Annotated in this window: 47 protein-coding genes, 2 tRNA genes and 1 pseudogene (2 of these 50 cut by a window edge); 25 read left to right on the forward strand and 25 right to left on the reverse strand. The window is 50.4% G+C overall.

Annotated elements, in window-relative coordinates; translation table 11 throughout:
• A protein-coding gene (locus P9L94_20005) for an RNA methyltransferase (GenBank protein MDP8246379.1) crosses the window boundary here: on the forward strand, positions 1–494 show its 3' portion. Its footprint begins 70 nt before the window's first position; the window shows 494 of its 564 coding nt (coding positions 71–564); its start codon lies beyond the left edge, outside the window; the stop codon is at positions 492–494.
• Here the strand turns inward: P9L94_20005 and P9L94_20010 are convergent.
• The gene (locus P9L94_20010) at positions 491–1,258 is read right to left on the reverse strand and encodes a class I SAM-dependent methyltransferase (protein MDP8246380.1); all 768 of its coding nucleotides are present in this window, start codon (positions 1,256–1,258) and stop codon (positions 491–493) included. The genes P9L94_20005 and P9L94_20010 overlap by 4 nt on opposite strands.
• A 191-nt stretch (positions 1,259–1,449) precedes the next feature.
• Here P9L94_20010 and rplS point away from each other — a divergent pair.
• Positions 1,450–1,791 (forward strand): annotated as a pseudogene (gene rplS / locus P9L94_20015) (50S ribosomal protein L19).
• Positions 1,792–1,955: 164 nt separating this feature from the next.
• Here the strand turns inward: rplS and P9L94_20020 are convergent.
• Positions 1,956–2,333 carry a response regulator gene (locus P9L94_20020; protein MDP8246381.1) on the reverse strand — a complete coding sequence of 126 codons (378 nt, stop codon included), beginning with the start codon at positions 2,331–2,333 and terminating at the stop codon, positions 1,956–1,958.
• Positions 2,334–2,541: 208 nt separating this feature from the next.
• On the opposite strand from P9L94_20020, the gene P9L94_20025 reads away from it, so the two are divergent.
• The 8 genes from P9L94_20025 to trkA all read left to right on the forward strand — a co-directional run bounded on the left by P9L94_20025 (position 2,542) and on the right by trkA (position 12,201).
• A complete protein-coding gene (locus P9L94_20025) occupies positions 2,542–3,597 on the forward strand; it encodes a zinc-binding dehydrogenase (GenBank protein MDP8246382.1) in 1,056 nt (351 codons plus the stop codon).
• 234 nt (positions 3,598–3,831) lie between these two features.
• Positions 3,832–5,073 (forward strand): peptidoglycan DD-metalloendopeptidase family protein, encoded by a 1,242-nt coding sequence (locus tag P9L94_20030; protein MDP8246383.1) that lies wholly within the window; start codon positions 3,832–3,834, stop codon positions 5,071–5,073.
• 498 nt (positions 5,074–5,571) lie between these two features.
• Positions 5,572–6,042: a hypothetical protein gene (locus P9L94_20035; protein ID MDP8246384.1), complete on the forward strand. Its 471-nt coding sequence runs from the start codon at positions 5,572–5,574 to the stop codon at positions 6,040–6,042.
• A 78-nt stretch (positions 6,043–6,120) separates the two neighbouring features.
• Positions 6,121–7,551 (forward strand): hypothetical protein, encoded by a 1,431-nt coding sequence (locus P9L94_20040; protein MDP8246385.1) that lies wholly within the window; start codon positions 6,121–6,123, stop codon positions 7,549–7,551.
• 54 nt (positions 7,552–7,605) lie between these two features.
• The gene (locus tag P9L94_20045; GenBank protein ID MDP8246386.1) at positions 7,606–8,451 is read left to right on the forward strand and encodes an ABC transporter ATP-binding protein; all 846 of its coding nucleotides are present in this window, start codon (positions 7,606–7,608) and stop codon (positions 8,449–8,451) included.
• 86 nt (positions 8,452–8,537) lie between these two features.
• Positions 8,538–9,629, forward strand: coding sequence for an MlaD family protein (locus P9L94_20050; protein MDP8246387.1), 1,092 nt, complete (start codon positions 8,538–8,540; stop codon positions 9,627–9,629).
• Between the two features lie 20 nt (positions 9,630–9,649).
• Positions 9,650–10,786 carry a glycerate kinase gene (locus P9L94_20055; GenBank protein ID MDP8246388.1) on the forward strand — a complete coding sequence of 379 codons (1,137 nt, stop codon included), beginning with the start codon at positions 9,650–9,652 and terminating at the stop codon, positions 10,784–10,786.
• Entirely contained in the window at positions 10,768–12,201 is a 1,434-nt protein-coding gene (trkA, locus tag P9L94_20060) for a Trk system potassium transporter TrkA (protein ID MDP8246389.1), read from the forward strand. The genes P9L94_20055 and trkA overlap by 19 nt, the downstream gene beginning before the upstream one ends.
• 20 nt (positions 12,202–12,221) lie before the next feature.
• Here the strand turns inward: trkA and P9L94_20065 are convergent, their stop codons facing one another.
• Entirely contained in the window at positions 12,222–12,539 is a 318-nt protein-coding gene (locus P9L94_20065; protein ID MDP8246390.1) for an RHS repeat domain-containing protein, read from the reverse strand.
• Between the two features lie 140 nt (positions 12,540–12,679).
• Positions 12,680–14,017 (reverse strand): hypothetical protein, encoded by a 1,338-nt coding sequence (locus P9L94_20070; protein MDP8246391.1) that lies wholly within the window; start codon positions 14,015–14,017, stop codon positions 12,680–12,682.
• 487 nt (positions 14,018–14,504) lie between these two features.
• On the opposite strand from P9L94_20070, the gene P9L94_20075 reads away from it, so the two are divergent.
• Positions 14,505–15,029, forward strand: coding sequence for a phage tail protein (locus tag P9L94_20075; GenBank protein ID MDP8246392.1), 525 nt, complete (start codon positions 14,505–14,507; stop codon positions 15,027–15,029).
• 48 nt (positions 15,030–15,077) lie between these two features.
• On the forward strand, positions 15,078–16,295 hold the full coding sequence (locus tag P9L94_20080) for a hypothetical protein (GenBank protein ID MDP8246393.1): 1,218 nt from the start codon (positions 15,078–15,080) through the stop codon (positions 16,293–16,295).
• A 72-nt stretch (positions 16,296–16,367) separates the two neighbouring features.
• On the opposite strand, the gene P9L94_20085 is transcribed toward P9L94_20080, so the two are convergent.
• The 5 genes from P9L94_20085 to P9L94_20105 form a co-directional block, all read right to left on the reverse strand.
• On the reverse strand, positions 16,368–17,246 hold the full coding sequence (locus P9L94_20085) for a TIM barrel protein (protein ID MDP8246394.1): 879 nt from the start codon (positions 17,244–17,246) through the stop codon (positions 16,368–16,370).
• A 12-nt stretch (positions 17,247–17,258) separates the two neighbouring features.
• Positions 17,259–18,002 (reverse strand): DNA alkylation repair protein, encoded by a 744-nt coding sequence (locus P9L94_20090; GenBank protein MDP8246395.1) that lies wholly within the window; start codon positions 18,000–18,002, stop codon positions 17,259–17,261.
• 439 nt (positions 18,003–18,441) lie between these two features.
• Positions 18,442–19,356: a homoserine kinase gene (gene thrB, locus P9L94_20095; protein MDP8246396.1), complete on the reverse strand. Its 915-nt coding sequence runs from the start codon at positions 19,354–19,356 to the stop codon at positions 18,442–18,444.
• Positions 19,357–19,451: 95 nt separating this feature from the next.
• Entirely contained in the window at positions 19,452–21,158 is a 1,707-nt protein-coding gene (locus tag P9L94_20100; GenBank protein ID MDP8246397.1) for a pyridoxal phosphate-dependent aminotransferase, read from the reverse strand.
• A 7-nt stretch (positions 21,159–21,165) separates the two neighbouring features.
• Entirely contained in the window at positions 21,166–23,238 is a 2,073-nt protein-coding gene (locus P9L94_20105) for a TIM barrel protein (protein ID MDP8246398.1), read from the reverse strand.
• Positions 23,239–23,789: 551 nt separating this feature from the next.
• Between P9L94_20105 and P9L94_20110 the strand changes: the two genes are divergently transcribed.
• The 4 genes from P9L94_20110 (at position 23,790) to P9L94_20125 (ending at position 30,026) form a co-directional block, all read left to right on the forward strand.
• Positions 23,790–25,511, forward strand: a complete 1,722-nt coding sequence (locus P9L94_20110) for a DUF1343 domain-containing protein (protein ID MDP8246399.1) — start codon at positions 23,790–23,792, stop codon at positions 25,509–25,511.
• A gap of 92 nt (positions 25,512–25,603) precedes the next feature.
• Complete coding sequence (gene glgB / locus P9L94_20115) at positions 25,604–27,532, forward strand: 1,4-alpha-glucan branching protein GlgB (protein MDP8246400.1); 1,929 nt, start codon at positions 25,604–25,606, stop codon at positions 27,530–27,532.
• A 222-nt stretch (positions 27,533–27,754) separates the two neighbouring features.
• Entirely contained in the window at positions 27,755–29,053 is a 1,299-nt protein-coding gene (locus P9L94_20120; GenBank protein ID MDP8246401.1) for a Gfo/Idh/MocA family oxidoreductase, read from the forward strand.
• 13 nt (positions 29,054–29,066) lie between these two features.
• On the forward strand, positions 29,067–30,026 hold the full coding sequence (locus tag P9L94_20125; protein MDP8246402.1) for a hypothetical protein: 960 nt from the start codon (positions 29,067–29,069) through the stop codon (positions 30,024–30,026).
• Between the two features lie 172 nt (positions 30,027–30,198).
• Here the strand turns inward: P9L94_20125 and P9L94_20130 are convergent, their stop codons facing one another.
• The gene (locus tag P9L94_20130) at positions 30,199–31,161 is read right to left on the reverse strand and encodes a hypothetical protein (protein ID MDP8246403.1); all 963 of its coding nucleotides are present in this window, start codon (positions 31,159–31,161) and stop codon (positions 30,199–30,201) included.
• A 271-nt stretch (positions 31,162–31,432) separates the two neighbouring features.
• On the opposite strand from P9L94_20130, the gene P9L94_20135 reads away from it, so the two are divergent.
• The gene (locus P9L94_20135; protein MDP8246404.1) at positions 31,433–31,972 is read left to right on the forward strand and encodes a TlpA disulfide reductase family protein; all 540 of its coding nucleotides are present in this window, start codon (positions 31,433–31,435) and stop codon (positions 31,970–31,972) included.
• A 251-nt stretch (positions 31,973–32,223) separates the two neighbouring features.
• Here the strand turns inward: P9L94_20135 and P9L94_20140 are convergent, their stop codons facing one another.
• The 4 genes from P9L94_20140 to P9L94_20155 all read right to left on the reverse strand — a co-directional run bounded on the left by P9L94_20140 (position 32,224) and on the right by P9L94_20155 (position 36,018).
• Positions 32,224–33,327, reverse strand: coding sequence for a hypothetical protein (locus tag P9L94_20140; GenBank protein MDP8246405.1), 1,104 nt, complete (start codon positions 33,325–33,327; stop codon positions 32,224–32,226).
• A gap of 82 nt (positions 33,328–33,409) precedes the next feature.
• Entirely contained in the window at positions 33,410–34,009 is a 600-nt protein-coding gene (locus P9L94_20145; protein MDP8246406.1) for a prepilin-type N-terminal cleavage/methylation domain-containing protein, read from the reverse strand.
• A gap of 141 nt (positions 34,010–34,150) precedes the next feature.
• Positions 34,151–35,299: a UDP-N-acetylglucosamine 2-epimerase gene (neuC, locus tag P9L94_20150; protein ID MDP8246407.1), complete on the reverse strand. Its 1,149-nt coding sequence runs from the start codon at positions 35,297–35,299 to the stop codon at positions 34,151–34,153.
• A complete protein-coding gene (locus P9L94_20155; protein MDP8246408.1) occupies positions 35,296–36,018 on the reverse strand; it encodes an acylneuraminate cytidylyltransferase family protein in 723 nt (240 codons plus the stop codon). The genes neuC and P9L94_20155 overlap by 4 nt, the downstream gene beginning before the upstream one ends.
• A 131-nt stretch (positions 36,019–36,149) precedes the next feature.
• Between P9L94_20155 and P9L94_20160 the strand changes: the two genes are divergently transcribed.
• Positions 36,150–36,848: a hypothetical protein gene (locus tag P9L94_20160; protein MDP8246409.1), complete on the forward strand. Its 699-nt coding sequence runs from the start codon at positions 36,150–36,152 to the stop codon at positions 36,846–36,848.
• A 7-nt stretch (positions 36,849–36,855) separates the two neighbouring features.
• Complete coding sequence (locus P9L94_20165; GenBank protein ID MDP8246410.1) at positions 36,856–37,458, forward strand: XTP/dITP diphosphatase; 603 nt, start codon at positions 36,856–36,858, stop codon at positions 37,456–37,458.
• A 239-nt stretch (positions 37,459–37,697) separates the two neighbouring features.
• On the opposite strand, the gene rsmD is transcribed toward P9L94_20165, so the two are convergent.
• Together rsmD and P9L94_20175 are read right to left on the reverse strand one after the other, a co-directional pair.
• Positions 37,698–38,264 carry a 16S rRNA (guanine(966)-N(2))-methyltransferase RsmD gene (rsmD, locus tag P9L94_20170; protein ID MDP8246411.1) on the reverse strand — a complete coding sequence of 189 codons (567 nt, stop codon included), beginning with the start codon at positions 38,262–38,264 and terminating at the stop codon, positions 37,698–37,700.
• Positions 38,265–38,374: 110 nt separating this feature from the next.
• Positions 38,375–38,983, reverse strand: a complete 609-nt coding sequence (locus P9L94_20175; protein MDP8246412.1) for a redoxin domain-containing protein — start codon at positions 38,981–38,983, stop codon at positions 38,375–38,377.
• Between the two features lie 139 nt (positions 38,984–39,122).
• Here P9L94_20175 and P9L94_20180 point away from each other — a divergent pair, with 139 nt between their 5' ends.
• Complete coding sequence (locus P9L94_20180; protein ID MDP8246413.1) at positions 39,123–39,839, forward strand: SDR family oxidoreductase; 717 nt, start codon at positions 39,123–39,125, stop codon at positions 39,837–39,839.
• Position 39,840: 1 nt separating this feature from the next.
• Here P9L94_20180 and P9L94_20185 read toward each other — a convergent pair whose 3' ends face one another.
• Positions 39,841–40,332, reverse strand: a complete 492-nt coding sequence (locus P9L94_20185; GenBank protein ID MDP8246414.1) for a hypothetical protein — start codon at positions 40,330–40,332, stop codon at positions 39,841–39,843.
• 56 nt (positions 40,333–40,388) lie between these two features.
• The gene (locus P9L94_20190; protein ID MDP8246415.1) at positions 40,389–40,724 is read right to left on the reverse strand and encodes a hypothetical protein; all 336 of its coding nucleotides are present in this window, start codon (positions 40,722–40,724) and stop codon (positions 40,389–40,391) included.
• Positions 40,725–41,191: 467 nt separating this feature from the next.
• On the opposite strand from P9L94_20190, the gene P9L94_20195 reads away from it, so the two are divergent.
• Both P9L94_20195 and P9L94_20200 read left to right on the forward strand, forming a co-directional pair.
• Positions 41,192–43,216: a methyl-accepting chemotaxis protein gene (locus P9L94_20195; GenBank protein MDP8246416.1), complete on the forward strand. Its 2,025-nt coding sequence runs from the start codon at positions 41,192–41,194 to the stop codon at positions 43,214–43,216.
• Positions 43,217–43,380: 164 nt separating this feature from the next.
• Positions 43,381–48,666 carry a lamin tail domain-containing protein gene (locus P9L94_20200; protein ID MDP8246417.1) on the forward strand — a complete coding sequence of 1,762 codons (5,286 nt, stop codon included), beginning with the start codon at positions 43,381–43,383 and terminating at the stop codon, positions 48,664–48,666.
• Between the two features lie 90 nt (positions 48,667–48,756).
• Here P9L94_20200 and P9L94_20205 read toward each other — a convergent pair whose 3' ends face one another.
• Both P9L94_20205 and P9L94_20210 read right to left on the reverse strand, forming a co-directional pair.
• The gene (locus P9L94_20205) at positions 48,757–50,049 is read right to left on the reverse strand and encodes a Gfo/Idh/MocA family oxidoreductase (protein ID MDP8246418.1); all 1,293 of its coding nucleotides are present in this window, start codon (positions 50,047–50,049) and stop codon (positions 48,757–48,759) included.
• 36 nt (positions 50,050–50,085) lie between these two features.
• Positions 50,086–50,159: transfer RNA gene (locus P9L94_20210), tRNA-Arg, on the reverse strand.
• A gap of 105 nt (positions 50,160–50,264) precedes the next feature.
• On the opposite strand from P9L94_20210, the gene P9L94_20215 reads away from it, so the two are divergent.
• A complete protein-coding gene (locus tag P9L94_20215) occupies positions 50,265–51,032 on the forward strand; it encodes a hypothetical protein (GenBank protein ID MDP8246419.1) in 768 nt (255 codons plus the stop codon).
• A 1-nt stretch (position 51,033) separates the two neighbouring features.
• Here the strand turns inward: P9L94_20215 and P9L94_20220 are convergent, their stop codons facing one another.
• On the reverse strand, positions 51,034–51,615 hold the full coding sequence (locus tag P9L94_20220; GenBank protein ID MDP8246420.1) for a DNA-3-methyladenine glycosylase I: 582 nt from the start codon (positions 51,613–51,615) through the stop codon (positions 51,034–51,036).
• A 123-nt stretch (positions 51,616–51,738) separates the two neighbouring features.
• Between P9L94_20220 and P9L94_20225 the strand changes: the two genes are divergently transcribed.
• Both P9L94_20225 and P9L94_20230 read left to right on the forward strand, forming a co-directional pair.
• The gene (locus P9L94_20225; GenBank protein ID MDP8246421.1) at positions 51,739–52,098 is read left to right on the forward strand and encodes a hypothetical protein; all 360 of its coding nucleotides are present in this window, start codon (positions 51,739–51,741) and stop codon (positions 52,096–52,098) included.
• Between the two features lie 256 nt (positions 52,099–52,354).
• On the forward strand, positions 52,355–53,269 hold the full coding sequence (locus P9L94_20230) for an HNH endonuclease (GenBank protein MDP8246422.1): 915 nt from the start codon (positions 52,355–52,357) through the stop codon (positions 53,267–53,269).
• Between the two features lie 146 nt (positions 53,270–53,415).
• Here the strand turns inward: P9L94_20230 and P9L94_20235 are convergent, their stop codons facing one another.
• The 4 genes from P9L94_20235 to P9L94_20250 all read right to left on the reverse strand — a co-directional run.
• Complete coding sequence (locus P9L94_20235; GenBank protein MDP8246423.1) at positions 53,416–54,804, reverse strand: hypothetical protein; 1,389 nt, start codon at positions 54,802–54,804, stop codon at positions 53,416–53,418.
• Between the two features lie 228 nt (positions 54,805–55,032).
• Positions 55,033–55,105, reverse strand: a tRNA-Glu gene (locus tag P9L94_20240).
• Positions 55,106–55,238: 133 nt separating this feature from the next.
• Complete coding sequence (gene rnhA / locus P9L94_20245) at positions 55,239–55,706, reverse strand: ribonuclease HI (GenBank protein ID MDP8246424.1); 468 nt, start codon at positions 55,704–55,706, stop codon at positions 55,239–55,241.
• 70 nt (positions 55,707–55,776) lie between these two features.
• On the reverse strand, positions 55,777–57,671 hold the 3' portion of the coding sequence (locus P9L94_20250) for a zinc-dependent metalloprotease (protein ID MDP8246425.1). 1,069 nt of this gene lie beyond the right edge of the window; 1,895 of the gene's 2,964 nt are visible here — the last part of the coding sequence; its start codon lies off the right edge, out of view; the stop codon is at positions 55,777–55,779.

Genomic DNA, 57,671 nt, shown 5'->3' on the forward strand with positions numbered 1-57,671 from the left:
CATCCATCACGCCGCTCGATTTGCACGACATCGCCCGCAGCTGCCACACCTTCGGCGTCAAAGGGTACTATGTCGTCAATCCAATGCACACCATGCAGCATCTCGCTAAAAAAGTGGTTGGATTTTGGCGCAGCGACTACGGCGCTCAATACAATCAGACCCGCACCGATGCGCTTTCCATCTGCCATATTGTCGATCACCTCGAAGACGGGATCGCAATGATTGAAAAAGAATGCGGTTGTAAGCCCATTCTGGTGGTAACCACTGCGAGAAAGCGTGATGATTCGGTCTCGTATTCGTCGCTGCGGGAGAGGATGAAAAACGACGACCGCCCTTACTTGGTTATGTTTGGTACGGGGTGGGGATTGATCGACTCGTTCCTGGAAAAATGCGACGTCATCCTAGAGCCGATCAACGGGCCGGGCGACTACAACCATTTGTCTGTTCGCAGCGCCGCAGCCATTATTTTAGACCGTCTTTTGAGCGAGCGCTAATCTTCTCTCATCTTACGAAAAACATGCAGATAGGTGTTTTTTTCTTTGCTAATAGCGTTTTGGACATATTCAAAGTTTTGATTGATAAAGTCTTCACAGAGTTCATTTTCTTTTTTTATATTGATATGACTGGGGTGAGGGTAGTTTCCCTGCTGAACGAGTGCGATGCCGTAGGGACGTAAAACCCGGTATATTTCTTTGATGGTTTTTAAGTAGACTTCATTCGGCAAATGTTCAGTAACATCAAAACAGGACACAACATGATATCGGTTTGACAAGTCAACATTTGGATACTGTATGTCGCTACAGCTGCTAGGCCATATTTGGGCCCGGTCGGGATAAGGGAACTGCTTTTGACACCAATCGATAGAGGCAACGCTAAAGTCGATCATGTGGACTGACTGGATGTTGGGGTATTTCTCTAATACCGTGCAAGCCGTCATTCCTAAATGGCAGCCAACTTCTAACCAATAGATGGGCGTATTGGGGATTTTGATTTCGGAAAGATATTTTAAGAGGCGCTTTTTGTAACCCGCCTTAATGGAATCTTCCCGAACTTCTTGAAAATTTCGGCTATCTACTTTGCAATGTTGCTGGTGATAGGCGTAGTCATACCATTCATGTGAATAAACGAAAGGATTTCCGCAGTAGGCGAGCACTTCTTGTGGAGTTACCTGATACTGAATTGCGAGCGCTTTGATCGACTCGCCCTTGAAGATCCGTTGTTTAATCTCTTCGGGGTCAACATCGTTTAACTGGTTCATTTGTTTATATAAAGGTCAATGTTTTTCGTAATTATAGCCAGTATAATTTGCAATTCAATTTAATTTTTGAATTGCTTCGATTAAAAGTTGTTCAGTAGGCTTTGAACCAGTGCCTTTTTGAGATATAATCACCGTCTTGTGCGCTCAAATCATAATTCTATTTGAGCCAACCGTTGGAGGACGAAACGATCATGGAACACCCAGGCCTTAAAGCATTTGAGGAAAGCCAACTCAAACAAAATCTGCCCCACTTTCAATCTGGCGATACCGTTCGCGTCAATACCCGAGTCATTGAAGGCGAAAAAGAACGAATCCAGGCGTTTGAAGGCGTCGTGATAGCCCGCGCAGGCGGCGGTTTAAGCGAAACCTTCACCGTACGCAAAATTTCATTCGGCGTTGGGGTCGAGCGTAACTTCCCAATTAACTCTCCCAAAATCGAATCGATTAGCGTCGTGCGCCGCGGTCATGTTCGCCGCGCGAAATTGTACTATCTGCGTGAGCGCGTCGGTAAAGCGACCCGCATCAAAGCGCGTCAAAAGAACTTGCGCGAAGATTTGGCGAAAATGGGCGTCGTGGCCAAAGTCGCCAAAGTGAAGAAGGCCAAAAAAGCCAAAAAGGCCGCAAAAGCCGCAGCAAAATAGTCGTACATTCTTATCTGATTTGACTTTTCAGGCCCTCCATTTTGTGAGGGCCTTTTTTATGCTTGGGGATTGGAGACCGATTCAAGGACGGCTTCCAATTGGCTGAGTGAGAAGGGTTTGCTGAGAATGGCTTTAACGATTAACGCGTCGCATTCTTCTTCCGACAGGTTATTTCCATAGCCGCTAGAGAGTATTGCCGGGGTTTTTGAAATCTTGCGTATCTCGGTTAGGCATTCGATCGCCGTCATATCGGGCAGGTTAAAATCAACAATCATAAAATCAAATTTATTGCTATTCGCCTGCATGGCTGCGATAGCTTCGCTTCCTGTTTTTGAAACTTCAACTTCACAGCCAAGCCGGATTAACATCATGCTGGCGACGTCAATGACCATTTCCTCGTCTTCGATTAGAAGGACTACATGGTTAGACACCATTTTCTCCTTAGAAGCAGACTCAAAGTTGTGTATAAAACGATTTTTTTTTATACAAGTATAAAAGGCTAATTATTTAGCAAGACCGATAGATTCTATCATTATTTGAGTCTAAGTTTAATTGCTTATTTATTACATTGTTGCTGATTTGCATTTATTTTTTATTTCTGGCGTATTATTATGATACATCCTCACAATTTAGGAGAGTCAATTGAACCAACCCGCCGTTGTTCAGTATGCCCTACGTGAACGTGCAGTTGAACTGCGCGAAGTCAAAACGCCTGAGATTCAACGCGGCCAAGTCTTGCTTCGCGTGGCGGCGGTTGGAATTTGCGGCACCGACGTCCATCAGTATTTGAATGAGCATAGCTGGCCCGTACAGATTCCAGTTGTGATGTGCCATGAGTTTAGCGGCGTGATTGAAGACGTGGGGCCGGGCGTGACCGAGTTCGCTCCCGGCGACCGGGTAGTGTCAGAGACGGCGGCGTTTATCTGCGGCGAATGTCATTTTTGCCGAACCGGGCAATATCACTTGTGCCCGCACCGCATCGGATTTGGGCAAGGAAAGAACGGTGGTTTGGCGCAGCTGGTCGAGGTGCCCGCCCGTTGCTTGCATCGAATCCCCAAATCGATTCCATTGAGCCAGGCGGCGTTGTGTGAACCGGCCTGCGTTGCCTACCATGCGGTTTCTCACCACGCCAAAATTCGCGCGGGGATGACCGTCGCGATTCTGGGCAGCGGCACGGTGGGCTTGCTTTGCGTACAGATCGCAAAACGTAGCGGAGCCAACCCCATTCTTTTGACGGGGCTTTCGCGGGATGAATCACGACTCAAATTGGGACAAAAACTTGGCGCGACGCACCCCGTGATGATCGACAAAGGGACGCTGCGCGAACAGGTGCGTGAAATCGGCGACGGCATGGGGCTTGAAGTCGTCATTGACGCCTCCGGCAGCAACACCTCGCTCAAAGACGCGATTGATATCGTTCGGCCCGGCGGTGATATTGTCCGCGTGGGCTGGGGGCCTGGTGCGTATAATTTCTCGCTGGATCCGCTTGTTCATAAAGAAGTGCGCTTGCAGGGCGCCTTCAGCCATAATTGGGAAATTTGGGAGCGCGTCATCAAAATGATGGCTTCTGGAAACATCGACGTCACCCCTTTGATTAGCGCTACGTTTCCCATTGAGCGCTGGCAGGACGGGTTTGAGCAGATGCACGATTCGACGGTCGTCAAAGCGATCATTGAACCGAATGGGCATATCGAATAAGGCGGAAATTTTTTCCTCTTTATAATCAATTTTCTTTATGCTTCTCTCCTGATCTCAATCGGGCGGCCTCTGTATTTTTATTCATAACTCTTTATTTATAAGATTATTACTCAACCTTCGCATTGGTTTTTTCTCTCCTCTCATCCAAATTGGAATGGCGCTTGCACATCCATTCATCGCATCAACTTATTTTGCATTGTGTGTAGTTGAACAAGAGGGCAGAGGAGACATATCATGGCGGATTTTTATTTGAATCCATTGGACACGGCGCCTGTTACCAGTTCGTCGCCGCCAATACGGAACCGGGTGGTTCCACCGCAGCCAGCGTCATTTTCCGAATTACTTGACCAAGCGTCTACCCAAGCGCCGTCGCCGATGTTGAAGCCGAATGCGTTGTTGACTCCCGCGACCGGCTCCGAACCGCTTATTCAACAAGCGCCTGTTGTCCGAAGCGAATCGATGGGCGAAGCGGCGCAAGAACGCTTCCAATCCGATGAAGAGTTAAAAAAGCAACTGGCGGATATATTGCCGCCCATGAGTAAGCCGGTTTCATCTGTGACCAGCACCGTGATTGAGACGGCGGCGAACCCCGCGCCGGGTCTTGAGATGGCGCCTGCGCAGAATGAACATCTGTGGGACGCGATCTACGAACCCAAGCAAGTGAATGACGTGTCGGTGCGTCCGGCAAGACCGGTTGAATACGTGTTCCAGGCGCCTGCCCAGAACCAGGCGGCAGCGAAAAACACGCCTGTTCTCAAGAGTGAACCTGTCGCGAATGAGGCCGTTGCGCCTGTCGTTGAAACGGCGCCTGTGGAAGAAAACTGGCAGCCAGTTGATTCAAACTATCGCGTACAGCGCGGCGATACCCTTTCGCAGATTGTTGTCGATACGCTGCGCGGTCAGCAGATTGATTTTTCTACCCGAGACATTTATCGCTTAGTGGGAGTGATGTCAAACGCCAATGAACTTTCAAACCCGAACCGGATTCTCGCGGGACAAAATCTCGACCTCAGCCCCATTCAAGAATTTGTGATTGCCCGTCGCGACTCCGATAAATCGGTCGCAATGAATACCGATGCGCAGATGCCAGCGAGCGGGCCGATTACTTCCGCCTTTGGAATGCGGCATCATCCAATTGACGGCGAATGGCGCCAGCACAACGGCATCGACATCGGCGTGCAAAATGGTACGCCGATTCAACCGATCCAAGATGGGACGGTTGTGTATTCGGGTGAACAAAGCGGTTACGGCAACGTCGTCGACGTTTCACACGGAGACGGTTTGGTCTCGCGCTATGCGCATCTTTCAGAGCGTTTTGTTGAAGCGGGCGATCAAATTCGCGCCGGGGAAACGGTCGGTCTCTCCGGTCAAACTGGAAATGCAACCGGGCCGCATCTTCATCTCGAAGTCATGCGAGGCGGCCAACCGGTAGACCCGATGGGCTTTTTACCGATGCAATCCATCGCACAACGATGAATATTTTGGTACAAGTACGAAAAACGAAAAATCGTTTCACCGCTTTTTTCCCCAATATGGGGGAGATCACAAAGGCAATGTCATTGATTTAAAAAGGGGCGAGCCCAAGGCGTCGCGAAGCGACGGCAGCCCTATTGTTTGAATGTATTCGCTTTGTTTATACTATTTTGAAATCCCCCCGGCGCTTTCAGCGCCACCCCCCTTAAAAAGTGGGGCGAAAAGCCCTGACTCCGTACATTAAACCGATGGCATTGGATTTATCCTTCCAGACTATTTTTTATCCACAAAAAACTTGGCAGGCGTGGGGGCATCTCTGTGAGCGCCTGTGCAATCGGGCCTGATAGCCTGCACTTGTACCCACGCCTGGGCAGATTGCTTCGCTGTACCCGCAATGACGCGGCGCTTCACCCTTGCCTTCATCTTTACCAGCGCACATGAACTGAGTATGGTTTTGGTTCGATCCTGTTAATACTTTGCATAGAAAGAACCAAAACTTCAATGTCGCATTTTTTCCCGCAAAAAGACTTCGCGCCCACTCGCGTACCCTTATCCAATGATGCAATCCTATGGCAAGGGGCGCCGTCGGGCCGGACGGTTCTGCCTTCCATTCTTGTATGCTTGCTTTTCGGTTGGTTGATTGTTCCTATTTGGTTTACCTACCGAATCTGGTTGAAGCATTCGAGTACAGAATATCTGGTCACGCAGCGCTATGTACAAATCCGCAATGATTCTTTCGACAAAGTAAACCGGATTTTAGAAATTTATCGCGTCCGTTCGGTCGAAGCGCAATCCTCTAGTTCCCCCGGCAAACAAGACGTGATTTTCTATCCCACGGATGATTACACCCCGCCTGTGCGTTACGTTGGCGTCGAAATCAGCGATGAAGAATTGCGGCGCATCAAAGACGCGATTGACGCGACCCGCGAAAAGAAGCGCGTCGCCGCAATCAGTTTGCCTGTTTTAGGGTAGTTGCGCGGGCCCTCTCTTCCTATCATTTGTTCTATGGATTGTGATATTCTAAATCATCTTTTCGTGGGAGAAATGACAATGTCAACAAACCGGTTTTTTACTCAATTCGCCTCTATCTTTTGTTTATTGCTTGCTAGCGTTTTTGTCGTGCAAGCCGATGCGCCAAGTCACGAACAGCGCGAAAAAGAAGCCATCAAACCCTGGAGCGAAAACGCCTGGTATTGGTCATACAAAGGCGAGCCGGCGCTGCTTCTTGGCGGGTCGGATGAAGACAATCTATTCAACAATCTCGACATGATGAAAGACAATTTTGAGAAAATGAAAGCCTGCGGCGCGAATTACATTCGCAGCACGCTTTCTGTCCGCGATGAAGGCAACGTCTATCCATTTGAAAAAACGAACGGCTTGTTTGATCTCGATAAATTCAATCCTGAATATTGGCGCCGCTTAGAAGCCAGCATCGACCAAGCCTATCAACAAGACGCGTTTGTACAAATTGAATTATGGGCGACCTTTGACCACTACCGCGAGTATTGGTTGAAGCACCCGTTTAATCCCGCCAATAATAAGAACATTTCGGCGGACGCAACTGCCATGAAGCCCGAATGGGATTTTCATCCGGCGCAAAAGCGCAACCCGTTTTTCTTTTCGTTTCCCGAAATGAACAATGAGACGCTGCTATTGAAATACCAAAAAGCGTTCGTTAAAAAGGCGCTTGATGTTGCGCTGCCTTATCCCAATGTTTTGTATTGTATGGACAACGAAACCCGCGCACCGGCTGGCTGGTCGTTATTTTGGGGACGCTTTGTTCGTGAATATGCAAAACAAAAAGGCGTCACCGTTCAAGTGACCGAAATGTATGACAATTGGGATATCCGCGCCGATGAACACAAACCGACGTACATGAATCCTGACGTGTTTTCGTTCATGGAAGTTTCGCAAAACAATTGGCAAGAAGGCCAGACGCATTACGACCGCTTGTTGTGGATGCGAAACAACTTAGCCAATACGCCCGGCGGCGTTCGTCCGATGAGCAACGTCAAAGTCTATCATCGCCTGGGCGGCAATCGGCCTAACGATCCAGCGGTGGGCATTGAACGTTGGATGCGCAACGTGTTTGCGGGATGCGCGTCCACCCGGTTCCATCGGCCTGACAGCGGCCTTGGTTTGGCCCCGGAAGCGCAGACTCTAATCCGTTCGATGCGGACGTTTTTGAATGATTTCGATATCTTTCATTCCGAACCGGCGCCCGGCGTCTTGAGCGAGTGCGATGATAATGAAGCCTACTGCTTGGCGATTTCGGGCAAGGCGTATGCGCTGTATTTCCCCAAAGGCGGCGAGGTGAATTTGAAACTTCCTGAGCCAGTGAAGAGCGCGTTCGTGCGTTGGTTAGACCCAAACGCAGGCCAGTTTTTGTCGCCCAAGTCGGCGGACATCAAAGACAACGCGATCCGCTTGCAGTCGCCGGGGATGGAGGCGCCTTGGCTGGTGTTGGTCGAATGTCGATAAAATGAAAAGAGGCTGTTCTTGATTTGGCCAAATGCGAGTACGATTTGACCTCGTATGAATGAGACAGCCCAGATTCCAGACTCACTCGTAGATTCGAGCGTAACGCCGCCTTCGATCGAAGTGCGCCATGTGGCCAAGACGTTTGGCCCGCGCCATGTCTTGAAGGACATCAACTTTACTGTTCCGACGGGAAAGACGACGGTCATCATCGGCGGCAGCGGCAGCGGCAAATCGACTCTACTGCGCATCATGGTCGGCGTGTTGAAGCCAACGCGTGGGCAGGTGCTCTATGACGGCGTTGACATCGCCCCGATGGATGACGACGCCCTTGATCCCGTTCGTAAGCAATTTGGCATCCTCTTTCAAAACGGCGCCTTGTTTAACTCGATGACCGTTGGCGACAACGTAGCGCTGCCGTTGATTGAACACACCGACTTGGATTCCAAAATCATCAAGATGATTGTGAAGATGAAATTGGAACTGGTCGGTTTGCGCGGCTTCGAAGATTTAAAGCCCTCGCAGATTTCCGGCGGGATGAAAAAGCGCGTCGGCCTGGCGCGGGCGATTGCGCTCGATCCCGGCATTGTTTATTACGACGAACCGTCGGCGGGATTGGACCCGATTACTGCGGCGGTCATTGATGATTTGATGTTAGACTTGTCGCGCAAGATGAGCATTACCTCGGTGGTCGTCACTCACCACATGGACAGCGCGTTTAAAATCGCCGACCAGATGATTATGTTGCATGAAGGCAAAATTATCGCCGAAGGCCCGCCGCAAGAATTTGAAAACCCCACCGACCCGTTGATTAAGCAGTTTGTTGACGGGACGGCGGACGGCCCCATCAAATTTCACATGTCGGCGGACGATTATATTCAAGATTTGCTGAAAATGGATTGAGCGTTCTCTTGTTGCGTTTTTGTGAGAAGGGCGTCACACTTTGTCGCGTGAGCATTGAACAGAACAATGGATGAGAGGTCTTATCTATGGCGGCCGTTACGCTGTCTGAAGTCAAAGTCGGGTTATTGGTCATTCTTGCTGTCATGCTGGTTGTAGTGCTCACCATGTCATTGGGCAACTTTCAATCAATTTTCGCCGATTCGGTGACGGTGAGCGTGCGCGTCCCTAGCGTGGTCGGCATCGAACTCCACGCCCCGGTGACCTACGCTGGCGTACGGTTCGGCTCCGTGACCAAAAAACGCTACGACTTTGAAAACGACACTCCCGTCATTGAACTCACGCTTGATTATGATTCTCCGGTTTCGATGGATTCAAAAGTGGAATTCACTTCGTCTGGCATGTTGTCGCCTTTGTTTATTGAAATTTCCGGCGGAACCAAAGAGCAGCGTTTGAGCACGTTAATCGAAAAAGGAAATCTTGACCCGGAAAATATATATATCGACGGAACGCCGTATGCGTCCATCGGTGAATTTTTTGCGCTCGCCAGCGACGTGAAAATTGTGTTGGCAAAAGTCAACGACGTGTTGGACGGCATTCAAGAGCCGTTGGGCAAAGCCTCCGGCATTGTGGACGACCTGAGCGGCGAAGTAAAAGTGATCGCAAGTGAATTGCGTGAGATGTTGCAGGAAGCGCGCCCGCGTTTTCGCAATGTCTTAGACAAGTCCGGCGATTTGATTGCGAGCGCTTCGGGCGAAGTCGTGCCGACGTTGCGCAATCTACGCGAGGCGTCAGGCGACGTGTCGCCATTGGTGAAAAACGTCGGCGATAAGATGGACAAGGCGTTAGCGCAGGTGAATGATCTCATTGATGAGATTAGCCCGGATGCTTCCGCAACGGTGCGTGAGATGCGCCAATTGATGCAAAGCGTGAAGACCCGGATTGGCGAGATTCAAGACAAAGCGGCGACCTTGCTCGACGACGTTGATAAGGCCATCGTCGAAAACCGTTCTGAAATTGACGGGATGCTCGCGAATTTAAAAGAAACCTCCATCCATCTCAATGAACTGAGCGCACAACTCAACAAAGACCCTTGGCGGGTGGTTTGGAAGTCAGAGGGAAAACAATCGCCCGCGCGGGTATCGCCCAAGTGGGACCCGTTGCCCGCGCCATCGAAGTAAATTCGACCAGGACATTTTCCATGACTCGCATTGTGATAGCTCCAAACGCATTTAAAGAGAGTATTTCTGCGCCCGCCGCCGCCGCCGCAATTGCGCAAGGCGTGTTGCGCGTCATTCCCGATGCGGAAGTTGTGTGCGTTCCTGTCGCTGACGGAGGAGACGGAACAGCGGAGTCGGTACTGGCGGCGCGTGAGGGTAAGTGGCGTGAAGTCAAAGTCCATGATCCATTGATGCGGCCTATCCAATCCCGCTATGGAACCATCGATGATGGGCGCGTCGCCGTCATCGAAATGGCGGAGGCGTCGGGGCTGCGGTTGCTGGCGCCTGATGAGCGCAATCCAATGAAGACCAGCACATTCGGCGCCGGAGAATTGCTTCGCGATGCGTTAGATCGCGGCTGTGAAACCATCATTATGGGCATCGGCGGCAGCGCGACGGTTGACGGCGGACTCGGCATGGCGTCGGCCTTAGGCTATGGCTTGCTGGATTCAGCGGGCAATCCTATTGAAGCCAACGGCGGCGGATTGCAAATGCTCGCGCACATTGTTTCGCAGAATGTGCATCCCCAATTACGAAAAACAAAAATTCTTATCGCAAGCGACGTGACCAATCCATTGGTCGGCCCAGAGGGCGCCGCTGCGGTGTTTGGCCCGCAAAAAGGCGCGACGCCGGATATGGTGGACGCACTCGACGCAGGGCTGGTGAACGCGGCGCGCTGTTGGCGCGATGCGTTTGGCGTTGACGTCGCCGAGTTGCCGGGCGCGGGCGCTGCGGGCGGATTAGGCGCTGGGCTGGTTGCATTCTGCGGCGCGGAAATTCGTTCGGGATTTGACTTGGTGGCTGATACCGTCAAATTAGATGACGCCTTGCAAGGCGCACAGTTGGTCATCACCGGCGAAGGCAAAATAGACGAGCAAACCCAATACGGCAAAGCGCCTGCGGGCGTTGCTGCTCGAGCGAAGCGGTTTGGCGTTCCTGCCGTTGGGTTGGCGGGCAGTCTCTCCGGTGATTTATCCGCCTTGTATACTAACGGTATGACAGCGCTCTTCTCGATAGTCCCGGGGCCGATGTCGCTAGACGACGCGATGGCGAATGCGAAAACTCTTCTGGCCGACGCCAGCGAACAGGTGGTTCGATTGTGGCAAAACTCCAACTAACCGTCATTATCATGGGGGCCGGACAGGTAGGGCAGGGCCTGGCGCGCCGTCTTACCAAAGAAGGCCATCAGGTAAAAATCATCGACGCCAATACCACGCTGTTGGCTGAGATTGAGAACCATGTTGATGCGATGTGCATTGCTGGCAATGGCGCCAGCGCCCAGGTGTTGATCGACGCGGGCATTCAAAACGCTGATCTGTTCATTGGCGTCAGCGACAATGACGAGTGCAACATGGTGTCGGCGTCGTTGGCAAAACAATTTAATGTCACAACCGCTATCGCGCGGGTCAGAAACGAAGAATATCTGGTACCCGACCGCGCATTGTACGCGGATGCGATGCACATGGATTTGATTATCAACCCTGATGAAGTGGCTTCGCTGGAACTACACGATTTGTTGATGATTCCCATGGCGAACAGCGTGGCGGAATTCGCCGAAGGCCGCTTGAAATTGATCGGCTTTCAAGTGAAGCCAGAATCGCTTTTGTGCGGCAAGGCGCTGAAAGAGTTGCCCAAACTCGGCTATGACGAAACCCTGCTATTTGCCTGCGTCGTGCGCAGCGGAGACGTGGTGGTGCCGCGCGGCGACACGATTGTGAATGCGGGCGACCAAGTGTACGTTATCACATCGCCCAGCGCTTATGGATATCTAAGTGAACTGGGCGGAGTCAAAGACGCGACCTTGAAGAAAGTTGTTGTCGTCGGCGCCAGCCGGGCGGCGTTCTTTTTGGCGGAACGGCTCGAAGCCGCCGGTGTTCACCTCATTATCATCGAAGAAGATGAAGCGCGCTGCGAACTCTTCGCTGACCTCTTGCAAGAAGCAACCATCCTGCACGGCGACGGTACCGATATGAGCATGTTGAAAGAGGCGGGGGTGCGCGACGCGGACGGATTTATTGCGTCGTCTCAAGATGATGAGACCAACATCCTCGCGGCGCTTTTGGCTAAGCAGGAAGGCGCCAAGCGCGTCATCAGCATTACCCGCAAGCCGCAGTACATTCCCTTGTTGCGGTTTATTGAACCCATCGACGTTGCGATCAATCCAAGGCTTTCGACTATCAACGCCATCATGCGGTTTGTTCGCAAAGGCAAAACGCTTTCGATGACAACTTTAGCCGATGACCGGGCGGAAGCGATTGAACTTGAAGTCGTAGAAACTTCGCCGTTAGTCGGAAAAAAATTAAAAGAGAACCCGTTTCCACAAAATGTGTTGTTAGGCGCGATTGTGCGTGGGGATGAAATCATTATTCCCAAAGGAGAGGACGCGCTGCTTGCCGGCGATCATGCCATTATGATTGCGCTCAGTGAATCTGTGGGGAAACTGGATGACTTATTTGCCGATCAAGAAAAAAACGGGTGGCGTTCGATGATGAAAAAGGCCGCCCAAAATTTGACGACCAACGGAAAATCATAATAACGAGACTGGCTTAATTTCTAACTGTTTTCTTGTGAAACGATCGCTGCGAGTTGCGGCCCTGAATCGCCTGCGTCTTTGTCGTGATATTCGCGACGCTCAGTAAGGTTTCCCTCTTGGTCATAGATAAACTGAACATGAAAACCGTCTGAATAGTGAATAGCAGTAAGGCGATTGGCGTCGTCATACTCATAATTAGAGGTAACCTCGGCTTTGACAGTCTCTTGAATATCTTCAGTGGTTACATTTGAGTCGCTCTGCAGGCTGAAAAAACAACCAACCACCACCATCAAGCCAACTAGAAGCATCAACGCTTGGATCCGGTCTCGTATTTCCATTGCCCTACATCCTATAAAAATTAGTTACATTTTGCAATCTTATGTTTCCACTATACCACCTGAAAAGAAAAAAGAAAGAGAAAAATAACATTTTTTTTAAATATTATATTTGAATAGTCATTCTATACCCAATTACTCAATTACTTCAATAATCCTATAAGGTTTTTGTAAAGGCGGAAAAGAGGGTTCTTGCGAATGGATTCGAGGTCATGTTTTAAACATTCGTTTTCATGCTGAAGTTGAAAGACGCTTTCCTGTAAATCCAACAGTCGTTGTTCACGATCTTGGTCTCGCGAAGATAAAAGAGGTGAGTTTGCAGGTCTTTTTGTGGGCGATTCAAGTAAGTCAAGCAGGGGTTTTATGCGACTTTCTTGTGAGATTTCTACTGACGCCGCTGAGGCTCCACGCCGTTTCGCGACGAGGTCGCAACGCTCCAAGGCAAGTTGCGCGACGATGCTGCTCAGCTGTTTGTGATCGCCGTTGGAAACCACCCACCCGGCGTTATGTTGCTCAATCATTCTTGCCCAGGCTGATTCCGGCGTCACGATGCAAGGCGTTCCCGCCCAGAGCGCCGTCCCGGTACGCAAGTCAGACGACAGGCGCCGCTCTTCGGTGGGAGCGCTCAGGTCAAGCGCAACCGCCGAGCGTTTGAGTTCGGTGACGTAATCGGTGAACGCGTATTGTCCAAGCCAAGAGACGCGATTGTGCTGTGCGTAGGATTGGTAGAATGGACCAAGGGATTCTTCATCGCCGTTGGCGCCGACGATTGCCAGCTGGCCGCGGTCAGCTTTTTGCAAGGCATCGACGACGCATTGGAAGGCGGCGCGGCGGTCATGCCACGGCCAGAACATGCCGCCCCAAAGAAAGAGCGGCTCGTCTTCCACATGGCCTTGGCGCGATTTAGGCATCTCGCGCATACAAAACGGCGCGACGCGTAAGCGGTTTTCCGAGGGGTCCCAGCCCGCCCACGACAACCATGCGGAATAGTAGCCGCGTTGCCGTTCATCGGCGCAGACGGCGTAGTCGGCTTGCGCGAGACAGAAGAGTTTGTCGGTCATGTGTTGAAGATAGTTATCCGGGTCGCGCCAGTGATATTCCATCATCAACGGCCCCGGCAAGTCAACAATCACGGGTATCTTGAGCGGTTCTTTTAAATAGGTGAGGGGCTGCCATTGTTCAAACAAAACAGCGTCATGGTTCGAACCGTTTAGCAATTGGTGAAGTTGCTCCGGGCGGTAAAATTCGACGGGAAAATCAAACCGTGGATCGAGTGAGCCGCGCCAGTCTTCCAGTAGCCAATAGGTGCAGTCTACGCCGGATTGTTTTAAAACATCGCCCAGGCCGCTAATTCGGACGCCGCCCCCGGCGCAAGGCCGGGGCGAGTAGGGTAGGTTTTCTGTCGTAACAAGAGCAAGTGAGCCAGGCATAATGATTGATATCTTTTCGATGGTATGGTCGCCGCTGGTCAGTATACACAAGTTTCTCCGCGCCCCAAACAAAAACGGCCCTCGATATGAGGGCCGTTGGTATGAAACAGACCGCCTGTGCCGTGTGGGTGGCGTTGAGAAGACCTTACTCAACAGGTGGGCCCTACAGCCTGCCACGCCGCCTTCCCCTATAGGGCATGAGGCGAAAGCAGACGACAAGAGCCCAATAGTGCTAACATTAGCCTCTCAAACTGTGTCCCGATCACGCACACCGCAGAACCGTTTCAATTTTTATTCAGCGTTGAAGTGCGGCGTCAGTTAATGGCTATATAATAGTGACAGCGGCGGGTTTCTTCAATTCTTTTTGACGGCTTTTTTTGCAGGATTCGCTTTGTCGGATTAAAGTATGATTATGGACGGGTTCCGCTAAAACAGACCCATTAGTCAAATTCACAATAAATGTCTACAATTTAGTGATATGCGGTTTGATTTTTGATGAAATATTGATCTGCCCCACAATAAGAAAGGAAACAAACTAATGATTTGGAAGAAACAAGGTTTTATCGTGTTTGTACTGTCAAGCATTCTCATGGTCGGAGCCTGGGCGGTGGTGTCGCCTTCAGGAGCGCAAAATATTACTCCTCAAGACTTTGACGATTCTGATACGCGTGATTACCCGGTTACATCAACAGTAGACGTCGAAATCAAAGGCCTGGCTTCGATTGGCGAAGTTTACATGTTGGAGGGGATCGACAACGAAACCACCGTCACAGTTGAAAATGGAAAATCGGCCCCGGGTGGTACTCGATATGCGCGGTTGGTTTTTCATGGCGTCTTCGATAAAAAGATGCGCGACTGGCGCGATGAAATTATTGCTGGCACCGTGAATAAACGAGACATCTGGGTGGATATTCGAAATAAAAGCGGCTCCCGCGTATTGCGCGTCATCTATAAAAATTGCTGGCCTGCGCGTTTGACGCTGCCTCCTCTGTCGATTGAAAGTTCAACCCGCTACATGGAACGATACGAGTTTGCTTACGATAGTTTTGAACTGACCGATTAACGCTAGCCGCAGCAGAAAGTCTACTGGCAAGAAAGTGAGTTGACGCAAATGATGAAAAAATTAACATTGATAATGGCTGCGGTGTTTCTGGTCGCTGGTTTTGTGGTTGGGCAGGATGCGGTAGATATTGAGACGTCGTTTGGTGAATCCGATCTCTACATTCTTTATGCGGACGGTTCCATCAAAACGATTGGAACTGCGGTGGATTACGGCAGCGCAGAAGATATCACTGCTGTTGATTTTACCCTGACTCCAACCCGCAACGGCTATTACATTTTGGATGACGAAGCCGGGCTGCATACCTTTGGCGACGCGGTGAGTTTTGGGGTTCCTGAACTGGAACGGAGAGAAAATGTGGTGGCGTTAGAACCGGACCCCTCGTTTTTGGGGATGTATTTTCTCACCGATGAAGGCAAAGTCTTGACCGTCGGGGAAGCGGTGTTTCGCGGCGAACTGGTGATGGACAACGCCGTTGACATTGAACTGACCAACAGCGGCAAAGGCTACATCGTATTGTATGAGACAGGCGAATTGGCTTTTTTCGGAGACGCCACCAACTATGGGTTCTCTGAATCAAGCAAATTAAAAGCGGTTGACCTCGAAGTCATCCAAGGTGGTTACTACGTTCTGTATGAAAACGGCGAGGTCAAATCATTTGGCTTGTCAGTCCAATTGCCGACAGCGGATACTCTGCCTACGGCTGCCGTCGCGCTTTCGCTTTCAGGACAAGGCTATCGAATTATTGATGAAGAAGGAAACATCCTGAGTTTCATCCGTCCTGAACTGCAGAGCCTGACGCAAAGCCTGAGTTCGCGCTACACCTCGATCTATGCAACCACGGGCGATTATCGTCCCGCACAAACCACGCCGACGCCAAAACCGAGCACGCCTTTCTTTGAACTCGCGAATAACGACTTTGAAGAAGCGCGGATTGGTATTCTGCCCACAAGTAAAGAAGCGCCTCAATCAATGACGACTGGTCAATTGAGCTTGCCGTCTGGCGGGACGTTTGTCTTACTGGCTGAAGAAAACGCCTTACCGCGTGAAATTCATTGGTTTAATCCAGATGAGGTTGATGCCGAATATACGGGCGTGACCTTTGCTACATTGGTTAGCAGTCGCGGCGGCGCTTCGATTGCGGGGATTTCCTATAGTGCGGCGCAAGGGCTGGTCGCATTGGTTCGTGACTTTAACGGAGTGCACCTGGTTTTAATCAAAGGCGATTTTGAGCCGTCTGCGATTTCTGCATTTGGAACATTTGAATAACTGAACTCCAAATCAAATCCAATCGCCGCCGGGAGAAATTTCTCATCGGCGGCGATTTTTTATTAAAAAAAATTACAAATTCCAAGCCTTCCACACCGCAATGGTATCAGCAAGTTTAGGAACCACGTCGCCGTCGATGCCGTAGCCTTGTATGCCAAGCGGACCGCTGTATCCCGCTTGCTTAAACGCTGTAACGAATGACAACACGTCGTAGTCGCCTTCGCCTAAGGGAAGTATGCCCGCGCGAACTTCAATCTCTTTAGCATTGTTAAACGAGCCGTTGATAGTGACGCAATCGAGATAAGGCAGCACGGTTTCAATGGCGGCCTCTAAATTGTCGGGACCTTCGACCTTCAACCAATGATAAAGATTAAAGGTAATGCGCAAGCGAGGATCGTTAAATTGTTTGGCTAGACGCGCCATGTCGGACGCCCGTTCGCCCCAATAGTTGACGTGAGGGTAGAGTGAAATCGGCAAGTCCGCCGCGAAGGATTTTTCCGCCGCATGATGAAGCGCGGACAGCGCCTTCGAGTCGCCTGCAGGGTCAGACTGCTTGTATGTCTTGCTGGTGATGGGGACATGCAGTTTCGTCTTGCGGCCCTTGAGGCGGTCGATTACCTTTTGCATCAACGGACTAACGCCTTCGTCGTCGATGTTGATTCCAACGTAGACTGTGACCAACTCCACGCCCATTGATTCGGTTAGATCGGCGACTTCGAGAAATTCGTCCCAGCGTTCATCACCCATCCCCAATGAAAAGCAGATGGCGTTCACGCCTTGCGATTTGAGAAAGGCGAGGCGGTCTTTCCACGCGGGTTTGGGTTCGGCGAACCAAAACCAGGTATCCATAATGAACAATGGATCGGCGAATGAATTTGCGTTCGCGGCGAAAGCTGAGGCCCCGCTCATCGCTAGCGATGTTGCGAGAAAATCACGGCGGTTAAGTTGCATGGTTTGCTCCTTTTACGATTTTGATTTTCGTGCTTTTCGGTAGAGTTCTTTTTGTTCCTTCGACATTTTTTCTGTCGCGTACTGATATATCTTTCGCGGAGCGGAATTTTTATATTTCAGCAATAGCGCTTCGACTGGCTTTGGGCTGACCTTCCAATATTCACGCAGAAACCAGCCCAGGCCTTGTTGAACAAAACGCTCGTCGTCCATCATCAAAGGTTCAATAAATTCGAGGTGCTTTTTGAGTGGCTTCGTTTTTACCAGCCCGATCATGGATACCGGGACAGCCCGCCGTTTCCATTTTGAGGGCGACTGGCGCCAAGCGCTCATCTCTTCAAATGAGACGATTTGTTGGGTCAGAAAATGCTCCAACACTTCACCGCACAACACGTCGGTGTGCCCCCAGTTGATAATGCCGCTGTCGAGCCAGGCGCCTAGGCGTTGAAAGTCGGGCGCTTTGAATTGATCTTTGAAGCCCATCGCGTAATGGACGGCGAACGACGCTTCTTCATACTTGCCGGATGAAAGTAGTTTGTCTGCTAGTGGATAGATGTCGTCACGCGAGCCGGTCGCTTTCAGGTCAGTGACAAGCCGTTCGGCTTTCTCAATAAAAATTTCTTTCTCGATACCGTAGGCGTCATAGCCTTCGGTGAAGTAACGCTCATACTTTTTGGCTTGATCTGGGTTGGCATTCGCTTTCAAAAATTTTTGAATGTCAGCAATGATGGATTTGAGCCGCTTATCGCTTGCCATCATATTTCCCCCTGGAATACAATGTGTGAACTGTCGGTACTATCTCAAAAAACTCAATTCATTGATAGATGTTTGGCTATTCCAATTGGTTTAGGATGACGAAAAACCATCCCAAAAAAAGTCTTATAGATTCAATTGGTGGGGTAAGTATAAAGAACTCACCCTATTTTAGGTCGCGATAAACCGGGGGGAGGGCGAGGCTCCCGCCGAGCCGCAGAGTATCGAAGCACTTTCTTTTATCTCGGCTCACCAGGAGGTTCGCCCTCCCCATAATTCGAGACCGCCGCGTCGTCTAATGGACTCCAATTGTTTTTGTTTTGCTTTTATAGTGGTTGCCAGAATTATGTGCGGATTGAGTTTTCATAACTGTATCTATCGCTGAGCCCCTGTTTTCGGCAGGCAGGCTACGGGCGCGCTTAACGCAAGTTTTTTGTCAAACGCTCTATATGTTGTCAACGCGCGTTCCGTGATTGTCGGCTTTAAGAAAGCGCGTCTCAAATTCGAGGCCGTGTTTGGCGACGGCGTCTTGCATGGCGGCGGCGACTTGCTCTTTGTTGCGCAAGGTCATCGCCATCATGGTCGAGCCGGAGCCGCTTAAGTAAGCGCCCAGTGCGCCCGCTTCACGCGCGGCGTTGATGACGTCATACAGCGGCTTCAGCGCGGGGATATTGGCTTGGCGTTGAGGTTGATGCAAGCGGTCGTCCATCAAATCGCCGACGGCGTCCCACTCGCCTTGGGCGAATGCCATCGAGAGAAGGATGCCATGCGAAAGATTATGGACAGCGTCTTCGCGTAAAACTTCAGGCGAAAAGATAATACGCGCTTTGTCGGTTTCGACTTCGGCGTGAGGCGACACCGCCACGAAGTCGATGGTTTCTGGAACCTCGGCTTTGTAGCAGCGCAGGCGGCCATTCACTACGCCGGACGCGGTAAAACCGCCGTAATACGCAGCGGCGGCGTTGTCGGTGCAGCCTTCCAGTTCGGACGCCCATTGTACGATATGCGCCGCGCCGACGCCCAGTTTTAATAGGCGGTTCAAGCCTTCCATGATGGCGATGCGTAAGGTCGCGCTGCTGCCAAGGCCGCGCGCGATGGGGACGCGGTTTTCTATGCGAAACGAGACGCCGCGCGGCTCCGCATTGGAGCGTTGGAAGAAATGGTTGGCGCAGACTTCGCACATTTTGCCGCAGATCACACGCATGTCGTCTGCGATTGGCGAATCAGATTCCAGCGAGAATCCCGCGCCGTTTAATTCGAGTTCAAACGAGTTGAAGAGGTTGAGCGCGATGCCCAGCGTATCGTAGCCGGTTCCAATATTGGCGGAGGTTGCGGGGACGTGAATCGTGATGCTCGTCATAATGGATGTGTTCTTCCTGAAAGATGAACGCCTCCCCAAATTGCGGGAAGGCGTATGTGATTCTCGTTTAAATACAAAAACAAAAGGTGCAAAAATCAGCGTTCAATAAACTGCTTCATGCGGCGCAGCCCTTCGCGGATGTTCTCCATCGAAGTTGCAAAGGAGAGCCGTAAGTATTCTTGTTCCTCGCCGACGTTTTTGCGACCGAAGCAGGTGCGCGGCAAAACGGCGACGCCTGCTTCATTGAGTAAGGCGCGTTGCAGGTCGTTGGCGGTTTTCATGCCCAAGCGTTTACACGCAGCGGTCACATTGGGGAACACATAAAACGCGCCGCCGGAATGCAGGCAACTGACGCCGTCGATTTTGTTCAGACCCTCCGCGATGACGCGCGCGCGTTCCTGGAATTGTTCGACCATGTATTGCGACTCATGGTGCGGGCCGTCGAGCGCATGAACGCCGGCAATCTGCGTGAAGGAGCAGGTGCAGCTGTCAATGTTGGTTTCAATTTTTCCGACTTGTTTGGCGAGGTCGGCGTTCATGACGCCGTAGCCCATGCGCCAGCCCGTCATGGCGTACGTTTTTGAAAATCCGTCAACGATGATGGTGCGCTCTTTCATCCCGGGGAACGCGGCGATGCTGTGGTGTTCGCCCGTCCACAAAATTTGCGAATAGACTTCGTCAGAGATGACCCATAAGTTTCGTTGAACGCACAGTTCCGCCATGTCGCGCAACAGGTCCGTTTCTAGAATATTGCCGCATGGATTGCCCGGCGTATTCAAGAAGATGCACTTGGTTTTGGGCGTAATTACCCGCTCCAGATCATCTATGGTGAAGTTCCAGTTGCGTTCTTCTAGCAAGGGAAGCGGTACGGATACGCCGCCCACCCAGTCGATGATGGATTCATAAATCGGATAGCCCGGGTTGGGATAAATCACTTCGTCGCCGGGGTTAATCAGCGCCATGACGGCGTCAAACATCACCGGTTTTGCGCCGGGCGTGACCACAACTTCGTCGGGGTGGCATGGAATATTACGCGTTCGCTGTATATACGCGGCGATGGATTCACGCAGTTTCGGGATGCCCGCGCTGGGCGTGTAGTGCGTCTGGTTTTCGCTAATGGCTTTCAGCGCGGCGTCTTTGATATGGACGGGCGTATTGAAATCGGGTTCGCCTAATCCAAACGAAATGATGTCGCGGCCCTGGGCTTTCAGCGCATTCACTTGAGCGAGCACGTCAAAGGCGGTTTCTGTGCCGAGTTTTTTCATGCGCGTCGCCAATTCGGGCAACGATGAGGCTCCGCGCGTTTCAAACATGCGGACGCCGCCTAGTTGCGAAACGATCCACACGGGTTTTTCGCGAATGGCGCCGAACTGAGCAAGCACCGAAAGCAGCGCTTGCGGCGTTTCATCCGAAACGGTCGCGACTGCCCAACGATGAGCGTCGTGCGGCGCATCCGGCGAGATAACGGTGATCTGATTGTGCGGATCGCGAATGCGGGTAACGCGCTGGGCGTCGTCGCTGTCCGCGAGAATATATAGACGCTGTCCTGAAACTGCTTTGGCGTCGAGTTGCTGTAAGCCGGGTTGCGGCAAGCGGTCTGCCGGACAGCCCGCTTGTTTGAACGCGTCTTGAACGACCTCTGAATAACTTTGTGAAAATAGCAGCGCATCGCCGCCGCTCCAACTCGGGTCGGACGGATCGAGGCGCATCTGTTGAAAGACCAGCGCCGCCGCCGCCGAAACCAGCGCGGGCGGACGTTGCGGAGAACGGAGCGCGTTGAGTGCTTGATCGAGATTCGGCATTATTTGGTTACCCTGCCAGTAAATTCATATTTGAGCCGCGCACTGGTTGAATGCGTTTGACGGCGTCGTTGGCGCTAACGCCTTCATGTACGAGAGCGCAAACTGCTTCCGCCACAGCGGCGGGATCGTCCGCACCGGGATAAAGCACGTTGCGGCCTACCATGGCGCCGCGAATGTTTTCGCCCTCGCCCATTCCGCGGACAAACTGGTCGACGACATCGACCGGGTTGCCGGTTGCTTCGCCGCCCAACATCAAAATCGGGCCGCTGAACGATTGAGCGACGCGGTTGTAGTCGGGTACATAGGGAATCTTCAACCACAAGTTAGCGGTGGAATGCGACAGACCCGACGCGACGCCAATGACGCGAATCAAATCGTCTGCTTTCATCACCACTTTGTATGCGCCGTCGATTTGCTTGACGGGCAGCGGTTCCAAAAAGACGGGCAAGTCGATGTCATTACAGGCTTCGATGCTGCGCGAGCATTCTTCCATGGTCTGAATGACGTAACGGTCATACGGATCAGGTACAGCCAGACGGAAGAGAATTTTCGCGCCGTCGAGATTGAGTTCTTTGATTTTTTTCGCATCGCGATAGGCGGTCATGCGGTCAAGCAGTTCATGATTTGCGCCCGCCAGACCGCTGCGGTTCATGCACGCGATCAATAATTTATTGTCGAGAAAACTCTTCTTGGTTTTTTGCTGATAGAGATAATCGAGCAGGAACAAGTCTTCAAAGATGTCCGCCGTCGCCATCAGGCCGTCGATGTTTGAGGCCATCATCACGCGGGCGCAACGACCGAGATAATCAAAGCGGTCGCCCATGCGCACCGGGTCGCCGCCGGAGTTGGTCACCATGCGGGCCGGGTGGTCAGCCGCGAGAATGACCATACGTCCCTGGGTCGTCAGCGATTTACGCTGTTTGCGTTTTTGCATGCGGTCTTTGATGATGGAACTTTTTTCGACGCGCAGTTCGCACAACTGGTCCCAAATATCTTCATTGAGAAAATGACGCGACTGATAGACGTAATTATTACGCAACGCGTAATTGACTTCGATGCGGTTGCGGGCGCCGCCGTAAAGCGACTTCGCCGCGCCAGTCAGGTCCTCGGGGATTTCCTGGCCATAAGGTTTGATCTCAAACGCGACTGAGCCTTGGAAGTCGCACTCGACCAGCGCTTTGAGATAGCCCGCCAGCACGGCGGAGGTCAACTCGCTGTCGGCGAGATTGAACGCCGGGTGAACATCGCCGTAGCGCGGGTCGCCGTCGGGATTGTTGCGGTTGAGAATGCAGTTCGAGACGTGCACGTGTTGAATATAGGAACCCAGGCGTTTGATGGCTTCGGGGCCTTCGCCATTGATAATCATGTGGCTGGTGTCGATCAACAGGCCGAGTTCTTCGTGACCGTATTGATGGCGTACGGATTCAAGCACCGCTTCGGCGCGGTCGGCGGGGCCGATCAGCATTTCTTTGAACGGCGTGATGCCCGGCGGGTTCACGCGGTTATCAAACGGAATCAACAACGGAATGCAATTGGATTTATTTTTTTTGTTGAGTTCTTTTAAATAGGTGCAAATTTCGTGCAGCGAGCGGCGCAATTGCGATAGCGCTTCTTCTCGTACGCGGTCGGCTTCGGCGCCGGAGAGGCCCGCCATGATCGCCGGGTCTTTGCCGCTGAAGAAGGTGAATTTGTCGCAGGGATACTCGAATGCTTCGTCGATGCACTCTTTCAGGCGTTCGACGGCTTTGCGACGCTCGTTTTCGTCGAGAGAACTGATATCGGACGGTGGAACGATTTTGTCTTCGTTAATGAGCTGCACTAACTGCGCACACCAGACGATCTCTTCGATCTGGCCGTTTTTGCGCGCATCGGCGAGTTTCTTGATCGCCTCTTTTCGACTGACGCTGTTTTTGATGCGGGAGATTTCAATCGAGTTGAAATCCGCGTCGTCGATGACCCATTGCAGGGTTTTCGTCAGGTATTCGCGCCGGGCTTCGCCGCGAAAGTTGGAATTGGTATTGCCGGGGCCTGCAAATAGCACCGGATATACGATGCCAAGCCGATTCGATTCGAGTGACACGTCGGTTCTCCTACTTATATGTACGATTTATTAAACTTATACACACTACTTTAATTATAGATGCGGCGTGGTGAAACGCTAAGGTGTGGAGAATTAGGGTTTTATTTAGAATTTGATTGTTAGAATCTCTATATAAATTATAACCTTGAGGGTGGATTGGGTTCGATGTTGGGTTTTTATTTTACGCTAGGTCGCTCCCTCATCCTAACCTTCTCCCAGAGGGAGAAGGGATTACCTTGGCGTTTATACAGGGACGCGTCGTGTTGCATAACGGTATCAAGTAGGGTGGTGTTGAGCGCAAGCGAAACCCACCAATGTAAGCCTATTTAAAACAACGGTGGAATTCATTGCATTCATCTCACCCTACAGGGCTAAGCCGCATTGGTCGCAGAAGCGGGCGTCTTCGTTAGTTATTCATGCGCGGCCTCAACGTTGTGTTTCGCTGACTCTTTTTTGAGTTCCTTCGTTCTCTGTCGATATTCATTATCTAACCATAACCTTTCATCCGTTACAAGATATAATTTCCCGACTATTAAATTAGGAGAATTACTATGAAGCGTCTGGCTTTATTCTTATTCGCATTGATTGTGTTGCCTCTTAGCGTCCAAGCAAAAGTCGTCAGCGGGTTAGAGCATCTGTTTGATTCGCAAGTGGAACTGGTGAGTAATAAACGGGTCGCAGTTGTTGCCAACCACACGGCGGTGGATTCGAAGGGCGTTCACCTGGTTGACCGCCTGCAGAAGGTCGCGACGGTGGTCGCAGTCTTCGCGCCGGAGCACGGCTTTCGCGGCGACGTGGAAGCAGGCGGCAAGGTCGAAACCAAACGCAACCGGGATTCATTTTCGATCTACAGCCTCTATGGAACCAACCGAACCCCGACGCCGGAGATGCTCAAAGGCGTGGATGTGATCGTCTATGACATCCAAGACGTGGGCGTGAAATTCTATACCTACATATCCTCGCTGTTTCTGGTGATGACCGCCGCCGCGCGCGACGGCATCCCGGTGGTGGTGTTAGACCGGCCCAATCCAATCGGCGGCGTACAAGTCGCCGGGCCTGCGACCAATCCGGCCTACACAAGTTTCGTCGGCGTGATTCCATTGCCGATTCGCTATGGTCTCACCGTCGGCGAGTTGGCGCATCTGTTTAACAATGAAACCTACGCAGGCTTCACCATTGGCTGCGATTTGACCGTGGTGAAGATGCAAGGCTATCAGCGCGACATGGCCTACCAAGAAACCGGGCTGCCTTGGATCGCGCCGTCTCCGAACTTGCCCACCGTAGAATCGGCGTTGATGTATCCCGGGACGTGTTTATTTGAAGCGACCAATCTTTCCGAAGGGCGGGGAACAGAGTTGCCCTTCTTGACCGTGGGCGCGCCGTTCATCGACGCCAAGAAGTGGCTGGCGGCGGTACCGAAGGACGCCTTCGATGGATTCAGCGCTGAGCCGATTGAATTCACGCCGAAGCAGATTCCCGGTAAGTCGGAGAATCCCAAATTCAAAAATGAAAAATGCTACGGATTGCGTTTGGGAGTGAAAAGCGCTGATGCCGAGCCGATTCGGCTGGCGGTTACGTTGATCTGCGCGGCGAAACAACTCTATCCCAATGAGATTAAAACCCGATCATTTATGAATCTACTGTGGGGCAATGAAAACCTGCGTTCGATGTTAGAAGCCAGCGCCGATGTTGACGCGATTTTGAAAACGATTGGTGAAGATACAGAGCGCTTTCAATCAATGCGAACGAAGTACCTTTTATATGATGATAGCAAACAAAATGACTCAGGGCTTACGCCAAATAAAATACGCAACGGCGCGTTTCAGTATCCCTTTACAGACAATGAGCGTCCTGATATCAAATTTGTTGATGGCGACTCTGAGGGCAAAATGCCAATGGGCAACGAACAGAGCGTCTACTTTGCCAAACTCGGTCAGGCTATGGACTTTGCTGACTTGAATCATGACGGCGCTGTCGATGCCGTATTTGAAATGGCGGTCAACACAGGTGGAACGGGGACGTTTCATTACCTCGTCTGCGCCGTTAGTGATAATGGAGAACCAAAGCAAGTCGCGGAATTTTTTCTCGGCGACAGAATTGCCGTGAATAAAATTACGATCTTGACTCCAGAGGTCATAGAGATTGAGCGCCTCAAAAGCGCGCCTGACGACGCCGCTTGTTGCCCCAGTTTAAAAGTGCGGGAGTATTATTCGTTTGATGGAGGTTCGTTGTCTTTAATTGGAGAAGTGAAGATTGACGACGTCAAGTATTAACTGAATGGATTCAATCGTATTCTCCTTGTGAGAATTCTGGTAAGATGTTTTATTATGTGAAGGACTTAACGTAATTATGGAGCCGATTTTTTATGTCTAAAAAGCCAGCCGTTCGTTGGGATGTATCACTAATCACCGAAGAAGATTTATATCTCTTCAATGAGGGAAGCCATTTTCGTTTATACGAAAAAATGGGCGCTCACCTCATGACCACCGACGACGGCGAGCGCGGCGTGTATTTTTCCGTATGGGCGCCCGACGCCGAATACATCAGCGTCATTGGCGACTTCAATTATTGGAACAACTCCATTCACGAATTACGCCCCTGCGGCTCCTCCGGCATCTGGCATGGCTTTATTCCAAACACTGAACTGGGCATGAAATACAAGTTTCACGTACGCTCGCGCTACAACAACCATTGCGCCGATAAAGCCGACCCCTATGCGTTGTATGCTGAAACTCCACCGCTGACTGCTTCGGTGGTTACGCAATTGGATTACCAATGGGACGACGGCGAATGGATGAAAACCCGCGCCAAGGTGAATGCCCACGACGCGCCTATGTCGATTTATGAAATTCACTTAGGCTCATGGATGCGCGTGCCCGAAGACGGCAACCGCCCCATGACCTATCAGGAACTCGCGCCCAAACTCGCGGAGTACGTCTCGCGCATGGGCTTTACCCACGTTGAATTTATGCCAGTGATGGAACACCCGTTCTATCCATCATGGGGATACCAGATCACCGGTTTTTTTGCGCCGACTTCCCGTTATGGGACGCCGCAAGACTTTATGTACCTGATTGATTATCTCCACCAACAAGGCGTTGGCGTGATTCTCGATTGGGTGCCGTCTCACTTTCCGACCGACGGCAACGGTCTCGGTTTTTTTGACGGGACCCACCTCTACGAACACGCCGACCCCAAGCAAGGCTTTCATCCTGACTGGGGCAGCCTGATCTTTAATTACGACCGCAATGAAGTCAAAAGTTTTCTCTATAGCAACGCCTTCTTCTGGCTGGAAAAATACCATATCGACGGGCTGCGGGTGGATGCGGTGGCTTCGATGCTCTATCTCGATTATTCCCGCGAAGACGGCGACTGGGTCCCTAACAAATACGGCGGCAAAGAAAACCTGGGCGCGATTGAGTTTTTGCGCCGCATCAACCATGAAATCTACGCCCACTATCCCGACGTACAGACCATCGCCGAAGAATCGACCTCATGGCCGATGGTGTCGCGCCCGACGTATATCGGCGGACTGGGGTTTGGCTACAAATGGGACATGGGGTGGATGCACGATTGTTTGACGTTTTTCTCCACTGACTCCATTTACCGAAAATATCATCACAATGAATTGACTTTCCGTATGCTGTATGCGTTTACGGAAAACTTCGTCATGCCATTGTCGCACGACGAAGTGGTGCACGGCAAAGGTTCGATGCTCAATAAAATGCCGGGCGACGTTTGGCAAAAATTTGCCAATTTGCGCTTGCTATACGGCTATATGTACGGGCAACCGGGCAAGAAATTATTATTCATGGGCGCCGAGATCGCGCAATGGAGCGAGTGGTCGCATGAGACCAGTTTAGAATGGAACTTGCTGTCGTATGACACCCACCGTGGGGTTCAACAATGGGTGCAAGACCTCAATCATTTCTACCGCAATGAACAGTCGCTTCATACAAAAGATAGTGATCCCAAAGGGTTTGAGTGGGTGGATTGTACGGACACGGACAACAGCATCATTAGTTTTATTCGTAAGGGCGTGAACCCGAACGAATACTTATTGTTTGTTTTGAATTTCACGCCCGTGCCGCGTTATCAATACCGGATCGGCGTCCCGGTCGACGGGTATTGGAAAGAGGCGCTCAACAGCGATGCCGAACAATACGGCGGCAGCGGACAAGGCAACTTTGGCGGCGTACAAGCCGACTCCGTCCCCAACCATCATCACTATTACTCCGTTAATGTGACCATTCCACCGCTGGGCTGCGTTGTGTTCAAAAGCGGCGGCCTTTAAATAACTATTAGTTCGTAATACCAACCACCCTCTTCTGAAAAATTTGGAAGAGGGCGGTTTTTTTATCTAATCGCCCTGCGTGAAACTGACCGCCTCTCCTTTGCAATCTACGCTGACTTGTGGCAGGATATAAACGGCGTCGGATATTTTGTCCGGCGCAGCAGTAAGAATTTGGGCAAAATACAAAACAACGAAACCATTTCGAAAAAAGTAGGGGAGACAATGACCAAGAAATCTTCACTATCCCGTAGAACTTTTCTCACCAGTACAGCGGCGGTGGGCGGAGTCACTTCATTTACGCTCGTTCCGAATACCGTTTTTGGAGCGCCGAGCCGGCCCGCCCCCAGCGACCAGTTGCGTTGCGGCAACATCGGCGTTGGAGGCCGTGGACGCGGGTTTTTACGCCCTGGCGTGACGGTAGCGATTTGCGACGCCGATGAAAACCGCTTGGCTGACGCCGCCAAACGCGTCGGCGGCAACCCGACGCTTTATAACGATTACCGTCGGCTTCTCGATCAAAAAGACATTGACGCGGTCTTCGTGACCTCGCCAGACCATTGGCATGCGTTGATGGCAATTCATGCGTGCGAAGCAGGCAAAGACGTTTACGTCGAAAAGCCCGCATGTAAGACCATCGAAGAAGGCCGCGCCATGGTCGAAGCGGCGCGCCGTTATGCGCGCGTGGTGCAGGTCGGTTCACAAGGGCGCTCGCAAGAAGGCGCCTATCACGGCAACAAATATATTGCCAACGGGCAAATCGGTCACGTCAGTGAAGTTCGCTGCTGGCACTACGAAAATCCACGCGGCGGATGGGACCCCAACACGCCGCCGCCGTCTGAACTCGATTATGAAAAGTGGGTCGGGCCCGCCCGCTGGGTTCCATACAATAGCCGACGTACGCACGGCAGTTTCCGCTGGATGTTAGATTTCGGCGGTGGGCAAATTCGCGACCGCGGCGCACACGTCATGAGCGTTGCGATGTGGGTGATGAAAAGCGACCATACCGGCCCGGTCAGCGTAAAAGCGACGGGCAACCCTCACTGCGACGGGATGTATGATTCGCCCGAAACCATGAAAGTCACCTATCAATTCAAAGACCCCGACTGGACGCTGATTTGGGACATGCCGGGCGAAGCGCATGAAGAAGGCTTTAAATGGACCCGCAAATCTTACGGCGGCAATTACATCGGCGACAAAGGCAACCTGATTATTTCTTACGGTGACACTGCTGAAACCGACACCGAACAAAAAGCGAAAGACTACAAAGTCCCGGCGGGCGGCGTCGAAGTCTATCATAGCCCCGGTCACCGCGAAGATTTTGAAAAGTGCATTCGCACCCGCGAACGGCCTATCATGGATATCGAAGCAGGGCACCGTGTTGCGGTGTTATGTATTCTCGGCAACCTGTCATACATGTTAGGTCGGGAACTCAAGTGGGACGCCGTCAATGAACGAGTGATCGGCGATGACGAAGCCAACCGTTTGTTGAGCCGCCCCGGTCGCGGCCAGTGGCACATTTAAGGGAGACCATAAAATGGAAACATTAAAAAATACTCTTGCAACGGGCGCCGCTGTCGTCGCCGCTTCAATGCTAAGCAAAACGGCGAATGCGGCAGAAGGCTTTATCGGCCGGATTCAATCCAACGATGAGAATGTACGCTGCGAGGCTTGGAAAGAAGCCTACATGCAGCCCGCTAGCGTCATTTCGCCGTTGAGCGATTTGTTGCTGGCTGAGAACCCCGGCATCGCTCGCGCGGCGGATGAAGCGCTTAAAGTTTTGATTCATTCCGTTGGCGAACAGGCGGATTCGCCCAAACGCGCAGAAGTCGTGAAGTCATTACTCGACCTGTTGAATCGTCGGGATTACGTAACGCGCATCAATGGGCTGCGGCTTTTATCGTTAGTCGCGAATGGCGATTCTGTTGCGGCGGTTACGCCGTTTTTAAAAGTCCCGCAACTACAAGAAGAAGCAATCTATTGCATCCAACGCATTCCAGGCGCCGAGTCGACGGACGCGCTGGTTGAAGCGTTAGCGCAGGCCCCGCGTGAATTTAAGTTGCGCATTCTGGCCGCGATTGAACAACGCAAAGACCCGGCTGGCGCAGAAAATTTGAATCCGTACCTCGCTTCGGATGACACCGAATTAGCGATTGCCGCCATCAAGGCGATGGCGACTTGCGGCGTGTATCCTGATGAATCGCTGGTGCCGGATTATGAGACGCTCTCCGATCAGCATAAGCGCGAGTTGGTTGATAGCGGGTTGCGCATTTGCGACCATTTGATTGCCGATGGGAGTTATGAACAAGCGGGGCGGATACTTAAGCGGGTTTTAGAAATTCCTGAAGAAGAAATCGGCGAACACTTTCATTGCGCCGCCATTCTTTGCTTAGCAAAAGTTGACCATCCCGAAGCCAAAAGTTCAGTGCAGAAATTTACCGAACAAGGCTCCTATATTGTTCGCGATACCGCCAAGAAGGCGCTGGCGGCGATGTAATCGAATTCGCGTTTAGACAATTGATTATTGAGAAGCCGCTTCTTAAAATTGAAGCGGCTTTTTCTTTATACGGAGATCGTGAAAATGGAAACTCGCCATGTCATTCGTTTGATGGTGATTTTATTGAGTATCCTGATTGCATTGATTCTCAACTGGTGGCTGAACGGCTGATTCAGCGTTTTCTTGATTGACCAAAACGCGCCATCCGTCTTGTTAGAGGTTTCGCGTTGATTGATTCTTGGATTGCCGCCTTTTCATCTGCATCAAGGCGGTTGAGTTCTTCTAATCCTTTTACTGTCTCTGTCAACGCAGTGATTGATGTCCAGATGATTTGAAACGCTTTGCGTTTGTCTGTTACTTTTTTAGACAATTTATCAACGGCGGATGTGAGAGTTTTTTTCGTTTCAATTAATACCTGACGGTTTAAGTCGCTCACATCACCAAATTGAATCGCGGGTGCTTGATTCCCTGATAGCGTTTGGAATATTTTGTTTAGAATGCTGAAGGGTTCGGGTTCGTTTTTTAGAGACGCCAAATTCACTTCAATAAATTGACTTGCGCTTGTTTCAAACAGCTCACTATATCCAATCTCTTTTTTTAAAAGTTGGTGTAAGACTCTTAATTGTTGAATAACCCACTGAAGGTAAGAAATAATTGTTGTTCGTCCACGCGAACTATGGATAGAAACTTTCTCATTTCGGAATTTAAGGATTTCCAGTTTTTGTTCTTCAATCTTAACTGTTGCTTTGGCGCTGGCTGACTCTTTTCGCCTGAGATACTCATGTTCTTCGGCCCATTGATTTTGATCAAATAAATTGAATGGAGATGAATTTAAGCAATCGACCATCAACTTTGATTGTGTCGCGGAGTCGTAGCATTCTTGCCAACGTTGGTTCTCTTGAACCGCCAGGCTAGCGGTCATCTTTTCGGTATGTATTACTGATGCATCGAAATCCTTGCGGGTTTTCATTTCCGCTAATACAGAAGACAAATCAGAAAAAATGAGTTTACCATCCTGGTTCATCATGATGACGTCTTGTTCGCGGACGCCAGGATTCCTCAGAATATATTCCTGAATGAGGGCTTTATTAATTTCCTCTTTGGCTTGGTTATAATGTTCAGATTGGAGGCCCATGTTGTGTTTTTTCGTAATATATAACTTCATCGATTAACGAGTTGAAATTTAGACATCTTAATCTTAACACAAATTACACGTATTTTGTTAGAAAGTTAATATTGAAATCTTAACCTATTGTATTCATTACGCTTAAAAGTTGTTGGCTGCGAGGTGCATCTCGTATAAACATTCGTTATTCGTAAGGTGTTTTTATCAACATTTTGGGTTTCTTGACTTTTATATTTATACTTAAAACATCAGGAAAATCTAATAGAGGTGACAGACTCGTATGAAACGTTTGAATGTGATACTCAGCCTATCAATTGCTGCAATGTTTGTTTTTTCCGCAGTTGCATCAGAGCAAGAAGCGCCGAAAGATTTCACCCTAAAGCCCATCTTTGGCGAGAAACCATTCCAATTATCGAAGGCAAAGGGCAAGTATGTCGCCATCCATTTTTTGCTGAAAACCGAATGTCCGATTTGTTTGCGGCATGTTCGAGCATATTTTGAGCATGAAAAAGACCATTCTGATGTCATTCAACTCTATGTAAAACCTGATACGCCGGGCGAGATCAAGGCGTGGGCGTCAAAGATACCCCAAGGAGATATGGAGAAGGCGCCGGAAATTTATCATGATCCAGACGCGAAACTCGCGAAGCAATTCGGTGTTCCCGGTGGATATAAATTTCATGGGCAGGTCGTTCACTTCCCGGCGTTTGTCTTGCTCGACCCGAATGGAAAAGAAGTGTTTCGATATGTAGGGAAGAATAATTCTGAACGATACAGTTACGAGAAATTTGTCAAAAAAATGGAAGAACTGAAATCGTAACAGCTCTTCTGAGAGAGAACCCAAATGCCCGCCTTCTCAACTGAGAAAGCGGGCATTGTTTTTGTAGGGTAGGTTAAAAATGCGCGACCCACCTATGGAGTTTGGGAGGGCGAACCTCCTGGTGAGCCGTATTAAAACAGAGCGTTTCAATTTTTCGCGGCTCGGCGGGAGCCTCGCCCTCCCCAGAGTTTTGCATATTAGTTGTGGGGTGAGTTCTTAATCCACAACAATTTTGCAAACTTCAATCTCGTCTATTCTGACTGAACTTCAGCCAGCGAAGTTGACTTCGCCCCGCATGACTCGCAGTGAGGCAATAGCGTATGGCGCAGCGACCCGCATGATTCGCACTTGTCGAACAATTTATTCCCGCAGGATGGGCAGGTGTAGGGCTTATCTGAATCACTCGGAACCTCTGCCATATTGGGCAGTGCGGCGAGTCCCTTTTTAGACCAGCGCGCGAATTTCAACGGCCCTTGCTGAATCGGAAACGAGCAAACCGGACACAACCGCCGCATGTAGGCTTCGCGGTATTGGTTCATTAACCAGGCGGGAAGTGGTTTCAGCGCGAGCCGGACGCGGTAAACAATAAAGCTCAATACGATAATGATGATGCTTAGAATCGCGATGTATTTGAAAAAATCTCGCGGGAAGTGCTCGAACATGACGACATAGGTGCGTACGAACAGGGCGAACAACGCAGCGTTGATAATCAAAATGTAGGGGCTGCTGCGCATTTTGAAGGTAAGCCACGCGAACAAAACCAAGAGAGGAATCAAAAACGCGAGACGGAGACAAGCAATGGTGAAGCGGTGTTGCTTGAATTCTGTAGAGTAAGCATCGCTGTAGGCTTTTTCACTTTCGCCGAGCGTTTCTTGGAGAGCATCAATCTGCGGGTCTAATTCACGGCGCGTTTGGTTGAGTTGCGCAATGCGTTGGTTGGCGGCTTCGAATTCACGTTGGTTTTTTAAAAAGAGCGCCTGGCTTTCTTCCATCGCTACTTGTTCGGTTTCTCCTGGCGTGAGGTTGCGCTCTAATTTGAGACGATAGATCTCGGCTAGTTGGTTCATGGTTTCGCGTGAACTTTGGGTGCTGTTTCGGAGAAGTTCCTGATGTTCTTGTTCGTTTTTAATTTCACGCAGGATTTGGTTTCGTTCATCCGTTAACAGGGCGTGTTGATCTTGAACTTCTTGATCGATGTGAGTTGCGCGTAATTTCTCTACGTCGGGCTTGTTAATTGTTCCGATGTCTTTAAGAACAAAGCCCAGCAGCCAAATGAAAAGCAATGAAAGAAGAGAGCTGAAAAAAAACAATAGTAGGCGGTGTGACCAGGGGCCTTTTCGTATTTGCTCTTGCATGATTATCCTCCAAGTCTATACAGTTGATATGTAAACATTATAGATGGTCACTGAATGGAGTCAATAGTACCTATCAAAATAATCATTGTCCGATTTGATGAAACTCGTTGTCGTCTTGTTTTGAGATTCCGGCCTCGATGGATAAGTCTTTGTCGAGAAAACCCTGCTTGTTGCTGGATATAATATCGCCCTGCGAGTTGAGGCCGTTGCTGGCGCTATAGGGGCGTACGGGATACGACTGGCGGGTACGGTCGGGGCCCCATCCCCACACCCAATAGCGGCCATGAATGGGGTTTGGCGCTAGGTCGCTTCTGCGGGCGACGTATAAATACCAACCCACATCGAGACCGTCGCCCCGGTTGTCGCTCATCTTGACGGAGTTCGGGGCGTCGATAAACGGGTCGTAGGGCAGGGAGGCGATATAAGACACCGGCGAAGTAATGGGCGCCATGTTGTACATGTGGGAACCGTCAGTCCCGCCTGGTGGGACGAAGGGTACGCTGTTGTTGTCGATCTGGTACATTTCGATGGCGTTGGACAGTGCGCGGATTTCAGACACCGAGCGGGCGATCTTGGCGCGGATTTGCGCATTCAGAAAATTCGGAACCGCAATCGCCGCGAGGATGCCGATAATCGCAACGACAATCAACAATTCAATTAAAGTGAATCCACGCATTTTCATCCAATAACTCCCCGATTGTAAATTCAACCTACTATCCAATGTTTACGGTCGAAAGTCAATTAGGGATTTTGTCTATATTTGTTTTATAAGAGGGCAAAACCTCTCTCATTTTTTTTGAGAGAGGTTTCAGTAAAGACTTTCTTACCAGGGCAGGCCTTTGGCGTTGCGGGCTTGTTTGAGATCGACGGTTTCAAGAATCTGGGCAATGCGCCCCGCCGCTTTGCCGTCGCCGTAAGGGTTTACCGCATTTTTGGCGCGGACAATAAAATTAGTGTCGGTCAATGCGCGGTTGAGCACGGCCTCAATCTCATTGCGGCTTGGTTTGCAGTCGATGACGTTGTCGCCGCGCTCGCGGCCTTCCTGACGTTCACCGACGTTAATCACGGGGACGCCGTAACTGGGCGCGTCGATCATGCCCGAGCTGGAGTTGCCCACCAGGCAGGCGCAACGCCGCAGCAAGTTGCAGAACAGCTCGCGCGGCATGGACAGGAAGGTGTCAATCCACGGCTCGTTTTCGATTTTATGGATCGCCTGAATCATCTCGCGGCTGCCTGCATCAGAGTTTGGATAGATTAAAAACGTATGTACGCCGGAATATTTCAATGCGCTCAGGGTTTCGTTGAGTTCTTCCGCCGCTGTTTCCGGGTGGGTTGATATGGGGTGTTGCACCACCAGCGCAAAACGGCCTGGAATCGAAACGCCCAGTTTTTCCGACAGCGTCTGATCGTCAAATTCCGGGTATTTCAGCAAGGCGTCGAGGCCTGGCGTCCCGACCTGGTAGACGAAGTCGGGGTGTTCGCCGAGGCGGATGATGCGCTCTTTGCTTTTTTCTGTGGCGGGGAAATGGATATGGCTGAGTTTTGTAATGGCGTGGCGCATATATTCATCCAGCCCGCCTTTGGTAACTTCGCCGCCGTGCAGATGTCCGACTACCGCCCCGGCAAACAGGCCGGAGGTTGCGCCGGCGAAAGCTTCGACGCGGTCGCCCAAAATGATGACCACGTGCGGGCGGATGCGTTCGATTTCCTGAGTGATGCCCAAGATGCCGACGCCCAGTCCTTTGGCCATCGCGGCGCGTGAGTCGCTGCTGAATAGCGTGTCGATGCGGGCGCCCATCGGGAAGCCGTCTTCTTCGATGTGTTGAATGGTCAGCCCATATTCGGGCGAGAGGTGCATCCCGGCGGGAATGATGTAAGGCTTCAGGCTTTCCGATTCCGCCATTTGATAGAGCAACGGTTTAAAGATGCCATACTCTGCCCGCGTTCCGGTAATCACAGCGATCCGTCTCATTTTGGTTGCTCCGTAAACATCAGTTCCGCGCGTTGAAAGTCAATGTAATCGTTAATATCAATTGAACTCGATGCGTCCATGACATAACCGCCGCATGAGTTCCAATCAAAAATCGCCGCGTCAGGCGGTAGATTTTCATAGTAGGACCGACGTGAAATATAGATCGCGCCGTTAATTCGATAATATGAAGGCAAGTCTTGTCGGCGTAAGGGACGCTCTTTTAGATCAAATAGCGTGTTGAGTTCTCCGTCGTCTTTCCGGTCAAACATAAAGTAAGGGTGGAACTCTTCGACGCTGGTCACGGAGATGACTGAATTCTTGCCGCATTGCTGAAATAAATCGAGGGCTTCATTAATATGCTGCGCCTGTCGAAAGGGCGAGGTCGGTTGCATGAACACGACCGTCTCAATTTGATGACCGTCTGCTTCGGCAAACTGAAGCGCATGTTGTAACACCGACAATGATGACGCTTGATCGTTAGATAGATCCGCCGGACGCATAAAGGGAACCTCCGCCCCGGCGTCGCGCGCGATGGCGGCGATTTCATCATCGTCGGTCGAAACCAGCGCACTGCCGATCCGGCTTTGTTTGGCGGCGCGGATGGTGTGGGTGATGAGAGGCGCTCCGCCCAAGAGGCGTACGTTTTTACGCGGCAAGCCCTTCGAGCCGCCGCGCGCCGGGACAATACACAAAGTTTTTGAAAGAGAAGAAACGCCCATATCGTATATTCCAGTAAATAAGTTGCTTCATCGTAGGTTGCCGCCGAAAGCGGTCAAGAGGCCAAACGATAGCCGGGCGGGGTTGTTTTGTGCTAAACTAGTGAAGGTTGAAAAAGGAGAATGGAAATCTGATGGATGATATTATACAACTCATTGCAATCATCGTTATCATCGGCGTCAGTGCGGCTTCCAGCTTGGTCAAAAATTTCAACAAAGACGAAGATAATGACATTGATACGATGCCGGTTGAACCGCCAAAGCCTGTCCCGTCCCGTCCTGAACCACAGCGTACGCCGCCTCGTCCGCAACCCCAGCGCTCGAAGCCAATGGCGAGTACGGACGGTCGTTCGTTAGAAGGACGTTCGCTCGAAGGGCGTTCATTAGAAACGCAACCCCAGCGCCGACGCAAGCCCATCCAACCCCGTCGCCCACAACCTGCGCCGCGACAGCGACAGGCGCCTCAACTGGAAGAGGTCTATGTTGAGCCATTGCCGCAAAAGGAAGAAAAGAAAGACTTGATGACGGAAATTTTTAAGGCGTTTATGGAAGTGGAAGAGCCTGAAATCGTCATGGAGCCAGCGCCGCCCAAACCCAAACGTGCGCCCAAACCTCAAAAGCGCAAAGCGGAAACGAAACCCGCCAAAAAACCACCGATGACGCCAGCCCGCTTGGCTGAAATCACGACGCCGACGCACGCGCATCACCCCATGTTCTCGCAGCTAGCGAAACAAGCCGAAGCGAACCCGTTGCGGGTGGCTGTTGTGTTGTCGGAAATATTAAAACGCCCGCGAAGTCTACCGCCGTTGATGCGCTGGTCAGACCGCAATTAGGAACTCAATGTCAAACACTCTACTCATTGCTACGCGCAATCATAAAAAACAAAAAGAACTGCAATCGTTGCTCTCTGGTTTGGGCTGGGACGTCGTCACGTTGCGCGACTATCCCGACTCGCCGGACGTCGAAGAAACCGGCGATACCTTTCTCGCCAACGCCGAACTCAAGGCCGTGGCTGCATCGCAACATACCGGACTGTTGACCTTGGCGGACGACTCCGGCCTTGCGGTTGACGCCTTGGATGGACGCCCCGGCATCTACTCGGCCCGCTACGCCAACGGTGAAGATTCGACAGATGAAGAGAACCTGCAAAAAGTGCTTGATGATATAAAAGGCGTCCCGGCTGAGAAACGCACTGCGCGTTTTGTCTGCGCCGCCGTACTTGCCCAAGGCGATCAGGTTGTCTTTTCGACAGAACAATGCGTGGAAGGTTTTTTGACCGACGCCCCCAGCGGCGAGGGCGGTTTTGGCTATGACCCGATCTTTTATTATCCGCCGTTTGGAAAAACCTTCGCGGAAGTTCCCATCGAAGAAAAACACGCCGTCAGTCATCGCGGACAAGCCTTGGCGGAATTGATCGTGTTTTTTGAAACCTATTCCGTTTAGAGCGCTTGCCATTTTGGGGAGCGTATTCAATTCGCGCCGTTTTTTGGCGATGAATAGAAGCCTCTCAAAAATACATTGAGCGTATTGTTCACGGCGTGGAGGCGTCTCTGTGAGCGCCTGTGCAAAAGGGCCTGATAGCCCGCACCGAAGCGAAGAGAGCGGCGCCCACGCCGGATAAACCTTCCCGCTTAGACAGATCGTGATCGTTATTTATTATGAATCGAATTTTGAGAGGGTTCCTAATCTTCGACTTCCGGCGGCATGAAAAACTCGAAGATGTTACGTCCATATTTTTTGGTACGGACGTGTTCGAGCGTTTTCCATTCGAGTGAAATTTCTTCTTCGATGTCCCGCTGCACAAACACAATCGCGTCCGGCGTAAGCAGCGATGGGTGGGCGTCAATGATTTCCATCGTCTTGGTGACCAATTTCTGCCCGAACGGCGGCATGACGCCAATCAGATCGTACGGTTGGTTTTGCTGTGCGAGGCGGGGCAGCATTTCAAGCACATCGCCGCGCGTTGTGTAATACTCTGCATCCGGGCATATCTTTTTGTGGTTGGCTTTAGCGGTTGCGATGGCTTTGGGGTCTATATCTATACTCATGACATACGACGCGCCCCGGCTGAATGATTCCATGGCAATCATGCCGCTGCCTGAAAAGCAATCCAAAATGCGCGCGCCAGCCAAATGGGGTTCCAGAATTCCGAATAGTGATTTTCTGATGCGGCTTAACAGCGGCCTGGTGGTGAGACCTTCGGGCGTTTCAATGGCGCGGTTTTTATACTTTCCAGCAATAATTCTCATTCGTTACGCTTTCTTGTTTAAACAATCTTCTCACATTGTGCGTGAATCGGCGGATTTGTTAAGCCGCATCAATCACAATACACTGAGATTTTTTGCAAGCGGCGGTTTTTTTATTCCCGTTTGATGGCGCAGCCAAACGCGGGAAAGTGGGGAACCGCCGGGGCTTTATTTTGCAGCAGAGATTCGAGCGCGTTGATGACGTAGTGCTGGTCGGCTTTGTCTGGATTGTGGTTATTGTCGATTGCGCCAAAGTAGTGAAGGCGTTTATCTTGACCGATGACGAAGGCTTCCGGTGTTTTGCTTGCGTTGAACTGGTCGGCAAGCATATTGCCGTAGTCTTTCAGTACCGGGTAGGCGAGCGCATGTTGTTTGTGATACGCCAGGATGTCCGTTTCTGAATTTGCGGCGTTTGAATCGACGACCCAGAATATAACATTTCTCGGCTGATAGGCTTGATACAGGTTTTGCAGGCGTTCTTCGTACACCCGGGAGACGGGGCAGTGAAAGTTCCAAAAGTATACGACAATGATGTTTTCACCCAGCATTTCGCCCAGGTCGTGTAGTTTGCCCGCAACGTCTTTTAAGGCGAACGGTTGGACCTCATCGCCTAACTGGTAGGGCGGCGAGGCGGCTGCGACTTCTCCGGCGGGTTGGGCGGTGCCAGTCAATGCGATGAACAGTGCAAAAAAAACAGAGAAAAATAGGCGGAGAAAAAACATCAATGCCTCCTGAAAATAACTGCCTTATTGAGTATAAAGATATTGTAAGTATAAGGCAAAAAGATTTGCGCTGAATTTGAACATACAATACGTGATACGCGTTCAACAATATATATTGAATATGTATGAGGAGTTGGTCATGGAACTCAAAGGTAAAGTTGCAATCATTACTGGCGCCAGCAGCGGCATCGGTTGGGCCATCGCGGAAAACTTGCACGAAGCGGGCGTTCAATTGGTGCTGACCGGGCGCCGCGCGGAGCGTCTCGAAGAACTGGCGGCAAACCTGAACGGCGCTATGACCATCGCGGGCGACATCGCCGATGCGGGCATGCCGGGGCGTCTGTTGGACGCGGCCTTGGAGCGTTTCGGGCAATGCGACATCGTGGTGAATAACGCAGGCGTAATGACGGTCGGCCCCATCGAAGACATTGATATTGATGCGGTATGCAAGATGGCGCGGATCAACGTCGAAGCCGTCTACCGGATGGCTTATGTCGCGCTCAAGCACTTTAAATCAACCGGCAGCGGATTTTTGTTGAACCTGTCGAGCATTCTCGGAACCAAGGTGCGTCCCACCACCGGCGCCTACGCGGGTACGAAATACGCCATTGAAGCTTTAACTGAAGCGCTGCGTATGGAACTCGCCAAAACCGATATCGGCATTGCTTGCATCGAGCCGGGTTTAGTGAAGACCGAACTTCATCGCGAATGGGATGTTCACCCGACGGAGGCGCTTGATATCCCCCGGGCGTTAAAGCCGGAAGACATTGCGCGTATGGCGCGTTTTATTTTAGAGCAGCCGTCGCATGTCCGAATTCATCGGTTGTTGACGTTGCCGACAGACCAATCAATATAGGCTAGCGCTTGTCTTTCTCTTGAAAGGCCATCCGGTTTTGTGATGGGTCGGGCGGCGGTCTTTCATTTTCCGGCTGCTCTGTTGTTTGCGTCGCCGTGGGGATGGCCTCAATGGGCTTGGGTTTTAGATCGTCGGGTAGTTCTTCTTCAAGGCGCTTTGCGATATTGGTGAGCGAATTGAGCGCAACGCGCTTTGCTGCAATGATTTTTTCTAATTTCACCACTTCATCGAGTTGATGTGTGACGGTCTTGCGCAACACGTTTATATTCGCCGTCTGAAGCGCGGATATGTTTACGTTATAGCCTATGATGTCTCTTGCGCTGTCTTGTAACAAGTTGATCTGCTGAAGCACTTCTTCTAAAAACTCTGCGTCACCGCTTGATTCGGCGGCGGTTTTGGCGAATTGAAGAATGTACGACTTACATTCTTCCAACACATGAATCTCGATTGACAAAAGCGATTTCCAGCGGTTGACCAAATTGATGCGGGTCAAAAGAACCTGATGCTGATTGGAAACCAGATCGGAAAGGTCGCGAGCAGACGCGCTTTTCAGTTGAGTTGGCGGTTAAATTTTCCATATTCTACTGGAGAGCGCGAGGCATTCATTTTGTCCTGCAAACCAAGGATTTCGCGTATTGATTTTTTGCTTTCCAGTTCCCGAACTCTTCGTTGAAATTTATCAAGATTTGATGCGTATTTATCTGCCGATTGGATGACCTGGTTTGATTGTATCCATTGGATGCGGGTTTCTGCTTTGAGTTGGTTGGCAGAGATTGAAAAATCTTTCATGAAAGTTGATACGATATCAATTTCATGTTTCATCCCGTCGATGATGCGTTGTCCATCTCCATTGGCTAAAGTCTCAAGATGTTTTCGAATATCCACAGGTGTTATTCCTCAAAAAACTTTGACCCATCAATACATGATCATCTTACCTTACTTTTAAGGTGATTGAATAGTCTTTTGTCGGTTTTGCAGTCTATTTGTCTGTAATCGGTTAGTGATAAATGTATCCATAACCTGTAATGCAAAAGGTTACTTATACATTTTGGGTTACAAGGAGAATGGATAAATCCAAATGGACTTATGCGCAATACGGAAGTCATAATTGTAACTTAGATTTATATGAAAGAGTTGATAATTTATTGTCATTGTTCAAGATAGAATTCTTTAAATGTTATAAACATATACTAGATTCAAACTAAGATTAAATGGGTGGATGTAACTCTTTTTTTTCAACATGTTATTTTGGAGCACATTTTGCTCTTCGCTCTTCTCAGTAATAATAATCAGGTGCTTGGAGCCGATTTTATGACGACGCCACAGCATTCAAACCACTCAGGAGAAAAGACATGTTAAGCTGGAAGAACATTAGACTCAGTGGAAAGTTCATCATCGGTTTTGGAGTAGTAATTGTGCTTTTAATCATTGTTGCTGGACGATCCTATTTCGGCGTTAGTGGCATTGTAGACAATGCGAAAGAAGTGATTTCGGGCAATAAACTTAGAGGCGATATTTCTCAGCGGATTGTCGATCACTTAAACTGGGCGTCTGAAGTTAGCGCATTTCTTAACGATGAAAATGTGCATGAACTCAATGTCCAAATTGACCATACTCAATGTGCATTTGGGAAATGGTACGATAGTGAAGAGCGAACTCACGCTGAAGAACTTGTGCCTGAACTCAAACAAACGCTAGCCAACATCAGCGAACCCCATCAGCGCTTGCATGAGTCTGCCGGTAAAATCAAAGCTGTCTATCACGACGCCGATATAGAACTTGGAAACTTTCTACGTGAGATGAAAACGGCCCACTTAACTTGGGCGCATAGAGTCAAAGATGTATTTGTTGACAATACTTTGACTACGATCCAAGCCGAGATGGACCCCCATCAATGCGCATTTGGAAAGTGGCTCTATTCAGCAGAAGTCGAGACGCTCAAGCAACAAGACCCGGCCTTTGCGGCAGCCGTTACGCAAGTATATGAGCCTCATACCAAGTTACATGAAAGCGCAGCCGTTATTCAAGAAATGCTCACGAATGGAAAGAGAAGTGAAGCGGCGGCCTATTACATGGCCAATACTGAAACTGGGGCTAGTCAAACCTTAAGCGCAATTGACAATATTTTAGCGTGGCACGCTCAGAGCGTCGATGGCTTAAACCAAGCGCGCCAAATCTATGCGCAGGAGACCACAACTTCGTTGAATGAAGTTCACGAGTTATTAAATAAAGTGCGCTCGACTGTCGCCGATAACGTGATGACCGATGCGGCGATGTTATCTTTGGCCGGGAGTACGCGCTTGCAAGTCATTGGATTTAGCATCGTAGCCGTCGTTGTCGCAATCATTTTGGCGCTGGTAATCTCGCGTGGAATCGTAAAACCGCTGTTGGTTAACATCAACTTTGCCGAACAAATCGCCAGCGGCGACCTGACTCATGTTCTTGAAGTGGACCGCAAAGATGAATTGGGAACTTTATCATGCAGTTTAAATGATATGTCGACCCGGTTGCGCGACCTGATGGTGAATATTCGCATGGCTTCTGAACAAGTGTCAGCTAGCGCGGAACAGCTATCCGGCTCTTCACAGGAATTAGCGAACTCCACGACCGAACAGGCGGCCAGCCTTGAGGAAACATCATCCGCCGTGGAAGAACTGACCTCATCCATTCAATCCAATGCCGAAAATGCACAAAAGACCAATCGCAATGCGTCAAACTCAGCGCTCGAAGCAGAAAAGGGCGGCGTTGCCGTGTCAGAGACAGTGCAAGCAATGAAAACCATTGCCGAGAAAATCACGGTTATCAATGATATTTCCGACCAAACCAACCTGCTTGCTTTGAACGCCGCCATCGAAGCGGCCCGCGCAGGCGAAATGGGCAAAGGGTTCGCAGTCGTAGCAGTTGAAGTGAGAAAACTGGCTGAACGCAGCCAACTCGCCGCCAAAGAAATTGGCGAACTCGCGACAACCAGTGTTGGCAAAGCGGAGAATGCTGGCAAAGTCATTCAGACTGTCGTCCCCGCCATTCAAGACGCCGCGCGTCTGGTGCAGGAAATTGACGCCGCTTGCGGCGAACAATCCAATGGCGCTATGCAAATTCGTCAGGCGATTGAACAATTGAATGCAGTCACTCAACAAAATTCCGCAGCGAGTGAAGAAGCGGCTTCCGCAAGTGAAGAACTGAATGCGCAAGCGCTTCAGCTGCAGGATATGATTGCTTACTTCCGCGTGAATGAGAGCGAACTGGCGAGTGGGGCCACTCCGAGCGCACCTTCTCCGGTTGTAAAACAATCTCCACTCAATGGCAAGCCGACGGCCTCAGTAAATCGCTTGCAAGAAGTGTTTGAAAAAACCGAGGAATTTCAGCCGATTCAATAACAACACAACTGAAAATTATCGTCTGTAAAATGCGCCTACTTTTACACAAAGTGGGCGCTTTTTTTTATTAACGCTGACATCCTTCTATAAATCGCTTATATTAGTTATGTTAGGTGATTATGAGCGAGATGAGTGACAGATTGAATTAAAGGGGATTTTAACCAGTGTATTTTTCTTCTCTAAAGCGTGTATTTATATCTACTTTTTTATTGATTGCGGCGGTCAGCGTTTATGGCGACGTCATCATCAACGAAATAATGTACAATCCTCGCAGCAACGGCAATGACGCGGAATATGTCGAATTATATAACCGTTCAGATTCTGCGGTCGATCTGTCTGGCTGGCAGTTCAGCGACGGCATCAGTTTCACTTTCCCTTTGGGAACGCAAATCGCCGCGAAGAGATATATCGTCGTTTGCCGCAATGAATTGTTCGTCCGTGATTTTTACCGACTTGATCCGGCAATGGCGACGCTGGGGAATTATGCGCCGTCGGGTCTCTCAAATAGCGGTGAGACGCTTACGCTGCGCGATATCAACGGCTTGCTGATTGACCGCGTAGAATATAATGATGCAGCGCCCTGGCCGACTCCGGCTGATGGCAACGGTTCGTCGCTGGAGTTAATGCACCCGCAGACGGACAACTCAAACGCGACCTATTGGGCGCCCAGCATCCGTCCCACTCCAGGCCAGGCGAACAGCCAACTGCTTAGCAGCATCCCGCCGCGCTTCGTTTCGATCCAGCGTACGCCGCAAATTCCCGGCTCCGATTCGCCGATTTCTGTTGTTGTTCAATTTGAAGAAGGCGATGTGTTGCAAGAGGCGACCCTTTCATACATCGTCAACAACGGCAGCCAACAAAATGTTCCCATGCAAGCGAACGGCAACGTGTTTAACGGCGAGATTCCCGCGCAGGCCGACGGCGCGTTTGTTGAATATTGGGTCACGGTGATTAGCGAACAAGGCTTTGGGTTAACGCTGCCAGTGGGGACGGTTGAAAACCGTTACGTCTATCGCGTCATGCAGGCATTGCCCGAACCCGGTTCGGTTGTCATTAACGAAGTGATGTATAACAATCCGGTCGCATTTGAAGACGACCGCGAGTTTATCGAGTTATTCAACCCCGGCGCTGCAACGATTGATTTATCATTTTGGAAATTGCGCGACAGTAACGACGATAATTTTTATACGCTTCCTGTTGGAACCAGCATTGCCGCCAATGGATTTCTTGTCATTTCCAAGCGCAAAGAGGCTGGATGGCCTGACCCTGTTCTAGAGAATTTATCATTCTCATTCGGCGACAACGGCGATGAAGTGCGCCTGTTTGATCCCAATGACCGTTTAATTGCCAAGGTTGAATATAACGATAGCGCAGAGTGGCCGGTGGGTGCTGACGGCGAGGGCGGCAGTCTGGAATTGCTCCAGGCTTCGCGCCCGAATAATGACCCAAACAACTGGGCGGTTTCTGCCAATGGCGGTTCGCCGGGTCGCGCCAACGTCCGCGCTGTGAATGACTCGGCTTATGCGGATTACGACATCGTCATCAACGAAATTTTTTATCACCCGCCCAACGAAGAATACGACAATAACATTCGCCTGGAATATATCGAATTGTATAACCGGGGCGACAAGCCCGTTGACGTCAGGGGATGGCGGTTTACAAGAGGCGTCGAATTTTCGATTGCTGAGACCACAGTCATCCAACCCAAAGGGTATCTTCTGATTGATAAAAACCCGGGCGATTATGCGAATATCACCAACCGTCGCGGTGGTTTTGCTCTGACGCTCGACAACGGCGGAGAGGCGATTGCGCTTACCAGTGACGACGGCGTTGTGATTGATTACGTTGAGTACGCTGATTCGTTCCCGTGGCCGACGCTGCCTGACGGCGAGGGGCGTTCGCTGGAATTAATCGCGCCCTTTGGCGACAACCGCGATGCGCAATATTGGGCCAATGGGCGCCCTAACAGCCCTGGTAAAGCCAACCATGCGATTCTGACAAATGCGCCGCCGCGCATCACCGATGTTCAACATACGCCGGAGCGGCCTGTCGCATCCACCGTCGATTCGGATGTGGTGTTCACCACTGTTGTTGAAACCGGCGATCTGTGGAGAATCTTCAAAGGTACCGAGCAGCCCCCAAATAATTGGAACGCGCGGAGTTTTAACGCATCCAGTTGGGAGGAAGGCCCCTCTGGCATCGGTTACGGCGACGGCGACGACGCAACCGAATTATCGGATATGCGGGACAATTATCAGAGCGTGTATATTCGTACGGAGTTCACGATTCAAAATCTGAACCGCGTTGATAGCATACTTTTCAGTATTGATTACGACGATTCGTATGTCGCGTATTTAAATGGGCAGGAAATATCCCGATCCAATGTCAGCGGCAATCCGCCCAGTTATACGACTTTCGCAAACGCAAACCACGGCGCCAGCGTTGACGACGGCGCAGGCGCTATCGACCAAGTCGACATTACGAGTTTTCTGCCTTTGTTAGTGGAAGGGACAAACGTCCTCGCCATTCAGGGACACAACGTGAATTTAGGCAGTTCTGATTTTTCGTTGATCCCTCAATTGGCGGTGGGGCGCGCGTTTACGCAAGGCGAAGAGATTTCTGATTCGATTGTAATTGAAGCCCAGGTTCGCGATTCGGACGGCGTCGATAGCGTTACGCTTCAATATCAGCGTTTGGCGTCGCCCGCCGGAGTCGGATTGTTTGTCGAAGATTGGAAATCAACGCCCATGTTTGACGACGGCGCCCACGGCGACCGTTTCGCCAACGATGGGCGCTATGCAGTCATCTTCACCGATATTGAAACGATCCAACCGAATGAAGCCTGGCGATATCGAATCGCCGCTAAGGATGCGAGCGGCGTTGAAGCGTTGCGTCCGCTGCAAGATGACTCCATGCGCAACTATATCTTATTCGTCAACGATGCGCTGGAAGAAGTCGCCTACCCGACCATCAAACTCTACGCCGAGCAATCCACGTTAGCGTTTTTAACGCGCAATCCCGACACCAATCAGGAACAGCCTTGTATTGCCGTCATTGACGGTAAGCCATTTGATTTATTCTACGGCGGCGGCGTCCGTTTTCGCGGCGACGGCTTGCGTAATAATCCCAAGAAAAACTGGAAGATCGTCTTTCCAAAGGGAGAGCGCTATAAGGGCCAGCGCGCGTTGAACCTAAACGCCAATAATCACACCACGGCTTTGCTCGACGGCGAGTCGGGCGTGTTGGAGCATTTGGCCTATCAGGTGTTTGAAGACCTCGGCGTGACCGCGCCGGATACCAAGCATGTGCGCATCATGCTCAACAATGAATACATCGGCCTCTATTTGCAGGTCGAGCAAGTGAACGAAGATTTTCTATCAGAACACAATCTGGCGGATGAAACCGATATATACAAAGCGGGCGTCGGTTCCCGCCGCGCGAACATGGCGCGCGAGCCGGACTTTGATACGTATGTTTTGAAATATGAAAGCATGTTGCGCCGCGACAGTGATATCCAAACGCTGGTCGATTTTATTGAAGGCTTGAATGACGCCGAAAACCTTCCTGCGTTCTTTGCGCAAAATCTCGATGTTGAGTCGTATGTCAACTATTTATGTGCGATTGCGTTGACCACCCATTTTGACAGCGTCGAGAAAAATTATTTGCCGACGCGCGGCGCCGACGGACGTTGGAAAATTGTTCCAATCGACGCCGTGAATACTTGGGGATTGACCCTGACCAATATGGCGTTCCCGCTGGCGTCAGATTTCGATGTGTTGGACGGCGCGGACTCCGGTCGCTTTTTTGGAACGAATGTTTTGCGCAAAAAATTCTTGAGCGTTCCTGAGTATCGCGCAATGTATTTTGAGCGCTTGCGTTCGCTGGTTGAAACCTATTTCACGAATGACAATCTTAATACTCTGATTGATGCCTATTGGACATTCATCCAGTCGGGTATGCAAGAAAACAAAGACCGCTGGGGTTCCGCAGTCAGTTTGAGCAGCATCCCATCGCAGCTGAAGACATACATCGCAGAGCGACGCGCGTTCATCATGGCGGACACGGACGTGTTCCCGACGGGCCGTTCCGTCAAGCCTGTGAATAACGCGCCCGCAAACAATGCTTCGCTAAATAACCGCACGGTGACGCTTCGCGTTAATCAACCGTCTGGGCAAACCATTGTCGAAACCGAATGGCAAATTGATTTCGCGTCAGGGCTTTTCGTAAAACCCGTTTGGTCAATCAAAGTTCTGCCAACCAGTAATGCAAATTCATATTTACTGCCCGCAGGCGTGTTGGCGTCTGGCGGACAATATAAGTGGCGTATGCGCTGGAAGGTGAAAACGGGCGCCGACGGTGAAGTGCAGGCGTGGTCAGACTGGTCGGATGCAACGCAGTTTACTATGCAGAGCAGCCTTGCGCCGCCGGACGTTCAAAATGTAGTCGTAACCAACTTTGATAGTTCAGCGCGTTTCGAGTGGGATCCAATGCCTGCCAGTGATTTGCTTCGTGTGGATATTTTTGATCTGGACGGCGAGATTATCGAATCAACCTCCGCTGACGACAATCGCGTTCGCATCACCGGCTTACTGAATGGACAAACTCATCGCTTCCTGGTTCGCGTGGTATCAACCGACCTGCAAGTTTCGCCCGGCGTTTTGGTTGAAGCAAAACCGTCCGGCCCGCCTGCGGACGGACAAGTGATTGCGTATTTCCGCTTTGAAGGCAATGCGCAAGACCAGAGTGGCAACTTTACAAATGGAATGCTCATGGGCGATGCGCAATTTGCTTCACCTGGATCGCGCAACCCGGTGCCGCAGACCAACGAGCAAAATCAACAGGCGTTAAATCTCGGAGGACGGACAGGCGCGGGTTTCCAATTTGGTTCCACCGAAGCCTTGTTGGACGTTGCCAAGACGTTAACCGTTGAATGTTACGCGAAGTTTGATGAACCGACGGGCCAGATGGTTTTGGTTGATCGTTACGACGACGCCAACGCTTCGCAAGACGGCGTGTGGCGCTTTGCTGCGGGCATGAACGGCGACAGGTCGCTCGACTTTATTCTGAACGATGAAGACCGCAGCAGCGGCTATTTTGGACGCTTGCATATTTCCGCCCCGGCGACCATTTGGAGCGACGGCGAGTTCCATCATTATGCGGCTGTCGTCAATCTGGATTCATCGAGTTTTCAAGACCGCGTTCGCTTATACCGCAACGGACGGCAAGTACCGTCGCAGATTATTCATGACGATGGTGAAAGCCAGTACAACCGCTTCCGCAATCAGAGCGACTTGCCGATCTTGATTGGCGCGCGCCGCGTCGCGGGCGTCGGCACGGTGGATGTTTTAAAAGGCAGCATCGACGAAGTACGGCTGACGGCGGCGGCGTTAGAACCGCAGGCGTTTTTGAATCCGCCCGACCCATCGGTTGATGAATGGGCGCTGTATTAGATGCTCCCATGCCGGAAACTGAAAGTTGTTTTACGAAAACGGCCTGCAGAAATGCAGGCCGTTTTTTTGTGCGATGAAAAGTTGAGTGGCTTACACGATATCAGGCACAACATATTTGCCCCGGTATTTTCGCGTCAGAAATTCATTGGCGTAATCATTATTGATGAAGCGTTCGCGCATGGGATCGAATTCTAACTTGTCTTGCACACGGAAGGCAATGTTGCCTAAGTGGGCGATGGTTGACGACATGTGGATGGTTTCGACCGGGCCGTTCTGGTCGGACATTTTGCGGCTGCGCACCGCTTTATGGAAGTTGGCGAAGTGGTTGCCGCCTGCGTTGCCTTTCGGGCCGGGTTCGCGCTTGTCGCCCAGGTAGGTTTCAAAACTGCTATAGCCTTTGATGACCATGTAGCCTTCTTTGCCATAGAAGATGTTACCAACGGTGGCGCCGTCTTCGGTATTGGTGCGCCAGGGGCGGGTTTCAAACTGAATCATCTTATTGGCGCCGGTGTATTTGTAGAGAGTCGAAAGCAGTTCCGGCGTTTCTTTGTCGTCGTCCCACAAAAACTTGCCGCCCATTGCAGTGATCTGGTCAGGATGCGTATCGACGCCTAATCCCCACAGACACATATCGGTTTCATGAACGCCCTGATTGCCTACGTCGCCGTTGCCGAAATCCCAATGCCAGTGCCAGTTGTAGTGGACGAGGTTTTCTGTGTAGGGGCGCCATTCCGCCGGTCCCAGCCACAAGTCATAGTTGATGTGTTCCGGTGCGAACTTCGCGGGTTTTTTCCCAATTGAGCCGCGGGTGCGGAAGCAAAGGCCGCGAGCGAGATAAACGTCGCCGATCACGCCTTCACGCAATAACTTCACGCCTTCTTGCAGCGCTTCTGAACTGCGCAACTGGACGCCGTGTTGAACGATGCGGCGGTATTTATAAGCCGCTTCGATCATCTTGCGGCCTTCGAATACGTTATGCGAGCCGGGCTTTTCGACGTAAACGTCTTTGCCCGCCTGACACGCCCAGATGGTTGCCAGCGCATGCCAGTGGTTGGGGGTCGCGATGCTGACCGCGTCGATGTCTTTGTCTGCATAGGCTTGACGCATATCGACGACGGTTTTGACTTGCTTGTTGTAATCTCGTTCAAATTCGTCAGCGCGTTCTGCGAGGACTTCTTCGTCAATATCGCACAGAGTGGTGACTTCGACGTTTTCAGCGGCTTGATGGCCGCCGATGTGCGACTTGCCGCGCCCATTGAGGCCGATGACGGCCATGTTGATGCGGTCGTTGGCGCCCGCCCACGATTTTGATGTCCCGATTAACGAGCCTGCGGCCAAGGCCGCGCCGCTTTTCATAAAGTTTCTGCGTACGACGTCATTCATGGTAGTCTCCCCGGGTTCAGTGTTAAAAAAAAACAATGCGCCTGGCGCGATTCGAACGCGCGACCTACGGATTAGGAATCCGGCGCTCTATCCTACTGAGCTACAGGCGCTTGGCTATAATCCTACTGAATGCCGCCGGACGATTCAAGCGAAGGCGTTGGCATTCAGTGAGTCGAGTTGAATTAACCACTGTACATTTCTTTGGGAGAAACTCTGTGAAGGAATTAATCGTTTTTAATCCCTATCTAGAACAGGTCTTTATTTTAGGCGTGTATCTGGCGCTGGTGAAATTGTTATTTCTAATCATACGCTTTGTTTTTCAATCCGTCTTAAAAATTTCCCGTCATTCAATCCCTGCAAACTTGTTCTTATTCTTCGCGCGGCTCATTGGCTGCTCGTTTTTCTTTGCTGTTACATTTCATCTATTGAAACGGTATGAATTATTCGGCAATGCGGCATTGTTATGGTTCATCTCATTGTTATTCATCCTTCTTTATTCGATTAGCGACGTGATGCCCATGCGCGAAGCCTGGTCATATACGCGCAACGGCCCATTGATGAGCCGGGCGTATATTGATGTATTTCATCCATTGGTTTCGATGCTGTTATTGCCTGCGGGAGTCTGGCTTATTTCGATGATGCCTTCAATCTCATTAGAAATGATTGCAGTGCAGCCAAGCCGCATCATGAATTTGATTGCTGGTTTAATTACGTCTTTGACGAAGATGAAAGGAGACCAACTGGTTCAAATTGAACAGAATATCACGATTGCTTTTTACTCCATTTTTTCATTCTTTCTTATTTTTCATCTTATGCGCAGCGTGAATTCTATTCGTGATTATTGCGCCAACTTTTTCGAAGTGATCCGTGGACAAGAGCCTGACCCCGAACTCGCATCAGCCCTCGCGAATCCTGAAGTTTCAGATGCGACTCAGCAAGAGAATGAAGAAACCGTTTCGAATGATGACAAACCAAAAGAGTGAATTAAGTTTTTGATCGCCGTTTTATTTCTTGATAACGAAAACAAGTGGTTGTGTGATCGTTGACCATGCCGACCGCTTGCATGAATGCATAGCAAATGGTGGTTCCGACAAAATTGAAGCCGCGTTTTTTGAGGTCTTTGCACATTGCGTCTGAAACAGGCGTGTTGGCGGGAACGTCTTTCAACGCTTTCCATTTATTTTGTATTGGCTTGCCGTCGACGAATCCCCAGATGTATTGATCGAACGAACCATATTCATCTTGGATTTTGAGAAACGCCTTGGCGTTTTGTACGGCGGAATTGATCTTCAGCTTGTTTCTGACAATGCCCGGGTCGGCGAGCAACGTGTCGATTTTCTTTTGGGTATAGCGCGCGACTTTGTTGGGGTCGAACTGGTCGAAGACCTTTCGGTAATGGGCGCGTTTATTCAAAATCGTGCTCCAACTCAGCCCGGCTTGTGCGCCCTCGAGAACCAGAAATTCAAACAACTTCTGGTTGTCATGCAGCGGAACGCCCCATTCTTCATCATGGTATTGAATGTCTAACTCAGATTTCGCCCATTCACAACGGGATGTCTTGCTCATTGAAAGTCCTTTTCTTAAACCAAGAATTTCTCCATTGGTTTTGTTTCGCCATGATTCTTGATATAAAATCGAAATTACATGTTACTATAAAAAATCGAACTTGAATGATGAAATGGAACGCAGATGAGAGCCGAAGACGATGCGGTATTGGTCTATTCTACTGAATCTGGCCCATCGCGCCAGAATAAAAATAAACGGGACAAAAATTCGACGTCAGGGAAGCAGAAGCCCGCGCATCCCAATGACGGGGTGGTGCGCGTCGCCCGCGAAACCAAAGGCCGCAAAGGGAAGGGCGTTACGTTGGTGACGGGGCTGCGACACTGCCCGGATGAATTGAAGAAGATCGCTAAGCAACTCAAACAGATGTGCGGCAGCGGCGGCGCCGTGAAAGACGGCGTGATTGAAATCCAGGGCGACCACCGCGATAAGATTGCTGAAGAACTTACTAGACAGGGTCATACGGTTAAAAAGGTCGGCGGGTGAGCATAGTTTTGGCGGGTGGCGAGCCAAGGCCGAAGACCAGCCCTTGATGTAAGAGAATTGATACGGCTTGGGTGCATCTCTCTTCGCTTCGGTGCGGGCTTTTAGGCCCTTTTGCACAGGTGCTCACAGAGATGTCCCCCAAGCCTTGATTCACCCAGGGTAGGGTGGGCTCGTTCGACGAAGGCGAACAGCCCACCAAGCAATGTTTCAAATTATGAAAATGATTATTTGAAAATTTTATTTAAGGAGAAAGCAGATGAAAGTTTGGTGGTGTAACCAATCAGAATGGTGGGAAAAAGAACATAACGAATCCCTTGTATGCAGCGTACCAGATGAAGGTAATTCTACTTTTAGAAAGACAGTCGAAAGTGTGAAAAAAGGAGATGTAATTGTCCATTGTGCAAAAAAAAAGGTAATAGCATTTAGTCAAGCTATGGAAGATGGTAAATGGAGGGAAAATAAAATTGATGGAGAAGGTTGGTGTTTTAAAACTGAATATTTTGATTTAAAAAAAAATCCAATACAAAAAGATAAATTCGTCCACATTCTTGAACCCGGCAAATTTACTGGTTACCCAATTAACAAGAACTATGATATTAATCAAGGATATTTTTATCCTTTCGATGAAGAAGGTTTAAGTGTAATCCTTCAATATGTTGATGAGCCAAAACCGTTACCTAAATGGCTTGAGAACCTCAAATCGTTCAAAGTTAAATTAGATGAAGTTTCACAAGAACTTGAAGAAGAATTTGACCCAAAATCCTCTAAAGAAGCTAAAGAGAAGGTAGAAAGAAGTATTCGATTACGTCGTGGTCAACCAAAATTCCGAGGTCTGTTATTACGATATTATAATGGTCGTTGTGCAGTTACAGGCTGTAATTTTGAAGGTGCTTTGGAGGCTGCTCATATTACACCTTATAATGGCGATAGAACAAATAATCCACAAAATGGCATCCTTCTTAGAGCGGACATTCATACGCTTTGGGATTTAAATCTAATCGCTGTAGACCCGAAAACCTATAAAGTGATAATTCATAAAGCTCTAAAAAAGACTGAGTATGAAAAGTTGAATGGAGCATCATTGACCTTGCCTAAAACAAAGAAATATTGGCCTTCAAAAGAGGCGTTATTGTATCAATTGAAATGTTTGAAAGAAAATATCAACTATTAAATTGTGGGCTGCTTCGCGAGCCCACCCTACCTCTATGCTAGAAAGGTGTTAAACAAACGATCAAGGCTGCGGCCTCTTGCTGATGACGTCCAGCCCGCGAAACCAAGCGGTCACAGCGCTTCGCCGTTTGGGTATTGCGTATTCTGTTACTCACTGCGGGAGCGTTTCATGACCATACGCATAGGGGCGCTTTTTTTAGCCGCAACCGGTTCTTTTTTCATAGCGGTCTTGGATTGCGTCTTCCTGACCTGTTCTTCAATCTTCCGGTTCATCTCCTCGTTGCTGTCAAAGCGCTCCATGGCCTTGGTCATCATTTGATGTTGAACGTCAATTAATCGCTCCTGGCTTTTGACGACATCCAGTTTTTTCTTGCGCTCCTCTACGTTGTTCAGGGCAAGCGCTTTCTTTTTCATCAATGCGTTATAGTCAGGCGAGTTCGGGTCGAGCGTTTCTGAAGTGGCTTCAATTTCATCGAGAATCCCTTGCAACTCAGCCATGCAACTTTGAAATTCTTCCTCGAACAATTCTCCCATATATTTCACAATATCTTTATGCAGTTTCAGCATGATGCGCTGGCGCCGCAGGATATTGTGCTGTTGTGAGAAAAAGCGTTTGAAATCTAACTGGGTGGAGCCGCGCGCCCGTGCATATTTCCCGATGCTTCCCCGGGTGTTTTGCAGCAGCGCCTTCAAGTGTTTCGGGTCCGTCACTCCAAGTTTGATATAGATCAACAAGCGTAAGTAGCGTGGCAGTTCAACCAGGACGGGGTATTTCTCAAAGTGGCTTTTAATGATGCGTTCGTCATCGCGAAAGTCGTCTAATACTTTTTCAAAGGATTGCTGGCTTCTGTCGTGACGCTCTTTGAAGTCTGTGGTCTGGCTTGTGCCGTTATATCCTTCTTTTGCCAGTTTCGATAAAAAATAATTGGTGATTTCAATCAACAGCCGCCCTGACATTTCGTTGTATTGCACAACGTCATAGGCCTGATCGACAATGCTGGTGAAAAATGGAAATAGGGGATGAGAGTCATCAATCTTACTTAATTTACGGCGGACGGAATGGACCTCTTCCGGTGTGAAGATCAGGGTAATTTCCTGGAAGCGGAACTTACGGATATTTTCATCGTCGGTTTCAATGTTGAAGAAATTTCGTAATAAAGTCCTGACTGTAATGACGCCTTCGGTCTTTTCGACGCACAGCTGGCTTTGAATGTCCATCATGGAGGTGAAAATCGCCGCGACTTCTTTGGGGCTTTTGTCTTGCACCTCTTTGCCGAGATTGTCTAGAATGTCGTGAATTTCTTTGCGCTTTTCTTGTACCGCCTGGTCTCTTTCTTTTTCTTCCTGCTCGTTTACTTTCCCAAAATCTCGGTCTTTGGTGGTATCGAATACAATTTCTCGAATCGCCTCGTGTAGATTTCCGTTCTTTTTGGCGATTTCAAGCAACTCGCGCGAGCTGGCATTCAGATCAGGCTCTTCAGGCGAATTTTGATCTAGTTCTGTATTTTCGGTGTTGCGTTCTTCGTCCTGGTTCAATGTCCCGGCCCCCGTTTCACTAAACCTTATTATACTCTCACTGCGATAATAAAATACAGATAAAAGCACTCATTTTTTTCTTTTCGTATTGACAGGAAGAAGGCGGCGTTGGCATTGCGTGGAGACAATCAACTCTGACGCATCGTTGGTTGGAGCGGGATTCGCATCGAACGAAAAAAAAGGCCCCGGAATTTTCCGAAGCCTTTTGGTCTGTGCGAAACGAAAGTGCGTCCCCAAGGGGATTCGAACCCCTGCTGCCGGCGTGAAAGGCCGGTGTCCTAGGCCTCTAGACGATGGGGACGTGGACGTTGATTTCGTTTAAGTGAGGCGTTTTCTGCAACCTGAATATTAATGGCGCAAGCGCCCAATTTGTCAACCAGAATAAGCGAACTTTTTGCGATATTTTCACCCGATGTAACTCATGGATTGAGCGATTATCGGCGTAAATACTTCTGATAGGCCTCTACCGCCAGCACGTCGCAGCGTTCGTTCTCAGGATGCCCGGAATGCCCCTTAACGTGCTCCCACGTGACCTGGTGCGCCTGGCACAGTTCGTCGAGCCGCTTCCACAGTTCATCGTTCTTGACGGGTTCAAAGCCGCCGCGGGTTTTGCGGCGCCAGCCGTTGCGCTTCCAGTTTTTCATCCACTCAGTCACGCCTTTCATGACGTAGGTGCTGTCGGTCACCACGCGGACGCTGGTGGGCCGGGTGAGCGTCGCCAGCCCTTCGATGACGGCGGAGAGTTCCATGCGGTTATTGGTGGTGTCTTCAGCGCCGCCGGAGGCTTCTTTCTCTTTGCCTGTCTTGATGTGGCGCATGACGTACGCCCAGCCGCCGGGGCCGGGGTTGCCGCTGCAAGCGCCGTCGGTATACAGGAAGACTTCTTCGTTTGCTGGATTCATGGTGCTCCTTTAAATAAGAAAATCGCCCCTTGCGGGGCGATTTTCGCTTGTGGTTATCTAAGGCGTCTCTCTAATAAAAATCAACGCCGACGGTTTGGTCTGCATCCAACGCCCGTTTGACTTTCTCAAGCGACTCAACGAAGTGAGCGTGAGAGTATTTATCAATCGAAGCCGCCGTCACCGCTTTACGGAGTGCGCCTTCAATGTTGTTCAATGAGCGCCAAGCCAGCGTACGCGCGTCTTCAGGCATACTGAATGACGGCTGCAGCGCCAAGCCAATCATGCGTTTCAAGTGATGGCGTTGCAACATGCGCTGATAGGGCGAAAGAACCGGGTTTTGATCGCTATAACCGGATGTATTTGATGTGTCGATTTCAATGACTGTTTTCCATACGCCTTTTTCGACGGAATCGAACAGTTCAGGCAACGTGAACTTGACGGATTCTTCGTTCGCTTGTTGTTCGTTGTCGAGAATATTCGAGACGGTGAATGGCGAGAACAAGCCGAACAGGATCGAGTCATAGATATTGCCAACCACGTTTACAATACGATAGTCGCCCACGGTGTCATTGAATGAACCCCAATGATACCAATTGACGTTGTTCACCATTTGCAGCATCTCCGGCGTGATGCCGTCGACGAAATGGTCGGTGAAGATTTCGTTGACAATAAAGTCAAGCGCTTCGCGTTGCTTGGCGGTGGATACCGGTTCGAGCGGCATCTTGCCCTCGACTTCGCCGCCTTTTTTGACTTTGTTGATGTGGGTGCCGCCGATGTAATACATGGCATCCAGGCCGGAATAGAAGTACTTGCCCGCCATGCGTCCAATGGCTTGGCGCATTTCGGTGTAATCGTCGCCGTCTTTGATGAGCGACGACATCTTGGGAAGCAATTCTTTAGCGATTTCTGATTCCTGCTTGAACCAACCCAACGGATCGTTGCTTAGGTCGAACCGTAAAATGCGCGGATCAATAGAATCGGCGTCTTCGTCGGTTCCGAAGGCGGTCTCGTCGATTTCCGCTTTTTCTGCGATTGCCGCCAACATCTTTTCTTCGGATGCGTCAGTCGCGGATGAGACTAATTTGTAGCCGTATTCAATCGCGAGGTAATCATACGGGCCAATGGTCGGTTCTGTGTAGTCGCCTTGTTCGACGCCGGGAGGCGCAAAGTTGACCGGGATGTAATCCATCACGCTGGAAGAAAGGCCTTTGCTTGCCGTGATCGCGGTGTTTTGCAGTTCATCCAGGCCGAGCATGGTGCTGCCTTTGAAGTTGTGGCGCAGGCCAAGCGCGTGGCCCATTTCGTGAGCCGCCAGCGAAAAGAGGTATTGATAGACGTATTTCTCTTTTTCTTCAGGGCTGACTTCGCCGCCGTTGCGCGCTTCCATCACAAGCAAGCCTTCTTGGTATTCATCAGCGAGTTCATGCGCGTAGGTGCAGCCCGCGTGTAACGGATGCGCTTCTTGGGGGCGCGGCTGATTCAACCAACGCGGATCTTTCATACGCTCTTGTACTTTTTTCGCAATATCAGGCTCGTAATAGGGGCGGCTGCGTAAAATGGAACGGATCGATTCGCCTTCGATTAAGAACCCGCCGCTGAGGATTTCTCCGCTGCGTGGGTCAAAGGCCCATTGCGCCATGCCTGAATAGCCCATGCCCAACGACTCGTTCCAATGGACGACGTTAAAGCGCGAGTCGGAGGCGTCCCAGTCGGCGTCGTCGGGTTGCTGTTTGACGACGACGGCGTCTTTAAAGCCTGCTTTTTCGAATGCTTTGTTCCATTCCAAAATGCCGTCGCGGATCGGAGCGCGGTATTGGGTTGGGATGGTATTTTGCAGCCACATAACAATCGGTTTGACTGGAGGCGCCACTTCGAGTTCGGGGCTGGCTTTCTTCAGGTCCCAGCGGTTGATGCCGCGAACGAAGTAGTCGGTCTCGGAGTCGTTGGCGAGGTCGATCTGGGCTT

This window comes from Candidatus Hinthialibacter antarcticus, from assembly GCA_030765645.1.
Classification (GTDB): domain Bacteria; phylum Hinthialibacterota; class Hinthialibacteria; order Hinthialibacterales; family Hinthialibacteraceae; genus Hinthialibacter; species Hinthialibacter antarcticus.

Excerpts from the sequence above, each read along its gene's own strand:
- P9L94_20010 (MDP8246380.1), bottom strand. The coding sequence starts at position 1,258 with ATGAACCAGTTAAACGATGTTGACCCCGAAGAGATTAAACAACGGATC.
- P9L94_20020 (MDP8246381.1), bottom strand. The coding sequence starts at position 2,333 with ATGGTGTCTAACCATGTAGTCCTTCTAATCGAAGACGAGGAAATGGTC.
- P9L94_20030 (MDP8246383.1), top strand. The coding sequence starts at position 3,832 with ATGGCGGATTTTTATTTGAATCCATTGGACACGGCGCCTGTTACCAGT.
- P9L94_20035 (MDP8246384.1), top strand. The coding sequence starts at position 5,572 with ATGTCGCATTTTTTCCCGCAAAAAGACTTCGCGCCCACTCGCGTACCC.
- P9L94_20040 (MDP8246385.1), top strand. The coding sequence starts at position 6,121 with ATGTCAACAAACCGGTTTTTTACTCAATTCGCCTCTATCTTTTGTTTA.
- P9L94_20045 (MDP8246386.1), top strand. The coding sequence starts at position 7,606 with ATGAATGAGACAGCCCAGATTCCAGACTCACTCGTAGATTCGAGCGTA.
- P9L94_20050 (MDP8246387.1), top strand. The coding sequence starts at position 8,538 with ATGGCGGCCGTTACGCTGTCTGAAGTCAAAGTCGGGTTATTGGTCATT.
- P9L94_20055 (MDP8246388.1), top strand. The coding sequence starts at position 9,650 with ATGACTCGCATTGTGATAGCTCCAAACGCATTTAAAGAGAGTATTTCT.
- P9L94_20065 (MDP8246390.1), bottom strand. The coding sequence starts at position 12,539 with ATGGAAATACGAGACCGGATCCAAGCGTTGATGCTTCTAGTTGGCTTG.
- P9L94_20075 (MDP8246392.1), top strand. The coding sequence starts at position 14,505 with ATGATTTGGAAGAAACAAGGTTTTATCGTGTTTGTACTGTCAAGCATT.
- P9L94_20080 (MDP8246393.1), top strand. The coding sequence starts at position 15,078 with ATGATGAAAAAATTAACATTGATAATGGCTGCGGTGTTTCTGGTCGCT.
- P9L94_20085 (MDP8246394.1), bottom strand. The coding sequence starts at position 17,246 with ATGCAACTTAACCGCCGTGATTTTCTCGCAACATCGCTAGCGATGAGC.
- P9L94_20090 (MDP8246395.1), bottom strand. The coding sequence starts at position 18,002 with ATGATGGCAAGCGATAAGCGGCTCAAATCCATCATTGCTGACATTCAA.
- thrB (MDP8246396.1), bottom strand. The coding sequence starts at position 19,356 with ATGACGAGCATCACGATTCACGTCCCCGCAACCTCCGCCAATATTGGA.
- P9L94_20100 (MDP8246397.1), bottom strand. The coding sequence starts at position 21,158 with ATGCCGAATCTCGATCAAGCACTCAACGCGCTCCGTTCTCCGCAACGT.
- P9L94_20110 (MDP8246399.1), top strand. The coding sequence starts at position 23,790 with ATGAAGCGTCTGGCTTTATTCTTATTCGCATTGATTGTGTTGCCTCTT.
- glgB (MDP8246400.1), top strand. The coding sequence starts at position 25,604 with ATGTCTAAAAAGCCAGCCGTTCGTTGGGATGTATCACTAATCACCGAA.
- P9L94_20120 (MDP8246401.1), top strand. The coding sequence starts at position 27,755 with ATGACCAAGAAATCTTCACTATCCCGTAGAACTTTTCTCACCAGTACA.
- P9L94_20125 (MDP8246402.1), top strand. The coding sequence starts at position 29,067 with ATGGAAACATTAAAAAATACTCTTGCAACGGGCGCCGCTGTCGTCGCC.
- P9L94_20130 (MDP8246403.1), bottom strand. The coding sequence starts at position 31,161 with ATGGGCCTCCAATCTGAACATTATAACCAAGCCAAAGAGGAAATTAAT.
- P9L94_20135 (MDP8246404.1), top strand. The coding sequence starts at position 31,433 with ATGAAACGTTTGAATGTGATACTCAGCCTATCAATTGCTGCAATGTTT.
- P9L94_20140 (MDP8246405.1), bottom strand. The coding sequence starts at position 33,327 with ATGCAAGAGCAAATACGAAAAGGCCCCTGGTCACACCGCCTACTATTG.
- P9L94_20145 (MDP8246406.1), bottom strand. The coding sequence starts at position 34,009 with ATGAAAATGCGTGGATTCACTTTAATTGAATTGTTGATTGTCGTTGCG.
- neuC (MDP8246407.1), bottom strand. The coding sequence starts at position 35,299 with ATGAGACGGATCGCTGTGATTACCGGAACGCGGGCAGAGTATGGCATC.
- P9L94_20155 (MDP8246408.1), bottom strand. The coding sequence starts at position 36,018 with ATGGGCGTTTCTTCTCTTTCAAAAACTTTGTGTATTGTCCCGGCGCGC.
- P9L94_20160 (MDP8246409.1), top strand. The coding sequence starts at position 36,150 with ATGGATGATATTATACAACTCATTGCAATCATCGTTATCATCGGCGTC.
- P9L94_20165 (MDP8246410.1), top strand. The coding sequence starts at position 36,856 with ATGTCAAACACTCTACTCATTGCTACGCGCAATCATAAAAAACAAAAA.
- rsmD (MDP8246411.1), bottom strand. The coding sequence starts at position 38,264 with ATGAGAATTATTGCTGGAAAGTATAAAAACCGCGCCATTGAAACGCCC.
- P9L94_20175 (MDP8246412.1), bottom strand. The coding sequence starts at position 38,983 with ATGTTTTTTCTCCGCCTATTTTTCTCTGTTTTTTTTGCACTGTTCATC.
- P9L94_20180 (MDP8246413.1), top strand. The coding sequence starts at position 39,123 with ATGGAACTCAAAGGTAAAGTTGCAATCATTACTGGCGCCAGCAGCGGC.
- P9L94_20195 (MDP8246416.1), top strand. The coding sequence starts at position 41,192 with ATGTTAAGCTGGAAGAACATTAGACTCAGTGGAAAGTTCATCATCGGT.
- P9L94_20205 (MDP8246418.1), bottom strand. The coding sequence starts at position 50,049 with ATGAATGACGTCGTACGCAGAAACTTTATGAAAAGCGGCGCGGCCTTG.
- P9L94_20220 (MDP8246420.1), bottom strand. The coding sequence starts at position 51,615 with ATGAGCAAGACATCCCGTTGTGAATGGGCGAAATCTGAGTTAGACATT.
- P9L94_20225 (MDP8246421.1), top strand. The coding sequence starts at position 51,739 with ATGAGAGCCGAAGACGATGCGGTATTGGTCTATTCTACTGAATCTGGC.
- P9L94_20230 (MDP8246422.1), top strand. The coding sequence starts at position 52,355 with ATGAAAGTTTGGTGGTGTAACCAATCAGAATGGTGGGAAAAAGAACAT.
- rnhA (MDP8246424.1), bottom strand. The coding sequence starts at position 55,706 with ATGAATCCAGCAAACGAAGAAGTCTTCCTGTATACCGACGGCGCTTGC.